Here is a 57671-nt window from a genome sequence, read left to right on the forward strand (position 1 = left end):
AAAAAGACCTTCAGTATTACTCGAATTGGCAGATCCCAGCAACGAGTCTCTGATCCGGCGCTATCAGAGTGAGGTGATAATCAGCCCCATGGTATTAAGCCACCTGCTGGCAGGTATTGCCCTTCAGCGGGAACTAAGTAGCATTTACAGCGAATTATTTACTGTAGGAGGAGCGGAAATTATTTTTAGAGAAATCGGCACCTATGGCATTTCCCCCGGAGAAATCGCTTTCCATGAAATCGAAGCCCTTGCTGCCACCCATGGAGAAACGGCTCTTGGCCTTGCCCTGCAGCCGAAACCACGCAGAAAAAATCACCTGCTCCTCAATCCGGACAAACACAGAAAAATTGTTCTTTCTGAAAAAGATCATTTGGTCGTGCTGACAACGGTTTATTAGAGAGGGGTAACTTTTTATAACGCCTGGAGGAGCGCTTTTTGGCAGGATGCAACATTTTATACCCTATATGGTTACAAATGAGTACCCTTGAATCCATCAGTAAAGATTAGTTTTACACTGTTGAAGGGATATAACTAAAAAAGATATTTACCTTATCAATACCTATTTTACCTAAACTAACTACCGGTCCGCTGAACGATCGGTAGTTTTGTTTTTACCCCGTCGTCGTTTGTTTCAGGAGGACGAGTCATCGGGTAATGGCGGTGGTTGTTTTTTTTGTTCGTCACCTATTCGCTATCTGTGGCAGCCAAGCACCTCCCCCTCGCTAAGTCCCTACGTCCCAGCATCTCTAAGTCTCCCCCGCCCACAGTACACTCAGGCCTTCGCAAACTTCCATCGCCCTTTTCGAAAAAACCATAACGCAATCACAGCGTGAAGCGAATGGCAAAAGGCTATCGTACTAAAGATCCCCAGCGTTCCCAGGTTGTAGGTAATCGCCAGGACATAGGCCATGGGAATTTCCAGCAACCAAAACACCCCAACATTGATATAGGCAGGGGTTCTGGTGTCGCCGGCGCCATTAAAAGCCTGCACCATTACCATGCCCACGGCATAAAAGATATAGCCCAAAACGGTTACTTTCAGTCCGGTGGCTGCAATCTCCCTCACTTCCTCTCCTTGCACAAATATTCCTGCCAGGCTATCTGCAAACAGCAGGTAAACAAGGGTGACGCAGGCCAGAAAAATAAAGTTATAGCGGGCCGTCAGGTAGGTAGAAAGTTCTGCCCGGAAAGCTTTTCCGGCCCCCAGGTTCTGTCCTACCAGCGTGGCAGCGGCGGCGGAAAGCCCCCATGCTGGCATCAGGCTAAAGAGCAATATCCGGAAGGCAATGGTATAACCAGCCACCGCAGCACTTCCAAATTCCGCAGCGATCCGGGTAAGGACAATCCAAGCAGCCGAATCCACCAGAAACTGCCCCATTCCCCCGACGGATATGCGAATGATTTTTTGCAGGGTCACCCAGCGTACTTTCAGGTTTTGCCGTCCAATGACCAGGCGGTGTTTTCCGTTTATCAAATGGTACATCTGGTACACCACGCCCACACTCCTTCCGATGGTGGTGGCCCAGGCGGCGCCTACCAGACCAAAGCCATCGAATGAACCCAGACCAAAAATCAAAAGGGGATCCAAAACGATGTTCAAGCCATTGGAAATCCAAAGCGCCCGCATGGCCAGATGGGGGGCGCCGGCACCCCTGAAAATTCCATTAATTAGAAACAGAAGCATAATGGCGGTGTTTCCTGCAAAAATGATTTCCGTATAGGCCGTTCCCATTTGCAACACCTGCATTTCCGCTCCCATGATGGCCAGTATTTCCCGGGAGTAAAAGTATCCTCCCATGCCCAATGCCAGGGAAGCCAACACGCCTACCAGCAGCAATTGAAAGGCAACGGTACCAGCCCGCTGGTAGTTTTTCTCGCCAAAACGGCGGGCCACCATGGCCGTACCGGCCATACTGATGCCCACTCCCAGAGAATAGATAATGGTGAGTACCGCTTCGGTAAGTCCCACCGTGGCCACGGCATCCTCTCCCAGCCTGCCCACAAAAAAAATGTCCACCACGGCAAACAGGGATTCCATAATCATTTCCAGAATCATGGGGACCGCTAGCAGCACTATCCCCGTTTTTATTGGGATACGGGTATAGTCCTGCTCCTTTCCCCGGATGGATTCTGCTATCAATTGCCAGAAAGGGATGTGCTTTTTCATCTGTTTATATTTTTTTTTCAGCGGTCAGATGGAATCTCGCATGGTTGATAATCATCCCAGTGTGTGGCGTTTTCGTCCTGGTCGATTTCATGGAGAAAAAATTGAGCAGCAAATATCGGAATATTGTACCGGATTTTTTCTTGTCACGGGAACGGAAATTTAGATTTACTGCGGAACAGGGAGCTGTAAACCGGGACCAACCAGTGGCAGGGCGGGAACATTGCTGCTACACCGAGCCAGACTAACTCATGCTAGGATGGAAGCGGATAAAAAAGCTTTTCTTAATTATGCCAGCTTATTTAGTCCTTAAATCCACCAGTCCCCCTTTGAGAAGAGCCTGTCCCGACCAAAGTCGGGAGGAATTTACTGAAAATGTGATTTGTTGACGAAATTGGGTAATGTAATCGGGCTTAGGAAGGCAACGCTTTTTGATTCCGCTAATCCGAAGCACACAAGTCCCTCCACCGCGACGGAAGGTGAAGGGGGAATTTTTCTTTTAAAACCTGTTTTTACCAAAAAACCAGCTCCGGTCTACATTACGCCCATTCCAACTTGCCCTGCGAGACAGCTGCCAGATTGGCTATGCGGTACAGGATCCGGGCTCCTACGTTGGCATCCCATTCGCCTCCATTGGTGCCGGGTGCTACTTCTACCAGGTCAAATCCAATCAGTTTCCTGCCGGATGTTACCATGAGTTTAATTAAATGCATCAGTTGCTGATAGTCCAGTCCTCCGGGCACCGGGGTACCGGTATTCGGGCAAAGCTGTGGAATCAAACCGTCAATGTCGATGCTTAGGTATACCTGCTCTGGTAAATCTGCGATGATTTCCCGGCAAAGTGTATCCCAGGTTTTACCCTTGTACAATTGCTCCTTCAGGTTGCTGTCAGTAAACAGCCGGCAACGGGCATCGGATTGGCTAAGATTCCATTCCTGTTCGCAAAAATCCCGAATTCCTACCTGTACCAGGCGCTGCACCTGCGGAATTTTTAGAAAATTTTGCGAAATCGAAGCATGTGAAAATTCAAAACCTTCATAGGCCATCCGCAGATCCGCATGGGCATCGATTTGCAGGATGCCGAAAGCTTCATTTTTATCTGCCAGGGCCTGTACCAGCCCCAACGGGGTACTGTGGTCTCCGCCCAGGACACCAACTAGCTTACCTTGCTCCAATTGATCTTTTGCCTGCTGGTACACCCATTCGTTCATTTCCCGACAGGCGCCATTAACGATTTCCGGAACAGCAGCAAAGCGTTCATCCTGATCCTGCTGCGAGCCGGCCTGCAACCATTGGATGTATTTGTCGGCCAAAAAGCGGTACTTATTATTTGCTGCTTCGATATCCTGATCCAGTGGCAACATGGAAATCCCCAACTTCCAGGCATTTCGGATATCTTCCTGAAACAGATCCACCTGTACGGAAGCTTCAAGAATGGCTGCGGGTCCTCGGGCCGTACCGGAACTGTAGGACACCGTCACCTCCCAAGGCACCGGCAGTATCGTCAATTGGCTGTTTTCGGGCTCGAAGGGAAGTCCAAACAATTTTCCTGAGATCCCCAAGCCATTTGGGTCAAAATTGGTAATAGACGCATTTCTAACTGACATGTGTGTGGATTGTATTTAAAGAATTGAAAAATAATCGAAGAAACCTGAACTGCGTTATTGCAGGATTTCCTCCAGGGTACCTGCATTTTTTGAGATTGCTTCCCAATCCATCTCCTGAAAATGAATGCGAGCCATCATTCCGGGCGAGAATACCAGGTGGGATTCCCCGGTAAGGTAAGCCGCAATCTGACTAATGGCAGGGTTATGCCCTACCAACAGCGCATGATTTACGCCCGTCGGAATATCGGTAATTGCCCGGAGTAGTTCGTCCCGGCCGGCGCGATAGATGCTGGAAACAGAGACCAGGGTTTTTACCTTTAATTCGCGGGCAAGGATCTCGGCCGTATTCTGGCAGCGCTTTGCCGGACTGTGGACCAGATAATCGCAAGATTGCCCGTTGATAGCCAACATTTTTCCCAGTCGCTCCAATTGCTGAATCCCGGCAGGAGTCAACTTCCTGTCTTTGTCATCCAGTGCAAAAGAAGGGGCCTCTGCCTGCCCGTGCCGGGCCAGTAATAATTCCTTAACCATAAGCTTTCGTTGGTCTGCACTTTAAAAATTAAATATGTAGATTTTCCCCCGGCAATAAAAATTGCAGGGGGGGAATATTTGGAAGCTAATTATATGACGTCTATTTTTAGGCCATCATTAGTGGATATTTACCTGATCCCATGTATTTTTATCTTTAACGAAATCAACCATGCCAAAGAATTTAGTCATAGTCGAGTCCCCTGCAAAAGCCAAGACCATAGAAGGTTATCTTGGAAAGGACTTTAAAGTCACTTCCAGTTATGGGCATGTTCGGGATCTGCCGAAAGGGGAAAATGCGATTGACATAAAAAATAAATTCAAGCCTACCTACGAGGTCAGCCCGGATAAAAAGGAAGTAATCCGTGAATTAAAAAAATTAGTGAAGGAGGCAGAGACCATCTTCCTGGCAAGTGACGATGACCGCGAAGGAGAGGCCATTTCCTGGCATTTAAAGGAAGTGCTCAACCTATCGGATGAAAATACCAAACGTATTGTATTCCGGGAAATAACCAAATCCGCCATTATCAAGGCCCTGGAATCTCCGCGAAAAATCGACCTGGACCTGGTCAACGCCCAGCAAGCCCGACGTATTCTGGACCGTTTGGTGGGCTTCGAGCTTTCGCCTGTCTTATGGAAGAAAATAAAAGCCGGCCTCTCCGCAGGCCGTGTGCAGTCCGTGGCCGTGCGCTTTATCGTGGACCGGGAACGGGAAATCGAAAAATTCAACGCCACCTCCTCCTATAAAATTACCGCTTTGTTTGATGTGGAAGGCAAGCAACTGCAGGCGGAATTGCCCAAGAAATTCGATACAAAGGAAGAAGCCGAGGCCTTTCTGAAAAATTGCCTGGAGGCAGATTTTTCCATCAAATCGCTGGAAACCAAGCCAGCGAAAAAAACACCCGCCGCCCCCTTTACCACTTCTACCCTGCAACAAGAGGCCAGTAGAAAGCTGTATTTTTCGGTGGCACAAACCATGAACATTGCCCAGAAACTCTACGAGTCCGGTAAGATCACCTATATGCGTACCGACAGCGTAAACCTTTCCGAAGACGCGCTGAAGAGTGCTGAGGGCGAGATCAAGGGAGCTTTTGGAAACGAATACCACCACAAACGCAAATTCACTTCCAAATCCGAGGGAGCGCAGGAAGCACACGAAGCGATTCGCCCCACTGATTTTTCAGTCACCGAAGCCGGTAAGGACCGCAACGAGCAGCGCCTGTACGAACTGATCTGGAAGCGGGCCATTGCCTCCCAGATGGCAGATGCCCAACTGGAAAAAACCAACGTTTCCATCGCCATCTCCAATGCCGATCAAACCCTGAGCGCCAGCGGAGAGGTTATCAAATTTCAGGGATTCCTGAAAGTGTACCTGGAAAGCACGGACGAGGAAGACGAGGAAGAATCCACCGCTAAAGGCTTGCTTCCTCCTTTGACCGTGGGACAGGAATTGGAACTGATAGAAATGAAGGGCAGGCAGTCTTTTACCCGTCCACCTGCCCGGTACACAGAAGCCTCCTTGGTAAAAAAATTAGAAGAAATGGGTATCGGACGTCCTTCTACCTATGCACCGACCATTTCCACCATACAAAAGCGAAACTACGTACTGAAGGAATCCAGGGAAGGAACACCCAGGAAATACACCGAGATGGTAATCAAAGGCGGAGAATTTGTATCTGCCGTTAAAACCGAAACCACCGGAACAGAAAAAAACAAGCTCTTCCCTACCAATATTGCCATGGTGGTGAACGATTTTCTGGTGGAACATTTTCCCAACGTGATTGATTTTTCCTTTACCGCCAAGGTGGAAAAGGAGTTTGATCACATTGCCCATGGTGAGCAGCCCTGGGAGGAAATGATCCAGAATTTTTATGGGGCGTTCCATTCCAAGGTGGAGCAAACGGAAAATATCAAACGTACCGATGTCAATTCCTCCAAGGAACTGGGGATCGATCCCAAAACGGGTAAAAAGATCATCGCCCGTCTGGGCAAATTCGGCCCCCTGGTGCAGATTGGTGACCAGGAAGACGAGGAAAAACAATTTGCCAGCATGCTGAAAGGGCAGTTTATTGAAAGCATGACCCTGGAAGATGCGCTGGAGCTCTTCAAATTGCCCCGGGATGTGGGGCATTTTGAGGACAAGAAAATTGTAGCGGCGATCGGACGTTTTGGTCCCTATATCCGGCACGATGGGAAGTTCGTTTCACTGGGAAAAGAATACGATCCACTCTCTGTAAGCGAAGAGGAAGCCATCGAACTGATCAAGGCCAAACGGGAAGCCGATGCCAAAAAGCATATCAAGTCCTTTGACGAAAACCCCGAATTGCAGATCCTAAACGGTCGCTGGGGCCCCTATATCAAAATGGGTAAAAGCAATTATAAAATCCCGAAAGACAAAGAGGCTGAAACCCTTACCTATGCCGAAACCATGGAAATAATCGAGAACCAGGGAGATGCCAAAAAGGGAAAAGCCAAGCCCAAGAAAGCGGCGGCAGCGAAAAAGAAAACGAAGAAATGAGTATTGGGAACGGTTTCGTTTCTATTTTTATTTCCTACTACTGAATGATAGCGTACTTGTCTGTAACCGCTCATTAGATCAAGGAGTTAGCGTTTAAAGAAAGTTACGAAATACAATGCTTTTTCGAAATGTTCAACCCACTCCGGGGTTGCGGGCAGGATAGACCGGCTCATAATCCCCGGGTTTCGCCCGGGGTTATTGTTGTTGAAGCCTTTCAGGCTTCGGAGGCGAATGGGGGCTTGTCTCCGGGGAATTGATGCGAGACTTCACTCCATTGGATTGGGCTCAATAGGAAGTAATTTTTTCTAGAAACTTTTCTTAGTCGTTGTTGATTCCCTCAGTAAAGGCAGGCCTGAAGGGCCTGAACAACACTAACCGTGGGTGCAGCCCACGGCTCATGGACTACCAAATACCTTCAACCCCGGAAGGGGTTGAACCTGAATGGCATGCCTCGCAAGAATTACGCTTCTGGAGATTGGGTCATACTATCGATCCCAGAAGGGGGGTACTCAAAGAAACCTTTGTGGATTGAGTAGACAATGTAACTTGTCCAAATGTCTATCGTGGCGAACCGCAAAAACAAAAAAAACCGCCCCTAAACAAGGATGCGGTTCTTTGATACACTAAGGGTAGGAATCAAGCGAATTCCTGGAAAGACCCGTTTGGCGCGTTAAATAGCTGCACAAAACCGATACCTTCACTCTCCACTTGAAAACGTTAGCTTAATTAACTTCCATTGGGCTGTCGTCGGCAGGCAGGTCGCCTACTACGTATTGCATGCCGTCCAGGAAAAACTGAAGCAACTCGGGATTGTCCATGCTTTGGGCATTATGAGAAGGGGAAGTGTAAAATACCCTGCCCTTACCATGTTTTTTGATCCAGGCCACGTAAATGGTATTGTTGCTGACTTCCGCTCTTTTTCCTTCCAATTGATCGGCTTCGATGTACAAGAGCGGTCGGAAGTTGTAATCAAAATAGGCGTTCTTAAAAAAGTATGGTTCGTCAATATGGGTAAAGCCATTGCCTTCAAAAGCTTGTACCAGGGGATGATCGGGGTCTACCTCTTTCACGTGCATCTCCTGTTGTTTGGGGTGATAGTCAAAGCTTCCCCCGACCATGGCGCTGAACTTTTCCGAATTGTTTTGCACTGTGATCGCTCCGTGCAGGATCATTAAACCACCACCTTTAGCCACGTAGTCCATCAAATTGTTCTCGTATTGTGCGGACAATTCAGCTATGGTCGCCTCGTCATAACTGGAATTTTTTTTCAGGAGATCTGCGAAAAGATCCCGATCCGGACCGGAAGGGTTGGAATTATTCAGAATGACCGCGTCGTACTGCTTTAAATTCTTTTTATCGAAACTATCGATATCCCGGGCAATGGTAATATCAAAGGCACCTGTTTTTTTGGCCAGTATTTTCAGCATTTCATCGTTGTGGGGAATGGTCCAATGATAAAATCCAGTATGTTGGGAAAAAACCATGATTTTTTTTACAGATGCCTGTATCCTTGTATCAGCAGGCGCCAACGATTCTATTTTCTCCAGCCATTCCTCGGTTACCGGAAAATCTTTTTGGCCCTGGGCGAAAATACTGCCCGTAAATAGAAAGAAAAGTAAGGTGTAGATTGTCTTTTTCATTGTAAATACCTGGTAAATCATTGGTTATTTTGTTAATAAATCTATTAATACTGTGACAGAATATGAATAAGTTAACGCGATCCTGTCATTAAATCAGAAAACGTGAAATGAACCCTTATTAGCTAATGGGAACAAAACAGATGGTGAAGATAGCTCAAAAAATTGATCGTACCAACGGTCAAAAGCCTGTTCTGTGTTAAAATCGTGTTCCTTCCGGCTGAAGGCAAGGGAATTCCTTTTTTATCGGGAGATAGATTGGCTGATGCCCCCGTCGGGTTTTACTTGTTTCGAGAAGCACTGTTGACACTGAATTTTCCCGCAGCCGGGCATTAGAAAGGATCCTGCAAGGGAATCGGCGCATACCACGCTTACCCCCTGTTTAGCCAAACAGCTTGATAAGGAGACATTGACGCCGTTGCAATTTTCCGCCCGTAAAAGACACATAACAGTGCCGTTTTCTCCTACCAAAAATACAGGTTGAACACTAATAAAACATTTCTTCAAACGAAATTATTCATTATGTTTGCACCCAAGTTAAAAGCGCTATGAAACATTTATTCTTATTATTTTTTGCCTTTGGTCTCTTTTCATCAGCTTATTCCCAGGTACAGGTGGGACTTTATCAGGGAGGGATTTTAAGCCACATCGGTGTGGGAACGGACCCGGAAAAGTCCTTTTTCGGAGAGGCTCGTATCCTTGCCGGAGGCGAGGTAAACCCCTACCTGGGACTGGAAGCCCTGGGGCATTACAACCTGAAACAAACGGATTGGTACAATGTGCATGCAGGACTTATGGTGGGCTATTCGGAAATCGATAATGGGAGATTTGGCGTACCCCTGGGCCTAAGTATCAAACCCATTGCCAATCACAGGCAATTTGCGGTGGTATTGGAAGGAACACCCATGTATGCTTTTAATTTCTTCGTCAGGGCGCTGTTTGGTCTGCGATACACCTTTGGCAAAGAGGATCAATAGCCGTATTTCTTGCCCCACAACTTTTGAAGCTGCTTTCTCAATTCATTTTCACGGGGATTATTGCCGGGATCGTATAGTTTGGTCCGCGCAATTTTATCCGGAAGGAATTCCTGTAGTACAAAATTGTTTTCGAAATCATGAGCATACCGATAGGATTTGCCGTAATCCAGATCCTTCATCAATTTGGTAGGCGCATTGCGCAGGTGCAGGGGCACGGGCAAGTCTCCTTCCTGCCTGACCAAGGTTTGTGCCTGATTGATGGCCATATAGCTGGCATTGCTTTTTGGAGAAGCGGCCAGATAGGTTACACATTGGGACAGAATGATCCGGGATTCCGGATAACCGATGACGTTGACGGCCTGGAAACAATTGGTGGCAAGCAAAAGGGCATTGGGATTGGCATTTCCGATATCCTCAGAGGCAAGGATAAGCAGCCTGCGTGCAATAAATTTCACGTCTTCCCCTCCTTCAATCATACGGGCCAGCCAGTAAACCGCCGCATTGGGGTCCGATCCGCGGATGGATTTGATAAAAGCCGAAATGATATCGTAATGCTGCTCTCCGGATTTATCGTACAGAGCTACCTTCTGCTGGGCAACTTGCATGACCCGTTCGTTTTCAATGACAACCTTTTCATCCTTGAAGCTGTCTATGACAATTTCCAACAGGTTGAGCAGCTTCCTTCCATCCCCTCCGGAAATCCGCAACAAGGCATCGGTTTCCTTTAACTCGACGGATACTTTTTTCAACAAAGGGTCTTTTTCCAGGGCCTGCAGCATCATGGCTTCCAGTTCTTCCCTGCCCAGTGGATTTAAAGTAAAAATCTGGCATCGGGAGAGCAATGCCGCATTCACTTCAAAGGAAGGGTTTTCGGTGGTAGCACCTATCAATCGAATGATTCCTTTTTCCACTGCCCCCAACAAGGCGTCCTGCTGGGACTTATTGAACCGGTGGATCTCATCAATAAATAACACCACCCCTTGCTGAAAACGGGCTTTTTGGATGACTTCCCGAATATCTTTGACACCGGAACTGATGGCACTCAGTGTATAGAAAGGGGCTTTTACCTCGTTGGCAATGATATTGGCGATGGTGGTCTTTCCTACTCCGGGAGGCCCCCATAAAATCAGGGAAGGTACCGAGCCGGTACGAATGGCATTGTGTAGAAAGGTTCCGGGTTTGGACAGGTGTTCTTGTCCAATCAGTTCTTCCAGCCTGGTCGGCCGCATACGTTCCGCCAATGGGGTTTGGTCCATGTTTTCCTTTATTTTAGAGTTGATCAAAACGCGTGCCCTATCCGGGAAACATCGCTTTTGGCAGCTTATGCGTTGCTGGTCTGGAAGGAATTGGCCTACACTGAAATCAAAATTTGGCTTTCCACCGGGATAGCCGTTCTTCCAGCGCCTCCAGGTGTCGGTCCTCCAGGTCCAGATGAGTAACCATCCGTATCCGGTCTTTGCCGAATTTCACGGCCCTTATATTTTTTTCGGCCAGTTGTTCCAAAAAGGATTCCGGGCTTACTTTCTCCAACCGGACAATGACGATATTGGTAAGCACCGGCAGTACCTCGGTAACATTGGGAATTTTACCCAAAATCTCCCCTACTACCCGGGCACGCTCGTGATCATCCTCCAGTCTGGCCACGTGGTGATCCAGTGCGTAAATGCCTGCTGCTGCCAACATTCCTGCCTGCCGCATGCCTCCGCCGAGGGCCTTTCGAATTTTTCTGGCCTTTTTTATATCCGCATGACTACCCAGCAGCACCGAACCCACCGGGCAACCCAGTCCTTTGCTAAGGCACAGAGAGATGGTATCGCACATTTTGCCCCAGTCGTGGGCACGTTCACCGGAATGGATCAGGGCATTGAACAAGCGGGCCCCGTCCAGGTGCAGCTTCAGGCCGGTTTCCTTGCATAACTGCCGGATGGGTCGGATTTCGTCTAGAAAATAAACGCTTCCGCCTCCTTTGTTCATGGTGTTTTCCAGGGATACCAAGGCGGTTTCCGGGACGTGATCGTCATCGGGATTAATGGCCTCACGGATGGCTTCTGCCTGTATCTTCCCTGCCTCTCCGTCCAGTAGCTTCACTGAGGCATGACTATTGGACATGATCCCGCCGCCTTCGTACAGGTAAATATGAGAATCTTTGTGGCAGATCAGTTCTGTTTGCGGCCGTGTGTGGAGCCGGATGGCAATTTGATTACTCATGGTCCCGGAGGGACAAAACAGACCTGCTTCCATTCCAAAAATCCCTGCCAGCTTGCCCTCCAGTTGCCGGACAGTAGGGTCTTCTCCGAATACATCGTCTCCCAGGCTGGCCATCATCATGGCTTCTTTCATTTCCCGGGTGGGCTGGGTAAGGGTGTCGCTACGCAGGTCTATGACCCAATCTTGCTGATGCATTCGTTTTAGTCTTTTTTAGTAAAGAATTGATCCAGTCCCGTACCAGTCTGTCTGCTAAGCACATCTTCCATGTCCAGCAGCTCCAGGTTCAGGGCATTGGTAGAAATTTGTAATTCAAATAGAGAAATGGCAAGGGAAACCAGCAAGCAGAGCATGCTGCCCATAAAAATCCAATTTGCAGCGGTAATAAAATCCTGATAAAGCAAAAACATGCAAATCACGCACAGTAAAAAGCTCAAGACGCCAAAAATCTGCATGTTTTTGATCATATTCAGCCGTTTTCTCAAGTTTTTGATCTGCCCAATTAAGACCTTTTCCTGTCCGCTATTTTCCAGGTACTTTTTATGAAGGCCCCGAATCAGGTTTGCCATCGCCAAAAAGCGGTTGGTATAGGCTAGCATCAGCAGGGTAATGGCTGAAAATAGCAGACCGGGGGTTGATAATTGTAGTTCCATGTGTGGGTTGCGAACGGTTCCGGCTGCAAGTTAAAACAAAATAAAAACCCCATCAACATTGGATGCGGTCTCTGGAATTTTTTTTGAGTTCCAGATCAGGAAACTTCTCCCAAAACCACTAGTTTTTCGAGGGTAGGACTTTCACTGCCTCCTTTGGGTTCGATGGTAATGGCAAAGGCCTGTACTTCTCCGGCAGCCTGCATGGCTTGCAGGTTCAACTTCTCTGCCGGGTTTACCAATCCAATTCCTACGGGACCATCTTCTCCTATGGCCCAAAGCTGGTAATCGCTGTTTTCATCCAGCTCGGCGAGTTGATTTACAGAAAGAAACACTTCGCTGCTTTCCCGGTCCCAAAAGACATCTACCCGCGCATCCTCCTGCATCGGAAGACCCTCTCCTTTCATGGGCACCCTGTCAAAATTACCGGAAAGCAATTGTTTCGTATCGGCATCCAACTGATCCAATCTGACTTGTGTACGTTGGAGGTTATCGGCCAGGGTGGCATTTTGTTCCAGCGCCAGCAATACGCGCTCTTCTGCCTCATAGTAGCGGTACCCAAAATAAGCAGCTGCACCAATCGCTAATACTGCCGTCAGGGAGGCCGCCACAGCAAAAGGTTTCCAGGGATTCGCTGCGGGATACAATCTCACCTCTTTCTCTTCCAATTCCTTTGGTGAGGTCTCGGTTTCGCGTTCTGCATCCAGGCTGGCAAAAATCTTATTCTTTACGGCATTGGAGGGCTCACTGCCCGATGCGGTATCAAAGGCAAACATGGCCGCTTCAATGTCCTCGATCTCCTGTTGAATTTCGGGATATTTTTTGGCCAGGGACAGCACTTCCTGCTGCTCCGTTTCGTTTAGGTCTCCCAGTACGAACAGTTCCAATTTACCGGACGATATGTAGGCTTGGATATCCACTAGATTTTATCAGCTTTCTTTTTTAATACCTGCAAGGCCGAGCGGACCCGGGACTTTACTGTTCCCAGGGGAATGGCATGTGCTTCGGCCACTTCCGTGTGCGTGTACCCTTTAAAGTAAATGCACTCCATTACCAGGCGCTGTTCTTCATTTAAATCTTCCATAAGTTCTCTGACCCCGATGCCGTCAACGGCTGATGCCGTTCCGGATTCGCTTTCCATTCCATATACGTAGTCATCTATGGTATTGGTCTTACTACTTTCAGAAAATTCCCGAGACCGTGTTTTGTCTATGGCGGCATTACGGCAGATATTAGCCATCCAGGTATACAGTCGGCCTTTTGTTTCATCGTAAGAACCGATCTTTTTGGTGATTTTGAGAAAGGCATCGTGAAACACCTCCTCGGCCAGTTCCTGGTCGAAAATTATCCGGCGGATAACTCCATACAGTGCTCTGGAATATTTCTCGTATAAATATTCCTGCACCTGCCGGTCACTGGCTTGTAACCCCTTTATTAAATCCTGTTCTTCCAAAAAAACGTTATCCGTAGGTGGTAGTTAAACTTCTTTGCTTTCCAGCAATCGCCATGAGCTTACAGGTGAATTACTTCCCCATAAGCAGCCGCTGCTGCTTCCATTACCGCCTCTGACATGGTAGGGTGTGGATGCACCGTCTTGATAATTTCGTGGCCCGTAGTTTCCAGTTTGCGGATAGCCACAATTTCCGCAATCATTTCGGTCACGTTGTAACCGATCATATGCGCTCCCAGAAGTTCGCCATATTTGGCATCGAAAATCAATTTCACGAAGCCATCCTTGGCGCCTGCAGCGGAAGCTTTGCCGGAAGCTGAAAAGGGGAATTTACCAATTTTCAATTCGTATCCGGCTTCTTTTGCCTGTGCTTCGGTATATCCTACAGAGGAAATCTCCGGAAGGCAATAGGTACAACCGGGAATGTTATTGTAATCCAGTGGCTGCGGGTTCTCACCAGCGATCTTTTCTACGCAGATAATTCCTTCGGCAGATGCCACATGGGCCAATGCCGGACCGGCCACTACATCTCCAATGGCGTAATAGCCGGGCATATTGGTGTTGTAATATTCGTCAACTTTTATCTTGCCTTTATCCACTAGTATGCCTACATCTTCCAATCCACAATTTTCCACGTTGGATACCACCCCTACGGCAGACAATACCACATCGCAGTCGATTTTTTCTTCTCCGTCTTTGGTTTTGACAGTCACCTTGCAGCCGGATCCTTTGGTATCCACCTGGGTAACTTCGGCACTGGTCATGATTTCAATGCCCTTTTTCTTGTAAATTTTCTCCAATGCTTTGGACACCTCTTCGTCTTCGTTTGGCACGATGCGGTCCAGAAATTCCACGATGGTCACTTCCACCCCGATGGAGCGATACACGTAGGCAAACTCCACTCCAATGGCACCGGACCCCACTACGACCATCTTTTTGGGCATTTTGTCCAATGTCATGGCTTTGCGGTAGCCCACAATCTTTTTATTGTCAATTTTCAGCGCGGGCAATTCCTTGGACCTGCCGCCAGTGGCAATGATGATATGGTCTGCGCTGTATTCGGTTTTCTTTCCGTCTTTGTCTTCTACCTCTACCTTTTTTCCGGACTTTACTTTTCCCCAGCCCAAAAGCTGTTCGATTTTATTTTTCTTCATCAAAAACTGCACGCCCTTGCTCATACCATTGGCGACGTCGCGGCTTCTTTTGATCATGTCTTCAAAATTGACACTGGCTTTTTCTACGGAAATCCCGTAGTCTGCCGCGTGGTTGATGTATTCAAATACCTGAGCGCTTTTTATCAGGGCCTTGGTTGGGATACAGCCCCAGTTGAGGCAAATCCCTCCGAGTTCCTCTGCTTCGACCACGGCCACTTTCAGCCCCAGTTGAGAAGCCCGGATTGCTGCTACATAACCTCCTGGGCCGGAGCCCAGCACGATGACATCAAATTTTGTTGAAGACATATGATTCGATTTTATATTCTTTTTTAGCTATGCAAATTTATAATAATAATGTTCAGAAAAAAATTTGGTTTTGATAATCAAAGCAGACAGAAACCCAATGAAAGCGCCGAACAGAACCAAAACTCCAAAGAAGGCAAAAGCATTAATTGCGATCTCCTTTCCGATGTTTTGGAATAAATACCTATTTTTGGAAAAGAAAAAACATAAAAATTTTGAATATGGGATTACTTACAGGAAAAAAAGCCTTGGTAACCGGGGCTTCCAAAGGCATTGGAAGGGCCATTGCCATTCGCTTTGCGGAAGAAGGAGCAGACGTGGCTTTTACTTTTTTGTCCAGTGTAGAAAAAGGCGAACAACTGGAAAAGGAACTGGCAACATACGGAATCAAGGCCAAGGGCTTTCGCTCTGATGCTTCCGATTTCCAGGCTGCCGAGAAACTTATCGCCGATGTGGTAGCCGAATTCGGGGGACTGGATATTCTGGTCAACAATGCCGGAATTACCCGCGATAACCTGCTGATGCGCATGAGCGAAGAAAACTGGGACGAGGTCATCAACATCAACCTGAAGTCTTGTTTCAATACCGTAAAAGCCGTTACCCGCACCATGATGAAGGCCAAATCCGGTTCCATCATTAATATTACTTCCGTAGTAGGCATCAAAGGCAATGCCGGGCAGGCCAATTATGCCGCCTCCAAGGCCGGAATTATCGGTTTTACCAAATCGGTAGCGCTGGAGCTGGGATCCCGCAATATCCGCTGCAACGCCATCGCACCGGGATTTATAGAAACGGAAATGACAGAAGTGTTGGACGAAAAGACCGTCCAGGGCTGGAGGGAGGCCATTCCCATGAAACGCGGCGGAAAGCCGGAAGAAGTGGCCGATGCCTGTGTGTTTCTGGGCTCAGACATGAGCAAATACATTTCCGGGCAGACGCTTCAGGTAAACGGCGCCATGCTGACCTGATGAACACAAACGTGAATTAATAACCATTAAACCCAAAATAACCATGAAATTTTCCCCCTTTCCGTTCCAGGTATTTCTCCCTATCAAGCCTATCCCATTCTTAATGGGACTATTGGTAGCAGTAATTCTTGCTTTTGGCACTTCAGCTTATGCCCAGGAAGTTGCCGATGTATCGGACGAGGTGCTTCTCGAATTATACAGAGGAGCCCGCGTCACGGACGTAGTCGATGGTCTGGTCACGGTGGGCTATATGGATGTGGGGGTGATGGATCCAAGCATTGCCCCTTTGTGGCGGGATGTGGAAACCATGGAACACCGGTTTTCCGGAATAGCCGTTACCGTCCGCTATGGCCCGACCAACAGGCCCATGCATCCCGGAGCAGACCTTACCCAACCTGAAAATTATGAGGTTTACCGCCAATGGCGGGGCATGTGGTACTCCCAACTATCTACCGAGCCTTTTGGGGAATTTATCAAAGAAGGTTCGGTGGTGGTGATGGACAACAGAGATGATAATGACACCGGATCAACCGGTTCTAAAAACATCATGGACTGGCAGGAGAAAGGAGCGGTTGGGCTGGTCTCTGCTGGTGGTGTCAGGGACATTGATGAAATCATCCGTCAAAAAAATCCGGTTTACACCGATTATTCCAAAAGGGGAAGAGGGGAACGTATCGGAAGAAATGAGGTGATCGACGTACAAAGACCCATAGTGGTGGGGGGATGTACCGTCTACCCGGGAGATGTGATCGTAGCCGATTCTGATGGGGTGGTAGTCGTTCCCCGTAGGGTCGCTGTCAGGGTCGGGCAGATCGCCTATATGGAGCTGGTGGATGATATCAAAGGCAGAAGGGAGCTGTTTGAAAAAACCGGCAGGACCTACGACCAAACCGTAGAAATTCCGGAAGAGCCGGCCACTTTTTTCAAAAAGCATGGCTTGCCGGAAGATCCCAATAAGCCTTAATAGCTATTGCCCCCGAAAGGACTGATTTCGTGTCTGTCCGGGGATTACAAATCCCCTTTTATCTGAACCACGAAATTACAAATTTCGAGGAGCTGGAAGCTGCGCTGTCCAACATTTGCAATGTCGGACGACAGATGAACAGGATTTGTAATCCTGATTACGGCGAAGATATGGGGATTACAAATCCCCTTTATCTGAGCCTTGGGATTATAAATCCCGAGGAGCGAGGGTGTGAGAAAAAAGGATTTATTTCTCCACTTTCTGCCCATCCAGGACCTCAAAGCGGGACATTTTGCTGATGTACTCGGGAACCATTTTTTTCATGTGCAAAACCAGCTGCATCTCATCTTCAGGATCAAATAAAGTTTCAAACAATAGCATTTTTCTTTTGATCTCCTGAAAATTGCCGGGTCGGACCATGGCTATTTTTATCTTAGGATGGTGGGTTTCAATGGACTGTTCTCCAGAATCCAATACTTCTTCGTACAACTTTTCTCCAGGACGCAATCCCGTGATTTCTATGTCAATGTCAACGCCGGGTTTTTTACCGCTGAGGTAAATCATTTTTCTCGCCAGGTCAATGATCCTGATCGGTTCACCCATGTCAAAAACAAAAATCTCACCCCCCTTACCCATGACTCCTGCCTCCAATACCAAATCACAGGCCTCGGGTATGGTCATGAAATACCGGGTAACATCGGGGTCAGTGACAGTCAAAGGTCCTCCATTTTTGATCTGCCGTTTAAACAAAGGAATGACAGAACCATTTGATCCCAATACATTACCAAAGCGGGTAGTGATAAAGGCTGTTCCTGATTTGTGCTTTTCCTTTTGGGATTTGTCGAGGGATTGTACATACATCTCAGCCAGCCTTTTGCTGGCCCCCATCACATTGGTGGGATTTACGGCCTTGTCTGTGCTGACCATGACCATTTTTTTCACGCCATATGCCACTGCACAATCCGCCACATTTTTTGTCCCCAGGAGATTACACTGAATGGCTTTGACCGGATACTTTTCCATCATGGGCACATGTTTTAAAGCTGCAGCATGGAAAACAAAATCGGGCCTGTAAAGATCAAACACCTTTTTGAGCCCTTCCAGGTTGGTCACATCCTCCAAAATTGAGTGAAGTGTCAGAAATTTGAATTCATTCTGAATAAATACCTCCTGATCATGCAGGGGAGATTCGGCCATATCCAGCAATACCAAAACCTCCGGAGAGCACCTGGCAATCTGCCTTGACAATTCACTGCCTATGGATCCTGCCGCTCCTGTAACCAGCACCCGCTTACCCGATATCAGTGCAGATACCCGGCTGTTTTTCAGACATATGGATTCCCTGCCAAGCAAGTCTTCTATTTTTACGTCCCTGAGTGCACCGGGACTGAGGTTCCCGCCTATCCACTGGTTTACCGGAGGTATCGTCATGGCATGGATATTCAATTGGATGCAGGCATCGATAATTTCCCGCTTTCGCCTGGGGGGAAGATCAATGATGGCTATGATCAATTCTTCCAATTCATATCTTTCTGCCAAATCCGGCAATTCGTCAACGTTACCGAATACCGGCAATCCCTCAAAATATTTACCCTTTTTCCGGGGGTCATCATCCAGAAACCCAGAAACCAGAAACTGGTACTGGCTGTCTTTGACCACGGCCCGGTAAGTAATGCTTCCTGCCTCACCTGCCCCATAGATCAATATTCTTTTCTTTGGCAAATCCATCCCTTTGAGTTTGTTTTTCCTGAAAAAATCCTTTACCAGCAGGCGGTAGGTAATCAGGAAAAATAAAGCAAGTACTCCCCCAATGATCAGCACCGCAAATGGAACCACCCTACCGCCACCATATATGACCAACTTTAACAAATTAAGGACCGAAACCGCCAGTACCGTAAAGCCAACTGTACGCAGGATCAACATCCCATCCATGATACCGGTATGACGCACTATTCCGGTATAACTTTTTGTCAGAAACATTACAAACAGGCCACTTAAAACGAAGACAAGGGATCCCTGAAAAACCTGCAGGTCAGCCATCCTTAACCAATCGAAATTGGTTGCCAGGAAATACGCAAAAAAGATGGATATGAAAAGAATAATACTATCAAGACAAGCGATAAACCACCTGGGGAGAATGTTGATTTTTTTCGAAAAAAACATGAATAAAAACTTATGGTTATGCAGTTGTCAGCAAATATATACCAAAGATAATGGTTTTTCACCTTACAAAAAAGCTAAACTTTTCTCAGAAAAATACTTTGGGAAAATAAATCCCATGATAACCTGGTGCCCATCCCGGACTTTCCTATCCCTTTATGGCCAATGGTAAACCATTTGCACCTGTAAATTGAAATTGGAACTTAAACCCGCTGCAGCCTGCCATTGGTAATGATGGGAATGAATAAATTGTCCGGTAGCCGAAAGGTTGATGTTAGCCAATTTCCTTTCCCATAACAAGGCCAGGGCCAAATCGGTCCAGGGCCCCAAACCTGCATTTGCACCTGCTGCAGCATAATAAAAATCCTCATTTCTGGCCACCCGCTCCAGTCGTATTCCTGTTTTTTTCCACCCCTGCAAATAGGCCAACTCCAGGGTTTGCATATTGGTACCAGGACCCAGGCCCACCCCCAGGGGCTCTCCCCTATGGGTAAATCCACGGAGGCTGGAATGGCTGTGCCAGGTTGCACCCGCATTGCCGGAATACCGGATCAGGCGGTTGATGGATTCCTGCTGCTGGGTCAGCTCCGCCCGCATTTGGAAATGGCCCTTTTTCAGGGTCCACAGTTTGGTAAATCCCATCAAATAAGCCCGGGCATGTTCGGGATTGAGGATAAACTCCCGCCAATTCAATGCATGGTCCCGCCGGCCATACTCAAAATAAAGCTCTGATTGTACCTGGGGCAACAACCACCGGCCAAATATTGCCACCTGCTGGTCCCATTCACCATTGGCATTGGAAAATCCGTAATTTTCCTTGATCAGGGGCATGACTACCGGCAGCAAAGCCCTAAATCCGGGTGGCCGATCCTGGTTATGGATCTGAAAAGTCCGTGAAAAACCCAATGATAAGCCCTTTAGCCATTTCGGAGAGTAAGCAAGGATCAGCGCATTCAGATAGCGCGGATCTTCCCGGTGAGGCCGGTAAAATTGACGATTGAGTGCCTCCTGCTGCAGGGGAGCATATGCTGTACTGGCTAGCCGACCAACCAATACCTGCCCTTCAAACGTTCCCATAAAGGTGGACAGGGGTGCCCTGGTGCCCAGGCTCAGGTGAGGAAATCCCGGAGCATGGTGACTGAAAATAAGGGACTGAAACTGTCCCGGACCCCACCATAAATTACTGGTGCTGAGGCTTAATTCCCAGTTGCGCCAGTGGGCGGCCAGTTTGGATTGTCCCCAACCCAGGCGAAGCAGCATTCCCTGACTAAAACGCTCCGGATAGTTGAGTGTATTGGGATAACGGAAATAAATGCGGTTGGTGGCAAGCCCGTAACGATCCGGAAATCCTTCATAAGCTGTGTTTCCAGCCAAAACCAATTCCGGTTGGAAACGAAATTCCAGCCAATTTTTACTGAATAGCACGCCGGGATTTAACCAGAGCTGAGGTCCTCTGGCGGGCACCGTCAGGTAAGGGTAATACCCGTAAGGCCTGCTTGCAGAATGGCCCAGGGAAGCCCTTACCGGTAGCCATTTCCAGTTTTCCCTGATTTCCTTTCCGGGAGCCAGGCTGTCTCCTTCCATGAGTTCCGCAAGCGGTAAATCAAAGGGACGAATAAGGTAACTGGCCCGGTTGTCTCCCTTGCCCAGGAGCTGCATTCTCCTTCCGGCTTCTTCCAGCATGGGCTCACCTGCAAAAACCTGGGCCTGCAAGGCAGCGTGGTTTACACAAAGAAATAGTACTGTAAAAATAAGGGTTCGTAGCATTGGAGCCGAAAGATAAACTTTTTTACAAAAAAAGCAGGAAATAATGGCAATCTTATGCCTCGCAACCTGGAGCAGGTGCTGTACGACATTTGAAATGTCGGACCACAGATGAACAGGATTTGCAATCCTGGTTGCGGAATTGTTTTGGAGAAAGTGGAGACGTTATGGGGATTACAAATCCCCTTTATCTGTCCTCGGAATTGCAAATCCCGAGGAGCAGGTGCTGTTCGACATTTGCAATGTCGGACTACAGATGAACAGGATTTGCAATCCTGATTACGGAATCGTTTTAGGGATGATGGGTACGTTATGGGGATTACAAATCCCCTTTATCTGTCCTCGGAATTGCAAATCCCGAGGAGCAGGTGCTGTTCGACATTTGAAATGTCGGACTACAGATGAGCAGGATTTGCAATCCTGGTTGCGGAATCGTTTTGGAGAAAGTGGAGACGTTATGGGGATTACAAATCCCCTTAATCTGTCCTCGGAATTGCAAATCCCGAGGAGCCGGGCTGGGTTTTAAATGCTTGCTTTCAGACCATTTCCGATCCAGGTGCTGCCATCCGGCACATTCCGGGTAACTACCGATCCGGCACCCACCCTGACCCAGGACCCGATTTGGATGCCTGGCAAGACGGTACTGCCAGCACCAATCAGGGTTCCTTCCCCCACCCGGACCCCTCCGCAAAGAATGGCTCCGGGAGCTATGTGTGCAAAATCTGAAATCCTGCAATCGTGGTCGATGGAAGCCGCCGTATTGACGATTACCTGCCTGCCCAGCTGGCTGTCTACTTTTACCAGGCATCTTTCCATGACTACCGTGCCTGCTCCCATGGTAGCACGCTTGCTGAAAATAGCGGAGTCATGGACCATGCTGGCAAAATCCGCCCTTTCCCGGTACCGCAGGTAAACCTTTTGGCGCGCACGGTTGTCCCCTATGGCAATCATTAAGGGATGGTCAAAAATAAAATGATCGGGAACCGGACCAAGCACCGGGAACTCCATAAGTTGGGTTAAGTGGGTATTGTCATCAAAGATACCGTGTACCCGATCCTCCGTGCCTAGCAGGTCAATGATTACTTTCCCATGGCCGGATGCTCCAAAGATGTACATGGAATCAGGTGTTTAAGGTTCAGGCACTTTTCCGATTTCCCCGGAATGGTACTACCGAAAGGCTACCTTCGGGATAAATATGTTCCCTACGAACCAGGGGCCGGATGGTCAGGTACAGGATTTTTACATCCAGCAGAAAACTACGATGGCGAACATACCAGGTATCATAGCGGAACTTATTTTCCCAACTCAACCTGTTCCGCCCTTTGATCTGAGCTATTCCGGTGATGCCTGGCAGGACTTCATGGCGGCGGTTTTGTTCTTCAGAATAGAGGGGAAGGTATTCCGGCAGCAGGGGCCGGGGCCCGACCAAACTCATTTCTCCCCGAAGTACACAATACAATTGCGGTAATTCATCCAGCGAACTTTGCCTTAACCAGCTGCCAATTCGTGTCAAACGTTTTTCATCGCTTAGCAGTTTACCCGACGCGTCCCTGGCTTCGGACATGGTGCGGAATTTCAACAAAGTAAAGGGCCTTCCAGACCGGCCGGTACGGGTTTGTGTAAAAAAAACCGGTCCTTCTCCTCTCCACCATAGCAAGACCACCAGTGCTGCCATCAGCGGAGAGAGCACCATCAGTAGTCCCACGGATACTAAAAAATCAAAGATTCGTTTTCCCACTTTCAAGGCAGTTTATCTGACACCTTCATGATGTCTTTGTGTAATGAAAAAACCACATCCAATACCCGGTCCATTTCTTCCTCCCTCAGTCCTGTGCTACTGGGGAGGCAGATGCCCTGAGAAAAAAGCGTTGAAGAAACGCCCGTTCCAAAGAATGGGGTATTTTTATATAAGGGTTGTAAGTGCATGGGTTTCCACAATAACCTGGATTCGATCTCCTGGTCCTGCAGGCTAATCATCAACTCCCTGGCTGAAAATCCTGCCAGAAGGGGATCAATTACCATGGTTGTCAGCCAGCGGTTGGAGAAAAAACCTTCCGGTTCCTTCAAAAAGTGGATACCTGAGAGTTCCTGCAGGAATTGCTGATACCTCCGGAAGATGGTCCTTCTTTTTTGGATTCGGTCCTCCAGGCTGTCGAGCTGGGCCAGACCGATCCCAGCAGAAATATTGTTCATTTTATAATTGAACCCCAATTCAGAATGCTCGTAATGGGGAAAATCCAGTTTTGCCTGAGTAGAAAGGTACCTGGCTTTTTTGGCCAGAAATCGGTTTTCGGTAAGCAAGGCTCCTCCACTCCCAGTGGTGATGATCTTGTTGCCGTTGAAAGAAAAAATGCCCAAATCTCCAAATGTTCCGGCATATTGCCCCCCGATACGGGACCCTACTGCCTCTGCTGCATCTTCAATCACGGGTATTTGGTAACGTTGGCTGATGTCCTTAATTCGAGGCCAGTTGGCGGGCATGCCAAAAAGGTTGACCACCACGATAGCCTTGGGCTTTTTTCTCTTCCGCAGCCGCGCTTGAATCGTCAGTTCGAGGGTATCCGGACACATGTTCCAGGTCTCCTCCTCACTGTCCACCAGTACCGGTTGGGCTCCAAGGTAAAGAATGGGATTGGTAGAAGCTATAAACGTAAAACTCTGGCAGAGCACCTCGTCTCCAGGGGCCACGCCCAGCAGGTGCAAAGCCAGATGAATAGCGGAAGTACCAGAATTGATTGCCACCACATGGGAAGCCCCAAACTTCGTGGAAAGCCCCTGCTCAAATGCGGTAATAAACCTGCCATTGGTGGCGATCTGCCCTTCTTCCATGGCGGCCATGACATGCTTTATTTCTGCACCCTGAAATTCCGGAAAAGACAGGTAAACTCTTTCTCTACTTTTTCCCATTACTTCCATGTAATTCGATACTACCTGCTAAAGATATAAATATTTCCAGGAAAATTAAATGATGGTCCATCCACGAAATGTAAGTTTAAACGGCTGTAAATCTTAAAAATCGCATAATTTTTTTACCAAAAAAATCAAGTACTTTTTCTTATGGGCTTGTGGCATTTTCCTTATAACTAAAACTATTTGATCCGCATGGGCCGATCGAATTTCAGGAATTTTTTTTTTCAATATTTTTTACATTTTTTTTGATCAGCCAATACCGGAAACCCAAATAGCCCGTAATCATCAACAAAACGAAGACCATGGCGGAGAACCAGTGAAAGGTTTCGAGGCCAACACCGTAGACCCATATCCCGTTGATGATCAACTGCAATCCGGCATAAGCCAGGGAGACCTGCACATGCGGAATGCCTGCCTCATTGGCCAGGTACTGGTACAGGTGGCTGCGGTGGGGCTGGAAGATATTTTCCCTGCGGTAAAGACGCAGCAAAAGGGTGATCACGGCATCCAGGCCATAAATGGTAAAGAAAAAGAGGTAAGCCGGATTTCCGGTAAGGATAATAAGCTTGATCATCAGGTAGCCCAGCACCATGGCCATGCTGACAGACCCTACATCCCCGGCAAAACAGCGGGCTTTTTTCCGCACATTAAACCAGGCAAAAGCGAGGCAAGCCAGGGCCAGCAGCAGGAGCAGTTCCCTTTCCCCGGACATTTCCGGAACCAGGGCAAAACTCCCCAGGGCCACCAGCGCATAGAGCACGGTAATCCCATTGATGCCATCCATAAAGTTGAACAGGTTGGTCCAGCCGATCAGCATGAAAAACAGCAGGGGTATCCAGACTCCCAGATGGGTGCCCTGCCCCAGGTCCAGCAGCAGCAGTGCAGTGGCCAGAAAATGCGCACTGATGCGCGGCAATTGATGAAGGGGTCGGATATCGTCCCACATGCTGATCCCACCCACCAGCAAAATGGCCAGGGCCAGTGGCCAGGAGGCCGCCCCCATCAGCCAGGCCAGGGCCACTGCCAGAACGAACACCATGCCCCCGCCGCGAATGGTACTTTGGGTATGAGAGGAGCGTTCATTGGGTTTGTCAATGATCCGGTAGCGTTCGGCCAGGCGAAAATAAAGGAGCAATGCTCCCAGAAAAAAAAAGAAGGCAATCAGGTAGTACATGGCTGTAAAAAGGGCTCTGGCAAAGGTAATTAATTATTATTTATTTTATAGTAGCAATTGGGTTGACTTGTAGACGAAGGCAGGGGAAACTGAGGGACTGAGGGACAAAGTGACTGAGAGATGGAGGGAGTACAGAAATTTTTAGTCACAAACACAAAGAGCCTCGAAGGCCACAAATGGAATTGGAGACTTAGGGACGAAGGGATGGTGTGGTGATGGCCCGAATGCTTAACCCTTAAAAAATGCAGCTGAATCCAATACCGCATTTCCTGCCTATCTGCCCGTAACTACAACCCAGCCTGTTCCGAGCTATTTCAACCCATATGCTCGACAGTTGAATCCACCGCCAGGGAAACTACACCAAAGCACGTATCTACAGGTAAAACAGCGTTCCTTTTATGACCAAACCCCGACAAGGCCTTAATGCATAAAAGCCAGAACCGAAACAGTCACCTGGCTTTAGACAAAGCGCACGGAAGGACACAGGTTGTATTCCTTGTTTTAACGCCAATTCCTTCTGTACTTTTGGCTTGATCCAAAAGTACCAAAAAATCAAGGCACAAAAATCCTTCCCCCCGCATACCTCCCGCACCGCCCGGTTTTGTGCCGGCCTACCCGCTTCTTTCATCCCTAGAGGTTCTGTCAAATTTAATTGGTGCAAAGTCCGTACTCCCACCCCGAACGGTAGTCTCTTTAACCCTTAACTACCACGATCGAAACCAAAACCAGCCCTCCTGCCAAAATGCAAGAACCTATCCACCAGCCGGTACCCATTAAAAATCTGTGCTAATCTGTGGCCATCTGTGGTGAATCAGTAAACGATCAAACATATCAACCACCAGGAATGAATCCAAAAACAGGCCCAAAGGCAAAAAGGCCAGGCCCTAAACAGTCACCTGGCTTTGGTCAAAGGGCATAGCAGGACAAAGGCTGATGGGGGTGGTAAACGCCCATTCCTTCTGTACTTTTGGCTTATATCCAAAAGTACCAAAAGATCAAGGCACAAAAATCCTTCCCCCCACCATCCTCCCGCACGCCCGGTTTTGTGCCGGCCTGCCCGCTTGGCTTTTCTGTTGACATGTTATCAAAAATAATGGGTGCTTCGATTATCGGTTCATGAAATAAAGAACACCCACTCAAATGCAAAATGGCCAGACGCTTAAGTCCGGCCATTCAAATGCCATTTAAATTTTAATCAACTTTCCCGCCAAAAAAATCTGTGTTAATCTGTGGCCATCTGTGGTGAATTAGTAAACGATCAAACATATCAACCTCCAGGTCTGAATCCAAAAACAGGCCCAAAGGCAAAAAGGCCAGGCCCTAAACAGTCACCTGGCTTTTATCAAAGGGCATGACAGGACATTCGTGGTTTTCTCTCTTTAACGCCAATTCCTTCTGTACTTTTGGCTTGATCCAAAAGTACCAAAAGATCAAGGCACAAAAATCCTTCCCCCCGCATACCTCCCGCACCCCCGGTTTTGTGCCAGCCTGCCCGCTTCTTTCATCCGTAGAAGTTCTGTCAATGCTACTAGATGCTCTATAAAGCGCAACCTCACGCCTCGGGCTATTAATCGCCATCCTATTACAAGCCCCGAAGGGACGAAATACCATTAACACCAGGTAAGCCGACAAAGGAGGGGGAGGCAAGGCAGGGAAAAAGTTTATAACAATAACCGCTTAAATTCAGCTATGGAAATAGATTTAATTATAGGGAATTCTATTTTTTCCAGAATATTAAAGTCCTTGTCCTGCGTTACCAGGTAGTCCGCACCTGCAGCTACTGCGCAGTCAATAAACTTATTGTCATCCATGTCTTTAATGAGATTCCATCTGAAGTAAATTTCAATTTTTTCTACGTTTGGCAGTTCCAGAAGCGCTTGCAGCACCGGGTCGGCTACCTTTTTTCCCATATGTTTCTCAATTATCTCGGAATATTCAGAAAGAATCTCGGTAGTCACGCTAAGTTGGTAGGCTCCTTCAATAAGCTTTTGGAAAACCCAATGATACGGTGAACGTCTTGATATAGATACTAGTAAAATGTTGGTATCTAAAACCACCCTCACTTTTTGTCACTTTTGTAAGGTGTACGCATTTTAGCTTTCAACAATTCTTCGGCATCCTCATTTGTCCAACCTTTTTTCTGCCAGCTTTCGTCAGCCATATCCATTGCTTTTTCTGCAAAATATTGGCCAATCAGGTAACGGATGGCTATCAGATCTTTTTCTGATACATCTTGTGCATAGAGTTTGAGCATTTCCCGCTGTAAATTACTCAACGAAGATGACTTTGCAGGCTGTTTTTCCATAAGGATAGAAATGTAATGAAACCAAACAAAAAAACAAGTTTGGCTGAAGAGAAGTTCAAGATTAATCGGAAGGGAAGGCGGCATACTGATAATGGGGTGATGGTTTGATGCTTTAATGATGTGGTGTTGTGGTTTTTTAATTGCTTAACTGGTTAATTGATGAAAGACTCCTTTAACCCTTAACGGTTCCCACACACCAGACTGCTTTCCGGTTATAAAACCAAACCCCGGCAGGGGTGGAAGGATTCTATCCCCGGGTAAGCCGACAAGGGAGGCGCAGCCCGGGGTAGTGGGACCACCTCGTTTCCTGCATTGGCTAAAGAGCGGCCTACTAATGGAGTAGACTTTCCGCCAATGCCCAAGCAGGTCTGGAACTACCCCCCGGCCCCCTCCTAAAACAAGGAGTGGGAGGCGAGTCAAGCATTATTTTAACCCTTAACCACCACCGCTGTATCCCCGACAAGGCCTTAATGCATAAAAGCCAGATGCTAAACAGTCACCTGGCTTTAGACAAAGCGCACGGAAGGACACAGGTTGTATTCCTTGTTTTAACGCCAATTCCTTCTGTACTTTTGGCTTGATCCAAAAGTAACAAAAGATCAAGGCACAAAAATCCTTCCCCCCGCATACCTCCCGCACCGCCCGGTTTTGTGCCGGCCTACCCGCTTCTTTCATCCCTAGAGGTTCTGTCAAATTTAATTGGTGCAAAGTCCGTACTCTCAACCCGAACGGTAGTCTCTTTAGCCCTTAACTACCACAATCGAAACCAAAACCAGCCCTCCTGCCAAAATGCAAGAACCTACACACCAGCCGGTACCCATTAAAAATCTGTGCTAATCTGTGGCCATCTGTGGTGAAACGGTAAACGATTAAACATATCAACTACCAGGAATGAATCCAACACCATTCCACCTGCCAGCGGGCCCGTACCCAAGCACTCAGCCGGCTCTTAACACTTTAACATGTTGCTATTCAATCAAATTCTCCGATTTTAAACCAAACCCATGTGGTAAAGAATTAAAAAGAGTAGCAATAGATTGACAATTGTCCTTAATAAGGCAAAAAACCGATTGCGTATCACGTTTAATTCACTCTTTTTCTTCTCGATTTCATAAAAAAGCTTTCCAATCAACAAGAAGTTAACCAATAAAAAAAATAAGGCTATATACCCCACAAAATAGGGCAAAGACAAATACGCAATTAAACCATAAAGTACATAGATGGATATGGTAATAACACTGGTATTACTCTGAAGTTCTTTTGGATTGAATACAGATAAATTCTCAGGCTGCTCCATAATAACAAGTAGTAAAATCAACGATCATAATTCCAACCCCAACCCAGCCCATCGCTCTTCTTCCCAGTAGCTTCAATGCTTTGGTTATCGACGTGACTGAGCCCAAGGCTGAAGTATTTTGGATTAAATCGTAAACGCCAACGACTCCGGATGCTACTCCCAGACAGGCCATTACCTGAGGATCAATACTCACATTGCGGTTTCCATTTTGGGCCTGACTCATTAAAAATGAAAGCTCATCTAAAATATCTTCTGAAAGGTCTAAATTCAAAGAATCAATTGTGTTATCTGGCTTATCAATTTCGCTGCAAGCGAAATTCAGCATTAATAAACCAATAAAATAAAATTTTAGATTTAATAAAATTTTCATAAGATGTAATCATAAAAATCAAATTTTAAATACCTAATAATTCAACTTTATAAAACATTCTTAAAATGTTTACCTGATCCAATCAATTATAAACAGCATTAATCTAAAGATTATTTGTTTTCTAAGCAAGAATTTTTTTAATTTTTTAAAGAATTAAACGATTGACCAAATAACCGATTAAACATTTTAATTCTTATCTGCCAGAAATTGAGAAGAAAGGACTGAGAGACGTGCTAGTCAACATGAACATTTTAGCCATTAAACTATCAGGAATTGAGACTGAGAGACTTAGGGACTGAGAGATGGGGAGACGAAGAAACATAGGGATCTTGAGATATCATGCTGATTTTCAGTACTTCCGTTCCCTGAGTGGAGCCTAAGGGACGAGCCAACTAACCCTTAACCACCGCGGTTGAACCCTAAGCACTCCAAATGCAAAAAGGCCAGGCCCTAAACAGGCACCTGGCTTTAGGCAAAGGGCATGCCACGACATTCGTGGTTTTCTCTCTTTAACGCCAATTCCTTTCGTACTTTTGGCTTAGATCCAAAAGTACCAAAAGATCAAGGCACAAAAATCCTTCTCCCCGCAATCCTACCGCACCCCCGGTTTTGTGCCGACCTGCCCGCTTTTTTCATCCCTAGAAGTTCTATCAATGCTACTAGATGCTCTATAAAGCGCAACCCCACACCTCGGGCTATTAATCGCCATCCTATTCCAAGCCCCGAAGGGGCAAAATACCACTAGCCCCGGGGAAGCCGACAAAGGAGGCGCAGCCCGGGGTAGTTGGGGTCTTGCGTTTCCTACATTGGCTATCCAGCCGCTAAAAAGAGAAACCAGGTTTCCGCCAATGCCCGGGCTGGTTCCATTTCAGGTTGACGCAGATGGCAGGGCGAAGGCTGATGGGGATAGTAAACGCCAATTCCTTCTGTACTTTTGGCTTAGATCCAAAAGTACCAAAAGATCAAGGCACAAAAATCCTTCCCCCCGCAATCCTCCCGCACTGCCCGGTTTTGTGCCGGCCTACCCGCTTCTTTCATCCGTAGAAGTTCTGTCAAATTGATTAGGTGCAAAGTCCGTACTCTCACCCCGACCGATAGCCTTTCTATTAACCCTTAACTACCAGGATTGGACTAAAAACAAAAAGGCCAGACCCTAAAGCCTGACCGACACCGAGCCGGTTAACCAGCCAAAATGCATCAACCCTCTGGGCACCCAAAAATATACTTCTTCAGCTGATCAGGGATCCCTAACCTTAAGACCATGTGATGATTTTCAAAATTGATTCATTATCTTTGAAAAAAAATAATTACCATGATAACCAAGACTCAGATCATCAATTCCCTGGACCAATTACCTGAGCACCTTACGATTGATCAGGTAGTAGACCATTTGATTTTTCTTGAAAACGTCCAAAAAGGACTTGATGATTCCGTGAATGGTCGGATAAATACCAAAGAAGAGGCAAGAGAAAAACTCAATAAATGGTTAAAGTAATCTGGACCGATGCTGCCATCTTTGATTTAAACGAAATCGGAGAATATATCTCAAAAGATTCTGAAAGGTATGCACAATTAACGGTAGATAGATTATTTAATGCGGTTGACATACTTGAAGAACAGCCACGATTAGGAAAAATGGTTCCTGAATTCCAAAACGATAAATTAAGAGAACTTATCAGATTAAACCATAGAATTGTTTATCATATAGTTGATACCTATCGTATTGATATTGTTACTGTTCATCGATGCGAAAGGTTAGGTGGAAATGCCTATGACTTTCCGGATTTTGATACGGAATAGTCAGTAAACTAAAATGGTCCTCCCATATGCTAACCCCGGGTAAGCCAAGGCACGAGGCGCAGCCCGGGGTAGTTGGGATCTTGCCTTACCTACATTGGCTAAACAGCCGCTTAAAACTGGTGAAGACTTTCCGCCAATGCCCGGGTCAGTTGCAGAATTCAAAATGCGCAGGACATGAATCAACGGACATAGCAGGACAAAGGCTGATGGGGGTGGTAAACGCCCATTCCTTCTGTACTTTTGGCTTGATCCAAAAGTACCAAAAGATCAAGGCACAAAAATCCTTCCCCCCGCATACCTCCCGCACCCCCGGTTTTGTGCCAGCCTGCCCGCTTCTTTCATCCGTAGAAGTTCTGTCAATGCTACTAGATGCTCTATAAAGCGCAACCTCACGCCTCGGGCTATTAATCGCCATCCTATTACAAGCCCCGAAGGGACGAAATACCATTAACACCAGGTAAGCCGACAAAGGAGGCGAGTCAAGCATTTTTTTAACCTTTAACCACCACCGCTGTATCCCCGACAAGGCCTTAATGCAAAAAGGCCTCGCCCTAAACAGTCACTTGGCTTTTATGAAAGGGCATTGCAGGACAAAGGTTGATGGGGGTAGTAAACGCAAATTCCTTCTGTACTTTTGGCTTGATCCAAAAGTACCAAAAGATCAAGGCACAAAAATCCTTCCCCCCACCATCCTCCCGCACCCCCGGTTTTGTGCCGGCCTGCCCGCCTTTTTCATCCCTAGAAGTTCTGTCAATGCTACTAGATGCTCTATAAAGCGCAACCCCCACACCTCGGGCTACTAATTGCCATCATATTCCAAGCCCTGAAGGGGCAAAATACCACTAGCCCCGGGTAAGCCGACAAGGGAGGCGAGTCAAGCATTTTTTTAACCTTTAACCACCACCGCTGTATCCCCGACAAGGCCTTAATGCAAAAAGGCCTCGCCCTAAACAGTCACTTGGCTTTTATGAAAGGGCATTGCAGGACAAAGGTTGATGGGGGTAGTAAACGCCAATTCCTTTCGTACTTTTGGCTTGATCCAAAAGTACCAAAAGATCAAGGCACAAAAATCCTTCCCCGCGCATACCTCCCGCACGGCCCGGTTTTGTGCCTGCCTACCCGCTTGGCTTTTCTGTTGACAGGTTATCAAAAAATAATGGGTGCTTCGATTATCGGTTCCTGAAATAAAGAACATACTCTCAAATGAAAAATGGCCAGACCCTAAAGCCCTGCCATTCAAATGCCGATTAACCCTTATAAATATGAAGGCAAAACGTCCAGCACCCGCCGTGGCTTCCAGCCCAGCTTTTCCCGGGCGAGGGTGTCGTCGAAGGTTAGGTCGGAGGTGATTTTGGCTACTTTATCGGAAGTGATCTTAAAATTAGGGCCAAACAAATCCCCTACCCTCCCCAGGCCTTTTGCCAGCCAAAGGGGGATTTCACGGGGATGGGGTTTTTGTAAAACGCGGCAAATGGTCTCTTCCAATTCCCTGAAAGATGGATGGTAACCGTCAGTAAGGTTATAGATCCCTCCTACTTGTGCCAGTTTTGGCAGGATAGCAGGGATATCCTCGGCCAGGACCATGCTTTTCCGGGCGGTAGCCTTGCCGATGCGCAGGTATTTTCCGCTGCGGATTCCGCTAATCATGGCCCCCAGGTTACCGGGAGGATGAGGACCGACTACCAACGGCAAGCGTACTATCCCCAGAACCACTCCCTTTCCCTTCGCCCATTGAGTGAGCCATTCCTCGGCCAACAATTTGCTTTTGGCATAGGGGGTCTTTCCATCTAAAGATATGTCTTCGGATAGTAATTTTCCTTCCGAACGCCCATATACTGCCACGGTGCTGATAAAAATAAAGGCTTTGGGGAGTGAGGACAGGCGCTCCAGGGCCCGGCAAAGATTTTGAGTACCTTCCAGGTTTACCTTAAAAAACGCCTGCTCCTCTGCGGCATTTCCGGGAACCGTATGAGCTTTTCCGGCTGCATGGATGATTACATCCGGAACCGTATCATAGGGAATGGAAAAAGGCTTGCTAATGTCAATTCGCGCCCCGGTTGATTTATCTTCCAAGGGTAAAAAGGAATCCGGGTTACCGGCCACAAGTAGTTTTCCTAAAAAGCCTGTGGAACCTGTAATCAAAAATTTGATCATACAGTTATTTCATCAAGAAAAGAAAGGTATTTCTCAGCCAAAATATCTCTATTAAATTCCCCTTGAGCTAGCCTGAATGCATTTTTTCCCATTTCCTTAGCGATATTTTCATTTAGGCTAAGCCATAAAATTTTTTCAGCAGCCTCTTTGGGTGAATTTAAACTAACATTTATCCCACAATTATTTTTTTCAACAAGATCCTTTATCCAACCATTGGAAGTTTGAATGATAGGTACACCTGCAGCAAAAGAATCAAATATCTTATTGGGGCTACAAGTACTTTGCACCAGGTTGTCCAGAGTTGCAAAAAGAGTTGCGCGGCTATTTTGAACCCATACTGGCAATTCGGCCTTGGGTTTGAGTCCCAGAAAATGAATATTTTGTAGTTTATCCCTTTTCTTTTCGGCGAGAAGTCTTTCCCGATCCACTCCATCTCCTATAAAAACCAAAGAGATCCTATTTTCCTTATCGATTTTATCTAATTCCCTGGATACTTCCATCCAGTAATTCGTATTATGAATCAATCCTAACGAACCGATATGGGTAAATAGAATTTTCTTAGATGCCCACTTTGGTAAACGCTCCTTACTGATCTTACCAAAAAGCTCTAGATCAGAGGCATTCGGAATGACACCAAGTGCTACTCCGGGGTTCCTTTTTGCTATATAATTTCTCTGCCCTATAGAGGCACAAACAACCTTATTGGCAGATTTGTAACATATTCTTTCAAACCAAAGCGCCGTTTTCCTTTGCCAGGAGGATTGGATTATCCCCAATTCAATCGCTCCTGCAGGCCAAAGATCACGGACTTCAAAAATAGTAGGCTTTCTGCGGAACCGTTTGGCAAATACCATTGGGAGACCAATAGTGATAGGACCGGATGATGCAATACAAACATCATATTTTAGAGAGAGTGCATAATAGATGGAAATTAAAGAGAATTGCAAAGACCGAAACATGCGTTTAAATTTTGAAAAACGATTAGAATCCCCTGAATCAATAACTATTAACTTTATACCCTCCAATTCCATTTTTGAAATAAAAGAAGAAACTCTAATATCGGATTTATCATAGGGAGCTGTAACAACGGTAACAGTATTCCCTGATTTAACCCACCTCCTGGTCAATTCATAAACCCTGGTACTCCAACTGCCTTTTGGCGTACCAAAATATTGATAAAAAAAAAGGATACTTTTATTCATATTTAGATTTATATACTGCAGGAACTCCACAATAAAAAGCATTTGCTACTTCAAACTTTTTATTCAGAAAACTATTAGCACCTAAAACACTTCCCTTTGGTAATTTTGAATCTTTTGAAATAGTACAATGAGAACTTATCCAACAATTCTCTTCTATGACAATACAGCCCTTATCAGAAGGTCCAAATCTAAAACTTTGATTAATTTTGGTGTGATTTTGAGAAACTAAAACGCAATTAGGGCCTATAAGCACCTCATTTCCGATATACATATTGTCGCTAATGATAACGGTATTCGGACCTATATAAACATTATTACCAATTGAAATACCAGATAAATTAACTATAAGAACTGAACTATGGACTTGAAAATCCTTACCAACGCTATCCATAAAAAGAGAATATAAAAAACCTCTAAATCGCATTAAAGGTGGTAAATTAGGTAAAAAATAAGTAAAGCTTCTAACAAACCAAGAATATAAAATCGATATCTTAGATCTCATAAAATAACTTTTCTATAAAATTTTGAACTGTAAAATCTTTTACTTTAACGTAAGCAGAAGTACGTAATTTATTACAAAATTTAGGATTATTAATTAAATAAAAGATTTTCTCCACAAAATCATTTACATCGTTATAATCGGCAAACAAAATTTCTTTACCATTTTCAAAAATATCTGGTAACGAACCAACGGGTGTACTAACAATATTTAAACCATTGGCCATAGCCTCCAAAATAACCCTAGGGGATCCCTCAGAAAGACTAGCGAAACAAAAAATATCATTACATCTAAAAATTTCATTAAGTTCCGACCTACAACCAATATGACCAGTAAAATAAACATTTTTCAATTGCAATGTTTTAACTAGTATTTTTAAATCATCTTCCAATTCACCTTCACCGACAATTGTCAATTCTGCTAGAGGAAACCTAGATTGTACAATCGAAAAGGATCGAATAATAATATCAACACCCTTTGCCTTTCTCAAATACCCGACGTAGACTAGTTTCGGTTTATCATTTTCAACTTTTTTATGATCGTCAAAATAAAAATCAGATTCAATTAGTGTTGACGATACCAACGGCGTAGCCGAAACATTATATCTCTGCAATTTTTTCGCTAAATGAAACCCATTTGTAAACACCTTTGCATTTCTGCAAGCCAACATATACATCCAATGTTCAGGTAGAAAAAAGAAAGTATAAATCAATCTTCTGAATGTACTCAGGTTAGGGTTATTTTTAAATGTGTCAATTGGATCACCAACGAAATGAATAATTTTATTTTTATTTCTAAAAAAAATAGATTGTAACCAACCAAATGGAATAGGATACCTTACATAGGAAAAATCAAAACTTTTTAGTTTTGAATAAGCCTTGATGTAATACGGAAAAAACTTAATCGCTCCAATATAACCCTCAGAGTAGGGCAATTCGTATATTTCAACATTGTCAGAATTACTAAAGCCAAAAAACTCTTTTTGATTAAAACTTTTAGAATGAATTTTTGTAGGAGATAACAAACAAACTTTATCAAAATATTTAAGGAATTCTTTGATATATACCCAGTGTGTATATGGTAAAAAATACTGGGAATTCAATTTATGTACAGTCCAAGCCTGAATAACAATTGTTCTCATAAAATATTAAATCAAATTTCTGGTACTTAGTCGAACAAATGCAAAGGATATAATAGCTAATAAATTTAAAATAATAAAAAAATAAATAAACTTTTTATTTGGTCTATAAACTAAAAAGAGTGGTAAAATTAGGTGAAGAGCAACAATAGATGGAAGACTTTGTCTTAAATTAAAGACCGATAAAGATAATCCTTGACCAAATTTATAAAAGAAATAAAAAAAGATAAAAAACCATAAAAATTGATGATTGTTTCTATTTTTAAAAAAGAAAAACACACTAACAACGAAAAATGGAGTCAAAGCTGACTGGAAAATGTTAGCAGTGTAATTATAATTAGTGAAAAATTGAACATCAGGGAGAAATACTGCAAGCGGAATTGGTAAAATTACAGAACCAAGGATGAAAAGCGGAGAAGAAAACAAAAAAGCAAGGTTAGAATTAGATATTAGGGACTCGATACCGATGTTGGAATTTTCTCCAAAAATATTATCATATCTCGACTGAAAATAAAAAAACGGCTCATCAATTAAACTATATTGATTAAGAAATGACCACAGAAAGAAGACACCAAAAAGAATTAAAAATAAAAAAAATGAAAGTAGATAGGTACGTCGCTGTCTTGTAAAATAAATCAATAACACAAAAGCTAATAATACAGGGATAATTGTTGCTGCTCGAACAAAAATTAGAGCTGTAAGAAACAAAATGACTAGAATAATACTTTTTAAAGAATAATTAAACTTAACCAATTTCATTAAATAATAGAAAATAGCCGTTAATAAAAATATTAATAAAGTATCTTTAAATTGAAGAGAGGAATAGGTAATAAACACTGGAGAAAAAATAACCAATGACAACCCAAAGTTTGACACATCTTTGGAATAAAACATTCGAAGCAATTTTGCGAAATATACAACCATTAAGGCACCAAGAAATGCATTCCCTATCCGAACAATTATCCAAGATTTAAAAAATAAATACATAAGTAAAGAACTAAAGGTTGGGAACCCAGAATAAAATCCAGTTGAGAGTGGTATATCGGATTCAAAATTTATCCCGTTAGCTTCCCAATTTTCAGCAATTTCTATAGATATCTCATTATATATAAAATCATCTTTGTCAGTAACGAAGGGAAAACCATTAATCTCTAAAAAAAATAAAGCAAAGACGAAAATGAAAATAAATCGTATTAAAAAAGCAATTAAAAATATTTGAATCAATGAAATATTATACTTTTTTAAAAAATCATTGTAAAAAATAATAATTAGGAAGTATGATAAAAAAACAAAAATTAAACCTATAATATGAAATTCATGAATTTCGCCAGAAAATGCTATTGAAACAAGGGTCGAGCCCAAAATTAATGCCAAAAAAGAAAGTTTAAATTGACTAAAAAAATATTTAATTGAACTTATATACATTTAGATATAGAATAATTAACTCATGAAATTTCAAACTTAAAGTTTGAAAAATAGAATCTTTTTGAAAAAAGAATTTGAAGTAATTTATTGAAAAATATATTCCAATTAGATCTTAGTATAGGTTGTGGCGAAATAATTACGCAAATACATATCACCATATTAACATTATTAAACACAAAAATTATTAAATAATAGAAAATTCTTCTATTTCAATTGTTTGTTAAATTGATATTTTTGTAAAATCTTGCGGGAATACCGTAATAAATTGAGTTAGCTGAAATCGTTTTATTAACTAGGGAGCATGCTCCTACGACAGCTCTGTCATGTATAATAGAATTTCCTAAAATTCTGACATTACATCCAATCCAAATATCATTGCCAATTTCTACTTTCTCTTTGGCTACAGGATTATCTCTAATGGATAAATGGGGTTGGCTATAAGTATGCGATGAGCTCATTATAGTACAATTATGAGCTATTGACACCTTATCTCCGATTAAAATACCTCCGTACCCATCCAAATAACAAAACTCATGAATACTAACGTAGCTTCCTAGTTTAATCCCATTCCAATTCTTAAATGTAACATTTGATCCAATTACTATATTATCTCCACATTTTTGAAAAAGATGTTTGGTCACTGCAAATCTAAGTATTTGAAATATTGGTTGACTAAAAGGCTTCAATAAATCGTAAAAAAAAATGCGGATAAATCTCGGTAAAATACTAATTATCAAAACCAAAATTTTAATAACAAATTTTTTCATATTCTTTTCTCAAAACGATACTTGAAAAATAAAACTAAGGTAAGGAATTGGATAAACGAAGAAATCAAATATACAAAACCAGCACCAAGCAATGAATAGGCAGGAATTAACAGAAAAGAACTAATTACCGTGACAGATAGAACAATTAAATAAATAAAAACTTGGATTTTAAAATCTCCCATTGCGTTTATAGCATTGTTAACCCCAAATGAAAGAAAGGAAAAAATAGATCCTGTGAAAATAACGATTAATAATTTTGTGTTACCAATAAAATCGTCATTAAATAAAATAGGGAAAATAAAATCCTTAAATGGCAAAATAGAAAACTGAAGTAGGCCAATTGCAAATAATATTAAAAGCTCTTTCTTAACTATTTTTAAAAATGATGTTTTTTCTTTATCAATGAATTTTTTAGATAAAATAGGAATACTATTTTGCACAATTGACTGCACCAATACTCTTGATATTATAACAATATACATGTACCCCGAAAAAATACCTAATTGAAAAGTACTGGTGTAATTTTCCAAAATAATTCTTGGGAAATTTGGTATTAAGTATATAATAAATAACGAAAATCCAGCGAATATACCCGTATTGAACAAACTAAAAATTGAATTTATTTTTGCTTTATTAATCTTAAGCAAATTGAAATCGGGATATTTATATAAATCAACAAGAAGTACCACCAAATAGGATAAAGGAATAGAAATCAAAGAAATCAAAAACTCATCGAATAAATTAAAAAATAAAAATGAAACGATACCTAGTATGATCGACCTTCTTATTAAACTTTTTGAATAAATTACTATTTCGCTCTTTTTATGATAATATGCATAAATGATATCATTTACACCCTCAATTAACTTAGCAGTTCCGATTATTAAAAAAATGAAAAAATATTCAATATAAAAAAAGTAACCTATAAATAAAGATATTAAAAAAAACAGTGTAGAAGTTGTAATTCTTAAATAAAAAAAATTGGAATACTCATCCGATGTCTGAACCTTTCTGGAAATATAAATATTTCTTAGTTGAAAGGATAAGAATGAATATAATGGCAACAAATAAGAAATAACTAATGAATACCCACCTAAATATTCCGTCCCATATTTTTTCGAAATAAACGACAATATGATCCATTGACTAAATGAAACTAAAACATTGGAAACAAAAGAATAAGAAATGTTTTTAATTTTAACCAAAATAAAAAGTTAAAAATAATTTTTGATTATTGCATTGCATCCTGCTGTTTGATATTATGAAATTAACGGATTTTTCATCAGATAAAACATTAAAATTTCTAAGGCGATAAGTGGAGAGGTTGCCCTTATTGGGAATATTACAAATACCAGGAACAATATCGAGATACTAATCATATTTTTTTGTAATAAGTATCTTTGTCAATTATACGGTAATGTAATAAACAAAATACAATTGAAAACTAATATAAACTTTTGCCTATACACTCTACAAAGGCATTCTATAACATCCGATCGGAATATAAAAATTAAAACTTATTGTACAAATCACGCATTTTCCCAATACCAATTACATGCCTCCTTTAAGCCCCGCTGCAGACTGTATTTTGGATCATATCCGAGAATCGATTTCGCTTTCTGTATGGAGGCCAGAGAATGGGGAACGTCTCCTTCCCTGGCGGGGCCGTAATCAAACTGAATCTCCCGGATTTGAGGGTCATATTGGGAAAGGTTTTCCTTTAAGGATACTACCAGTTCATTCAGGCTGGCCCTTTCCCCATAGGCCACATTCACTACTTCGGAAAGGGTTTCCTCAGAGGAAGAAAGTGGTGCATCCTTTACTTCCTGTTGGTAATGCACCAGGCCCGTTCGTATTCTCTCAGTCGGAACAGCTGCTGCCAGGTGGTTGGCTTGTAGCACGTTTTCAATATAGGTAAAGTCCCGGGAATAGGTCCCGTCTCCATTGATTTTGGAGCTTTCGTGCCGGATCAGCGAAGAAACAAATTTGGGAATAACGGCCGCATAAGCCCCATCGGGATCCTGCCTCCTACCAAATACGTTAAAATACCGCAAACCAATCGTTTCAATTCCGTAAATTTTTGAAAAGTTTGCGGCATACAATTCATTTACAAATTTGGTGATGGAATAGGGAGATAAGGAATTGCCAATTTTATGCTCCACTTTGGGCAGGTCCGGATGATCTCCATAGGTGGAACTGCTTGCTGCATATACAAAGCGCTTTACCTTTTCCTCCTTTGCAGCGTAAAGCATGTTTACAAATCCGGTAATATTCACTTCCGTACTGGTAATGGGGTCGGCAATAGACCGGGGAACGGACCCCAATGCCGCCTGATGCAGTACATAGGCACATCCTTTAACGGCATCCATACAAACCTGCTTATCTCGTATATCTCCTACAATAAGCTTGAAATCCGGATTTTCTAATGCTTCCTCCAAATTTTCTCTTTTTCCGGTGGAAAAATTATCCAGGCAAACCACCTGGTTTCCGTTCAAAAGCAGGTCATCGATAAGGTTTGATCCTATAAAGCCTGCTCCACCGGTAACAAGGACTTTGGAATCAGTAATTTTGTATTCCATAAAAAAAGTGCTAAAGGGCTGATGAGTTGTGGTTAATGTTTTTTTGGTTTTAAACGGCCCCTTGGTAGTTAGGCTGATTCGGAGGGTTGTTAAGGGTTAAGGGGCTTATTTTTGGTTGTTATGGTGGTAGCGGGATGTTGTCCGGCTGAATTGTCTTTGGGCTGATTTTTGGGTTTGTTAAGGGTTAAAAGGTTATGCAAAAATCCCTTGGATTTTTGATTTTACTATTGTTTAACTCTTAACAAACAGGGTTCCACTACAATCAAGCTTCCGTGCAGAAAATTACTTCTGACCATTTCAGCCCCTCCCGAGCCATTTTAACCCTTAACCACCAGGGTTCGACCGCTAACTAGGTCAACTGCAAATCACTACGTCTCAAACTACTCAGCCCATTTCGAGCCATATTAACCCTTAACTACCAGGGTTCTCATGGCCTCAAGCTTCACTGCCAAACATCTCCTGTTAACTGCCTAACTCCTACCGAGCCACCTCTTCCAGGACTTCTTCTCTTCCTGATCTTCGGCATAGTAACCGTAGCCATAGCCATATCCGTAGCCATAGCCATATCCGTAGCGGTGGGCTTTTTTCGCTACGCCGTTAAAAATCAGGTAGGCTTTTTTTAGAATATCCTGCTTTTTCAGGGTATTGATATGTTCGATAAACTGCTTCTCACTGTAATTGTAACGAACCACAAAAAGGCAGACATCCGCCAGTTGGATCAGATCCAGGGATTCGGAGACCAGGCCTACCGGCGGGGTGTCCAGAATGATCATATCGTAGCTTTCCCGCATCTGCTGGATTAAGTGGGAAAAGCGCTCGGTAATCAGCAGTTCGGCAGGGTTGGGCGGAATGGGACCCGAAGCAATGATGTCCAGGTGGTCGTAAGCAGTAGACTGTACGATGGCTTGCATGTCTTTCTCCTGTCCGCTCAGGTAAGTAGAGAGGCCGTGTTTGTTTTTCAGCCCAAAATCCTCAAAAATTTTAGGTTTGCGCAGGTCGCAGCCGATCAATAAGGTCTTCTTGCCGCTCAAGGCATAGACCGAGGCCAAATTGATGCTGCTGAAGGTCTTGCCCTCCCCGGAAATGCTGGAGGTAATCATGATTACGGCCGGCTGCTCCTTGGGCAGGATAAAGTTCAGATTGGCCCGCAGGGAGCGGAAGGCCTCCGTCACGCCGGAGCGGGGTTGATTAAACACCACCAGGTTGTCCTTTTCCTCGCTCTGATTGATGCTGGTTAGCAGGTTGAGCTGGGATTTTCTCTCCAGCTCTTTGCCATCCTTGATTTTGGTATTAAAATAGTTGCGGCCCATACTAAATCCCACCGGTATCGCCCCTCCCAGAATCAGGGCAATCAGGAAGGTGAGTGCTTTTTTAGGACTGATCGGGTTGCGATTGACCAGGGCCGTTTCGACAATTTTGTTGCTGGGGGTATTGGAGGCCCGGGTAATGGCCGCTTCGGCCCGCTTTTCCTGCAGAAAAGTGTATAGGTCTTCGTTTAGCGAGAACTCCCGCTGAATGCGAATCAGGTTTTGCTCGGTCTGGGGTAGGCCGCCAAAGGTGCGTTCAATCCGATCTATGCGCTCTTCCAGGTCGGTGATCAGCAGTTGGGCATTTTGATCCACATTCTGGAGCAGCTCCAGGATGGACTGATTCATATCACTGATCTTCCGGTTGACCTCCCGCACGGGGGGAGAAATCTCCGTCAGCCGGGAGGCATGCATGGATTTTTCCGCCTGAAGCTCCAGCAGGTTTTCGATCAGGGTGTTCAGAATGGGGTCTTCTATGCCCAATCCGGAAGGCACCACGATCTGGTTGTAATCCTCCCGCTGCAGGTAATTGCGGAGCTGTTGGAAATACTGCCTTTTAAACCTCTCCTGGGCCAACTCGGTTTCCAGCTCCTTGAGTTGCTCGAAGATGGCCGATCCTTCCGAGCTGATATCGTAGGTGGCGTTGTTGGATCGGAAACTTTCCAGGCGGTTTTCGATGTACATCAGGGAGTCCGAAAGCACCACGAGCTGGGCATCGATAAAGTCGATGGTATTGGTGGCCATGGCGTTCTTTTCCTTCAGCTCGTTTTCCAGGTACACGGACTGTAGCGTATTCAGGTAATCCCTGCCCTTGGCGGGCGTTTCGGTCTTCAGGGTGAGTTGCAGGATGGTGGACTGCTTGTCCATGGGGGAGATCTGCAGGTTTTCACCGGTGTAATGGTTGACCAAAGCAAACCGGTCACGCAGGCGGATCAGCAGTTCGCCCTTGCTATCGGCTCCCGTCAGCCCTACGCGAAAGCGGTTCATGGGCAGCTCCACCCAATCCCCAAAGCGATAGGTTTGGGAGGGGGAAACGGGATCTTCCAGGATTTCCCGGGAATCGCTATCCGGAAAGATCTGGTTAAAATCAGTATCCTCATAGCTCAGGGTAAAGGTCTGCCGGTCGGACCAGCGGATGCGGATCAGGCCATTGGCCAGCTGCGGATGCGTCCAGTCCACCTCCACGGCGATGGGCGTTTTCTGGTACAGTTCTTTTTGGACGAATACTTCTTCCTGAATATACTCCACGTCAAAATCCAGGCGGTCCAGGGCGGCTTCGGCGATGGGGCGGGATTTGAGGATGATCATCTGGTTGCCCAGCACCATTTCGTCCCCTCCCATCATGCCCAGTCCGGTGGTTTCAAAAATCCCGGAAAGGGGGCTTTCTTTTTCCTTGACAAAAAACTTGGACGACACCTGGTATACGGGTACGGAAAAGCGGATGATAAAGTAGGCCAGGGAGAGGGTGATGACCAGGGAGAGCAGGATATAGTACCGGATGCGCCAGACTTGCAGCAGCAGGTCTTTGACATCGATCAGGTCTTCTTCCGGCACTGCCACCGGCGGCCGTTGCGGGTCGGGTTGGTTCATGAGGTGTTTTTAGCTATTGCGATGAAGTGAAGCTGTCTTTTTTGTTCGCTGTTCGTATCAAAATCCCCCCAGCCCCCTTGGTAAGGGGCAGTCGTGTACGTTTGATTGATCGGAAATCAAAAGCCTTGCAGTTCCCTGCCCGATTACATTTTCCAAAATTTAGCAGCAAAGCCCAATTTCAGCAAATCCCCCTTTTTTAAAGGGGGTAAGGGGGATTTTTTGTGCATTTTTATTTAGAATAAACGGACTTTTTGATAACTACGTCAGCAAATCCCCCTGGCCCCCTTAGTAAGGGGGAATCGTGCACGTTTGATTGATGGATACGTTTTTAACGGTTCGTTTAGTAAGCTCGATGACATTACCTAAATCTAGCAGCAAATCTCAGTTGGAGCAAATCCCCCTTTAAAGGGGGAAAGGGGGATTTTTTCGAGCTTTTTTAATTTAGAATAAACGGAATTTATAATAATTACGTAAGTAAATCCCCCAAGCCCCCTTTGTAAGGGGGAGTCGTGTACGATATGCCACTGAATTTTTTTAAGCGCTACAACCTCGCATCCACCTTCTCCTTATCCAGTACCGCCTTGACGTCGAAGACAACCAGGTCCTTGCTTTTGCGGATGGGGAGATCACGGAATTTCTGATGGGCGACGGCCAGGACGATGGCAGAGTAATCGGCTATGGTGGGGCAATCGTCCCCGTCGATGATTTCCAGTCCGTACTCGTGGGACACTTCCTCCTTATTGGCCCAGGGATCGTACACATCTACGTCCATATCGAAGGAGCGCAGCTCCTGGTAAATGTCGATCACACGGGTGTTGCGTACATCTGGGCAGTCTTCTTTAAAGGTAAAGCCCAGAATCAACACCTTGGAATCGATTACTTTCAGGTCCTTGCGCATCATGTGTTTGATCACCTCGGTGGCCACGTGCTTGCCCATGGAGTCGTTTAGCCGGCGACCGGCCAGGATGATCTCGGGATGGTAGCCTACTTCCTGGGCTTTCTGCGCCAGGTAAAAGGGATCCACGCTGATGCAATGTCCGCCTACCAGGCCGGGTTTGAAGGGCAGGAAGTTCCACTTGGTACCGGCAGCGGCCAATACCTCATGGGTATCGATCTGCAGGAGGTTAAAAATTTTTGATAATTCGTTCACAAAGGCAATGTTGATGTCCCGCTGGGAGTTTTCGATCACCTTGGCGGCTTCCGCCACCTTGATGCTGCTGGCCTTATGGGTACCGGCGGTAATGACTTCCCGGTACAGGCGGTCCACGTATTCGGCTACTTCGGGCGTGGAACCGGAGGTTACCTTGAGAATCTTGGCCACGGTATGTTCCTTGTCTCCCGGATTGATGCGTTCGGGGGAATAGCCGGCGTAAAAGTCTTCGTTATAACGAAGGCCGCTGACTTTTTCCAGAACGGGTACGCATTCTTCTTCGGTTACACCGGGATAGACGGTGGATTCATAGATGACCACATCGCCTTTTTTGAGGTATTTGCCGATGGTTTCGGAAGCTTTGAGCATGGGGGTCAGTACGGGTCGGTTGTGCCGGTCGGTGGGGGTGGGCACGGTGACCACGTAAATCTGGCAGTCCGCCAGTTGCACAGGGTCGCAGGTATTGAGCAAGCCATTATTCCCGGGTTGGGGATTGTTGGCCAGTACTTTTTTAAGGTCTTCATCGGAAACTTCCAGCGTACCGTCTTTACCGGCATTCAATTCCTTTACTCTTTTTTCAGAGATATCGAATCCGATAACAGGAAATTTTTTGGCAAATTCAACGGCCAGAGGCAATCCTACATAGCCCAGGCCGATTACGGCGATTTTTACATCAGAAAAAGGCGTTAATGGAGCAATCATCATAGTAAATAAATTATAAAACAGTTAAAAAGATCACTTTTTGGATGCTGGTGATTAAATAGTTAAATGCAAGGTGCAAAGATAATGGATTTTGGGCTTCGGCCGGATGCGGGCTTTATATTATTTTACTGTAGGATTATGTTCTATAGGATAACCTTCGAGGTCTCGAAGGTTATCGATACTGACCTTTGGGGTTTTTCCAACCCCGTATTCTTTTTCGAGGGTACATAGCGTTTAACGTTCGGTCTAGTCAGCCCGATTACATTTTCCAAAATTCAGCAGCAAAGCCCAATTTCAGCAAATCCCCCTTTAAAGGGGGCAAGGGGGATTTTTTCGTGCATTTCAAGTTAGAACAAACGGAATTTATGATGATTACGTAAGTAAATCCCCCTAACCCCCTTGGTAAGGAGTCGTATGCGTTTGATTGATCGGAAATCAAAAGCTTCGCAGTTCCCTGCCCGATTACATTTTCCAAAATTCAGCAGCAAGGCCCTATTTCAGCAAATCCCCCTTTAAAGGGGGCAAGGGGGATTTTTTCGTGCATTTCAAGTTAGAATAAGCGGAATCTATGATGGTTACGTAAATAAATCCCCCAACCCCCTTGGTAAGGGGGAGTCGTATGCGTTTGATTGATCGGAAACCAAAAGCTTCGCAGTTCCCTGCCCGATTACATTTTCCAAAATTCAGCAGCAAAGCCCAATTTCAGCAAATCCCCCTTTAAAGGGGGCAAGGGGGATTTTTTCGTGCATTTCAAGTTAGAACAAACGGAATTTATGATGATTACGTAAGTAAATCCCCCTAACCCCCTTAATAAGGGGGAGTCGTATGCGTTTAATTAATCGGAAATCAAAAGCCTTGCAGTTCCCTGCCCGATTATATTCCCCAAATTTAGCACCTTCCCCCCGGGGCACAGCTTCGCCTCCTGAGTCCCATTTTTTACCGGGGAACCCACCACAAGGCCTGGAAAACGAATGCAAAAAAATAAATTGATTTTCTATTGGGCAACCCTTTTCTGAATTAAATCACCGACCTGCTCCCGGTTCACTACTTGACGGCATTCAGTACAAGAAGCACAGCGGATAGGGTGGTAACGGCCAGCTGGAAGGTCTGGACAAAATTCACACCGGTACCCAGTTCGCGTATTTTCATGGGTTCGGCATAGAGCATGTCGTTGGGTCGGATAAAGTAAAATTCAGATTCGACGATTCGTTGGTCGTTCAGGTTGACGCGAAAGGATTTGGTTCCTTCGGGGTATTGGCGGATCAGGACCACCTCGTTTCGCTTGGCGGTGGTGGTCATATCCCCGGCATGGGCGATGGCCTGAAAGATGCTGATGCGGTTTTGCAGGATGGTAAAGTTGCCGTTCCGGTTAAATTCCCCCAGCGCAGAAAAGCGCACGCCACCGAGGCGAACGCGGACGAAGAAATCTTCTTCGTTGACATAGGCCGTGAGTTTGCTTTCTATCAGGGATTGGGCTTGTTTGGTAGTCAGGCCCAGCAATTCGATTTCCCCGAGCAGGGGAACTTCCACATTGCCGTTTTCGTCCAGGGTATAGCCATTGATAAAAAAAATGTCGCCGCCGTTTTGGGCACCTTGCGCCATATTCATCTGCAGCCGTTGGTCCCCACCGGCGATGCCAAATATCTCGTTAAGTTCTTCCGAGGTGGTTTTGATGTTGATATCCACCACGTCGTTGTACTGCAGGTAATAGTCCGCGGTCATGTTGGGAACCAGTTCGCTTTCCGTATAGAGCGGAATTTCTTCGTCGGTTTCCTGCAGGTAGATGATACGTTCGTTGGAAATGCAGGAGGCTGTCAGGAATACCACCGAAGCGGCAAAAAGTAGAAATTTAAGGATTTTCATTTATAGGGAGTAAGGAAACTTCGCAATTTGGGGTCAAATATATTTAAAAGCCGGGCAGCAAAAAAACAGAAGGTACATTTTTTCACCGCAGGGGTGAAAATATATATTTTAAATCTTTGGGTGGTAAGGTGTTTACAAAGATTTAAAGGAAAAATAGTGTTTTTTTTAACCACGGATTTACCGGATTTAATCTTTACAGACTGCCTCCCGTTCTATTCCCAAAACCTCCGTGTTTTTTGTGACCTCTCTGTGTCCTTTGTGACGAATTTTTGTCTGAAAGCATCTCCACCCACCTTATTCAATTGCGTTACTGTTTTTTTTGTCACAAAGGGCTCTAAGAACCACAGAGGTCACAAAGAATTTATTTTCTCAAAGTCTTCCCCTCACTAAGTCTTCTAACCGTCATTGCGAGCGCAGCGAAGCAATCTGATCCGGAGCGTAACCCCAAGTCCTCCGTAGAATACCATCCGAAAACGAATGATGGATTCGTAATCCGACAGACTGCCACGGGTGCGCGAGCGATTACGACCATTCGATTGGACTCCGTCTGCACCCTCGCAGTGACGGCATCATCAGCACATCACCATATCATCACATCATCTCCAAGTCTCCCCCTCCCTAAGTCTCCCCCTCCAAGTCCTCTTTTCACAGAAAGGCTATCCTTCGCAGATAAACCAGGGATTCAGTAGATTTTCTTTATTATAAACCAGCGGGCTGTCTTCGTCGGTCTTTTTGACGGTATAGCCCAGGGCCAGCAAAACACCGTGAGCAGCGGCAGTATCCCATTCCATGGTAGGCGCAAAGCGGGGATAGAGCTGGGCCTTGCCCTCTGCCAACAACATAAACTTCAGGGAGGAACCCATGCTGATTACTTCCGCATCCGGATACCGATCAATCACTTCCTGCGTCTCCGAACTCAGGTGGGAGCGGCTGGCCACAATGGTGCGCACCGTTTTGTCCTCCGGCCGCTTCAGCGCCAATGCTTCTCCCTGTCCTTCCTGTTTCCAGGCCCCTTCTTCAGCATTCCCCCAGTACATAATATCCAGCACAGGCGCATATACGACGCCCATGACCGGCGTATTTCGGTGAATCAGGGCGATGTTTACGGTAAATTCCCCATTTTTTTTAATAAATTCCTTGGTACCGTCCAGGGGATCCACCATCCAGAAATAGTCCCAGTTTTTACGCTCGGTATAGAGGATGTTCTTGCCTTCTTCGGATAAGACCGGATAAGGTGTTTCCTTCAGATACTCCATAATTACCTCATGTGCGGCCTTATCTGCCAATGTCAGCGGCGAGTCATCGCTTTTCATCTCCACCCCAAAATCAGCGGAATGGTATATCTTGAGGATTTCCTGTCCGGCGGATTTGGATGCATTTTTGGCTATTTCGGTAAGTTTTTGAATATTCATTTTTTATATCTCGTTACAAATATTTTTGTCACAAAGAACTCAAAGAACCACGAAGAGCTCAGAGGTTTTTATTATAATTCTTCGTGTCCTTTGTGCATCCTTCGTGTGCTTTGTGACTAAAACCCCCGGAGTACTGTGCGTTAATTTTTGTCACAGAGAACTCAAAGAACCACAAAGGGCTCAGAGGTTTTTATTATAATTCTTCGTGTCCTTTGTGCATCCTCCGTGTGCTTTGTGGCTAAAAACCTCGGAGTACGGTGCGTTATTTTTGTCACAGAGAACTCAAAGAACCACGAAGAGCTCAGAGGTTTGTTTTTAATAATACTTCGTGTGCTTTGTGTCTATAAACCTCGGAGTACGGTGCGTTAATTTTTGTCACAGAGGACTCAAAGAACCACGAAGAGCACAGAGGTTTGTTTTTAATAATACTTCGTGTTCTTTGTGGCTAAAAACCGCGGAGTACGATGCGTTATTTTTGTCACAGAGAACTCAAAGAACCACAAAGGGCTCAGAGGTTTTTATTATAATTCTTCGTGTGCTTTGTGCATCCTTTGTGTGCTTTGTGCCTAAAAACCGCGGAGTACGAAGCGTTATTTTTGTCACAGAGAACTCAAAGAACCACGAAGAGCTCAGAGGTTTGTTTTTAATAATACTTCGTGTGCTTTGTGGCTAAAAAACCTCGGAGTACTATGCGGTAATTTTTGTCTCAGAGGACTCAAAGAACCACGAAGAGCTCAGAGTTTTTTTTACTATTACTTCGTGTGCTTTGTACATCCTTTGTGTGCTTTGTGTCTAAAACCTCGGAGTACGGTGCGTTAATTTTTGTCACAGAGAACTCAAAGAACCACAAAGGGCTCAGAGGTTTTTTTTACTATTACTTCGTGTGCTTTGTGCATCCTTTGTGTCTATAAACCTCGGAGTACGGTGCGTCAATTTTTGTCACAGAGGACTCAAAGAACCACAAAGGGCTCAGAGTTTTTTTTACTATTACTTCGTGTGCTTTGTGCATCCTTTGTGTCTATAAACCTCGGAGTACGGTGCGTCAATTTTTGTCACAGAGGACTCAAAGAACCACAAAGGGCTCAGAGTTTTTTTTACTATTACTTCGTGTCCTTTGTGCATCTTCCGTGTGCTTTGTGTCTAAAACCTCGGAGTACGGTGCGTTAATTTTTGTCGCAGAGGACTCAAAGAACCACAAAGGGCTCAGAGGTTTTTATTATAATTCTTCGTGTCCTTTGTGCATCCTCCGTGTGCTTTGTGACTAAAACCCTCGGAGTACTGTGCGTTAATTTTTATCACAGAGAACTCAAAGAACCACAAAGGGCTCAGAATTTTTTTATAATTCTTCGTGTCCTTTGTGCATCCTTCGTGTGCTTTGTGTCTATAAACCTCGGAGTACGATGCTTTAAATCACCATCCCCGCGGCGACGGTTTCGTTGGTATTGGGGTCGATGAGGATGATGGAGCCGGTTTGGCGGTTGCGGCGATAGCCATCGAAAAACAACGGCTGGGCCGACCTGATGCTGATACGGGCAATGTCGTTCATGCCAATCTGATCTACCCCTTCTTCCCGGTGTAGCGTGTTTACGTTTACCCGATACAGGATCTCCTTTACCATCACCTGGCATTCCTTGGTGGTGTGCTTTAGCAGCAGTTTGCTCCTGCCAAGCAGCTTTTGCTGGCTCATCCAACAGACCATTACATCCAGATCCTGAGCGACGGTAGGTACATTATTTGGCCTTACCAACATATCCCCCCGGCTAATATCCAGTTCGTCTTCCAGTGTCATGGTTACCGACATGGGCGAAAAGGCTTCGGCAATGGGTTGCCCATCCAGTTCGATGCTTTTGATTTTGGAGGTGAATCCTGAGGGCAGCACCTTCACATCGTCTCCAGGTTTAAAAATCCCTCCTTCGATCCGGCCGGCATAGCCCCTGAAATCCTGGTGCTCGTGGGTATGGGGACGAATGACCATCTGTACCGGAAAGCGGCAATCAATATGGTTCAAATCGGAAGCGATGTGTACGTTTTCCAGCAAATAGAGCAGTGTAGGTCCTTCGTACCAATCCATATTTTTGGACCGATCCACCACGTTATCTCCTTTCAAGGCAGAGATGGGCACAAAATGCACGTCCTTGATTTCCATTTTACTGGCAAAAGCCTTGTAATCCTTGATGATTTGTTCGAAAACAGCTTCGTCATAGTCCACCAGGTCCATTTTGTTTACGCAGACAATCACGTGGGGGATTTTGAGCAGGGAAGCGATAAAAGAATGGCGGTAGGTTTGCTCCAGCAGTCCCTTTCTGGCATCGATCAGGATAATGGCCAGGTTGGCTGTGGAAGCTCCGGTGACCATATTCCGGGTGTATTGAATATGACCGGGAGTATCGGCAATGATGAATTTTCGTTTGGGTGTGGCAAAGTACCGGTAGGCCACATCGATGGTGATGCCTTGTTCCCTTTCCGACTTGAGGCCATCGGTCAACAGCGAAAGGTCCACGTAGTCAAAGCCTTTTTTCTCGCTGGAAGTTTTGACTGCCGCTATCTGATCTTCAAAAATAGATTTGGAATCAAATAAAAGCCTTCCGATCAGGGTACTTTTCCCATCATCCACCGATCCGGCAGTCGTAAATCGTAAGAGTTGATTGGTTTCTTGTATGCTCATGCTCGTTATTTTATTTCTTTATTCAGTATCTGTCCACCTAATTTTTTATGTCACGTCTGAAGGCAGGTATGGGATTTTTATGCTATCAAAATTATTTTTTATCACAGAGGGCTCAAAGAACCACAAAGAACACAAAGGTTCTATTTTCTCTAAGCTTCCATTTCTCCTAGTCCCTTTGTCCATTCATCAAACCATCAACCACCGTCATTGCGAGCGCCAGCGAAGCAATCTGATCCGAAGCGGAACCGCAAGTACTTCGTAGAATAACATCAGAAAACGAGTGATGGATACGTATTCTGACAGACTGCCGCGGGTGCGATGAGTGATGCGATCCTCTTTTGTCCTAAAACGCACCCTCGCAGTGACGACATCCTCACATCATCAAACCATCAACCACCGTCATTGCGAGCGCAGCGAAGCAATCTGATCCGAAGCGAGTCCTGCAAGGCCTTCGTATAATACTATCCAAAAACGAGTGATGGATACGTATTCCGACAGACTGCCACGGGTGCGATGAGTGATGCGATCCTCTTTTGTCCTAAAACGCACCCTCGCAGTGACGACATCCTCACTTCATCAAACCATCAACCACCGTCATTGCGAGCGCCAGCGAAGCAATCTGATTCGAGGCAAGACCTGCAAGGCCTTCCTAGAATACCATCATAAAACGAATGATGGAATCGTATTCCGACAGACTGCCGCGGGAGCGTAGGACGATCTCCATAGTTTATAGTGAACAAAAAACGCACCCTCGCAGTGACGACATCCTCACTTCATCAAACCATCAACCACCGTCATTGCGAGCGCCAGCGAAGCAATCTGATCCGAAGCGAGACCTGCAAGGACTTCGTAGAATACCACCATAAAACGAATGATGGAATCGTATTCCGACAGACTGCCACGGGTGCCCGATCAATTACGATCATTCGATTTGACTCCTTCTGCACCCTCGCAGTGACGGCGCCATCATCCGATCACTACATCATCCCTTCGTCTCTTCGTCCCTAAGTCTCCACATCTCTCAGTCTCCTAGTCTCCTCGTCCTTTTCCCAGAAACTCTGCGCCCTTTGTGACCTCTCTGTGTACTTTGTGACGAATTTTTGTCTGAAAGCACATTTATACAATTGCGTTACTATTTTTTTTGTCACAGAGATCTCAAAGAACTAGGAAGGGCACTAAGGTTTTATTTTCCCTGAGTCTCCACCTCTCTAAGTCTCCACATCTCTCAGTCTCCTAAAAGTACCCGCTCTTCTTCCGGTCCTCCATGGCTGTTTCGCCGCGTTTGTCATCCGCACGTGTTCCCCTTTCGGTGGTTCGGGTGGTGGCTACTTCGGCAATGATTTTTTCCAGATCATCGGCATCGGATTCCACGGCTCCCGTGATGGGCATGTCTCCGCAAGTCCGGTACCGGACGGTCATCGTCTTTATTTCCTCCTCAGGCTTCAACTGAATGAAATCCGATTTGGCCAGGATTACCCCATCCCGCACCACGCACTCCCGCTGATGGGAAAAGTACAGGGAGGGCAAATCGATGTTTTGGTCTTGTATGTATTGCCACACGTCCATCTCCGTCCAGTTGGAAATCGGAAACACGCGGAAGTGTTCGCCCATGTGTTTTTTACCATTAAAGAGGTTCCAGAGCTCGGGCCGTTGGTTTTTGGGATCCCACTGTCCGAATTCATCCCGATGGGAAAAGAACCGCTCCTTTGCCCGGGCTTTTTCTTCATCCCTACGGGCGCCTCCCATGGCTGCATCTATTTTGTATTCCTCCAGGGTATCCAGCAAGGTTACGGTCTGCAGGGCATTCCGGCTGGCATTGGCGCCGGTCTCTTCCCGTACCTTTCCCTCGTCAATGCTTTTCTGTACGGATCCCACGATCAACTGTACTCCCAGCTTTTCCACCAGTGCATCACGGAAGGCGATGGTTTCCGGAAAATTATGCCCGGTATCTATGTGGATCAGAGGAAAGGGGATCCGGGAAGGGTAAAATGCCTTCCGCGACAGGTGGGCCAGTACAATGCTGTCCTTTCCGCCGGAAAAAAGAAGCGCCGGCTTTTCAAACTGAGAGACCACCTCCCGGATTACAAAAATCGCCTCAGCTTCCAGTTCTTCCAGATGGGATAGATAATAATGTGCCATAGTTACTATTTTAATTTTTTGTCCAATGCTTCTACCAATTGCGTGACCCCTTTTTCCAACGGAACTTCAGCGGTTTTGATCACCTTAAAGGGGGATTCGGGTGCTTCGTAGGGGGAATCAATCCCTGTAAAATCTTTAATCAATCCCTGCCGGGCTTTTTGATACAACCCTTTGACATCTCGCTGTTCGCAGACCTTCAGGGGACAATCCACAAAAATCTCCAGAAAACGGTCGGAACCTACCCGATCCCGTATCATATCCCGATCGGATCGGAAGGGAGAGATAAAGGCCGATAAAACGATCAGTCCGGCATCCATCATCAACTGCGCCACTTCGGCGATCCGGCGAATGTTTTCTACCCGATCTTCCTTGCTGAAACTTAGGTCGCTGCACAGGCCGGTGCGAATGTTGTCCCCGTCCAGCAGGTACGTATGATAACCGATTTGGAACAGAGACTGCTCCGTGGCATTGGCCAGGGTGGATTTGCCGGAGCCGGACAGACCGGTAAACCAGATCAGCGCGGGTTTTTGTCCCAGGGCTTCTTGCCGGAGTTGCCGTGTAATCTTAAATTCCGATGGATGAATGTTTTCCTGCATAGAAATCCCGCGGCATCACTGCTGCTTTGATTGATTTATAAATAATACCATTGGATAAACAAGATGACAACCGTTCCGTAGATCAGTGTCAGCGGAAATCCAATGGCAAAATAATCCTTAAACTTATAATTTCCGGGCCCCATGACCATCAGATTGGTTTGATAACCTATGGGGGTCATGAAATCTCCGGAAGCAGCAAAAGCGATGGCCACGAAAAAGGGTGTCAAAGGTTGCCCCAACTGTTGCCCTAACTCCATCGCAATGGGAAACATGATGGATACCGCCGCCGCATTGGTGATCAGGCTGGTCAAAACCAGGGTCATCATAAATAGCAACAGTAATGCCCATACCGGATCGGAACCTTGCGTCAGGTAAAGCAGTCCCGTAACCAGCATATTGGCCGCTCCGGAATTATTCAGTGCCACTCCCAGAGACAGTGAACAAACCAGAATCAGTAAGAGATCCAGGTCCACCGCCTTCCGTAAAGTCTGCAAATTTAACACTTTAAATAAATACAGGGTAAGGATTCCGGCAAAAGCTGCCATAAAAAGATCTACCCAGCCTATAATCCCGGTAAACAACAGGGCCAAGGCCAGCAAGGAAGGTAAGCCCCGAAACCGCCCGTTTTCCTGCTTGAGTTCTCCCCTCAGCGTAATGATAATCAGGTCTTTCAGGTATTCGTTTCGGTTGTAATCCTTTCCGGTCAGCATCAAAAACAGGTCCCCCGCCTGCACCTTGGTTTCTCCTATGTTTCCTTTTAGCTGGGTTCCGTTCCGATGAATGGAGATGATAGAAGCGCGGTAGCGGTTGCGGAAGTCACTGTCTTTGATCTTTTCGCCGATCAGAGACGAACTGGCAGGTACTACTGCTTCTGTAAGCTGAAAGAACCCATAATTGGACACATGTCCTTCTTCCGGCAGACTTAGACCGTTTTCTTCGCGGATTAGGTCCAGAATGGCCTCCGAATTGCCAGTAAAAAAAAGCTTATCTCCTTCCTGCAGGATTTCATTGGGGCCCACGGGAGAAATTTCCTGGTTACCCCTTTTGATTTCCGCTAGAAATATTTCCTTTAGTTTTCGCAATCCGGCTTCTTTCACCGTTTTGCCATGCATTTTGGATCCCTGCGGCAGGCGGGTTTCGACCAGATATTCGTTTAGGTGATCAATGATTTCACTTTTATTTTCCTCCCTGACCGGAAGCAAGTGATTGGAGGCTATACTCAGGTATAGGATTCCAAAGAAGGCCACCAGCAAGCCCAGGTAAAGGAAGTCCTCAAACCCCAGCAAGGGAAGGTCGTATTGGCTGATCAGTCCGTTTAGCACCAGGTTGGTAGAAGTGCCTACCACGGTGATCATGCCACCGAGAATGGTGGAAAAGGAAAGCGGGATCAGAAATTTGGAAGCCGGGTACTTATTGGTCTTGGTCCATTCCTTTACATAGGGAATCATAAACGCTACCACAGGGGTATTGTTTAGCACCGCTGACAAACTCCCTACCAGCAGCATCAGGCGAACCCGAAATACGCCCGGTTTCAGTTTTTGGCTAAAAATTCTAAAAAAGAAGCCGTTTCCGATGTTCTGCTGAATGCCAGCCGTAAGACCAATAAGTAGAAAGATAACGATGATCTGTTTATTGGCAAGCCCCAACAAAAACTCCTCCGGCTGAATGATCTGCAGCAGGAGCAATAAAAAAACCGCCCCCAAAAATGCGAAAGACGGTCGAAGCAGGTCTCGGTAAAGTACCAGTACCAATCCTGCCACTATCAATAAGGTAATAAGGCTGGGAGAAAACATCTAGGGTTATAAGTCGGATACAGCTTCGCCCGGTGAGTCCCAAAAAGGACTTAGGCTGGTAAGCAATGGGTTGCCCGCAGAGGGAAGTAACTCCCTGCTTTGTATTTTCAGGAGCGAGGCTATCTGTTACTGGTTTTTTGGGATTAATTGGATCGGCCGCAAATCCACAGCTCACCTTACGCTCGCCGCCAGTATCAGCCGTCTGAAGACCTAAAAGTAGTGGGGCAGTAATTTATTTCAAAACTTTAGGGGGGATTTAAATGGGCCTACCAGGTGCCCCTTCTAAAGGGACAAAACACCTGAATAATTTTCAAATATTCTATTTTGTATTATAAATATGTTTTTCTGTTTTTGAGAAGATAATTTTTCATTTATGGGCGTTTTCGTACTCAAAATTATTTTTATGTTATCCCTATCGGTTTACTAGGAAAATGTCTTTTCGCCTGCCATTTTCCGAAAAGAATTATCATTTTATTTGGTCGTGAAAAAGTGCTGATTTAGATTTATAAGGCTGATCAATTTCAGCCATCGTTTACATTTGATGTTTTTTCTTAATCGTAAGATAGCTGGGGTCAATAGAGAAATCATCCTGCATTATGCAGGTCAATGGACTATTTCAACGGCCAATTCATTTATAATTTGAAACATGAACTACCGTTTTGGACTGATTCTAATTATTTCGTCTTGCCTGAGTGCCTGCTTTCCCTCTGAAAATAATACGCTAACCTTTATGGCCGTCGGTGATATGCCCTATCACCTTCCCGAAGATTTTGAGCGTTTTGACCGTCTGATACAGAGGATTAATACAGCCAATCCTGATTTTTCCCTACACGTGGGAGATATCAAATCCGGTGGCACGCCTTGTTCGGATGCCTATTTTACAACAATCAAGGGTTATTTCGATCAATTTGAACAGCCCCTGATTTATACGCCCGGAGACAATGAATGGACGGATTGCCACCGGGAGGCTTGCGGGGGTTATGATCCGGAAGAACGCCTGGATAAACTGCGGCAACTATTTTATTCCACCGATCAAAGCCAGGGAAAAAATCCGATGACCCTGCAGCGGCAAAATAGCTGGGAAGGCTTTGAAAAGTTTCCTGAAAATGCCCGATGGCAACAGGCAGCCATTACTTTCGGAACGTTTCATGTGATTGGATCAAATAATAATTTCAAATTGGATTCGGCTGCCCTGAACGATGAGTTTTACGAGCGGGAACTAGCCAACAATTTTTGGTTGAAACAGCTTTTTGAACAAGCCCGGGAAACGCAAAGCCGAGGCATCGTACTGGTATTGCATGCGGGACTGGACTACCAAGCCCGAAACGAGCGCAACGGGCATGCCAGTTTTGTGCAGTTGCTGCGGGAACAGGTACTGGATTTTGGCAAACCGGTATTGCTATTGTACGGAGACCATCACCGCTTTATGGTAGACCAGCCGCTTCGTGACAGTATCGGCAAAACCATCACGAATTTTACGGCGGTGCAGGTCTTTGGCGATCGGGACATGCATGCCGTTCGGGTAGTCGTATCCCCCGAAAACCCCAATTTATTTTTGATTGATCCCTTCTACGTTGCGGAAAATTAAGGCCAATCATCAAATCAACAATAACCGTCATTGCGAGCGCTAGCGAAGCAATCTGATCCGAAGCTAAATCACAAGTCCTTCGTAGAATGCCATTAGAAAACGAGTAGCACAAACGTATTCCGACAGACTGCCGCGGGTGCTGGAGCAGATACCGCCATTCGATTTGACTCCGTCTGCACCCTCGCAGTGACGATGCT

General features: G+C 45.4%; 47 protein-coding genes (1 of these 47 running past the window's edge). 10 read left to right on the top strand and 37 right to left on the bottom strand.

Translation table 11 applies throughout. The annotated features are described in order from the left end of the window. Positions 1 to 397, top strand: partial view of a CASTOR/POLLUX-related putative ion channel gene (locus GKS34_RS15090; protein ID WP_163385818.1) — the 3' portion only. 1565 nt of this gene lie to the left of the window's left edge; the window shows 397 of its 1962 coding nt (coding positions 1566-1962); its start codon lies beyond the left edge, outside the window; its stop codon occupies positions 395 to 397. A 375-nt stretch (positions 398 to 772) separates the two neighbouring features. Here GKS34_RS15090 and GKS34_RS15095 read toward each other — a convergent pair whose 3' ends face one another. The 3 genes from GKS34_RS15095 to GKS34_RS15105 form a co-directional block, all read right to left on the bottom strand. Then, positions 773 to 2167: an MATE family efflux transporter gene (locus GKS34_RS15095; protein WP_163385819.1), complete on the bottom strand. Its 1395-nt coding sequence runs from the start codon at positions 2165 to 2167 to the stop codon at positions 773 to 775. A gap of 536 nt (positions 2168 to 2703) precedes the next feature. Next, on the bottom strand, positions 2704 to 3771 hold the full coding sequence (locus tag GKS34_RS15100; protein ID WP_163385820.1) for an agmatinase family protein: 1068 nt from the start codon (positions 3769 to 3771) through the stop codon (positions 2704 to 2706). A 54-nt stretch (positions 3772 to 3825) separates the two neighbouring features. Further along, on the bottom strand, positions 3826 to 4302 hold the full coding sequence (locus GKS34_RS15105; RefSeq protein ID WP_163385821.1) for a SixA phosphatase family protein: 477 nt from the start codon (positions 4300 to 4302) through the stop codon (positions 3826 to 3828). Positions 4303 to 4471: 169 nt separating this feature from the next. Here GKS34_RS15105 and topA point away from each other — a divergent pair, with 169 nt between their 5' ends. After that, positions 4472 to 6817 (top strand): type I DNA topoisomerase, encoded by a 2346-nt coding sequence (gene topA, locus GKS34_RS15110; protein WP_163385822.1) that lies wholly within the window; start codon positions 4472 to 4474, stop codon positions 6815 to 6817. 722 nt (positions 6818 to 7539) lie between these two features. Here the strand turns inward: topA and GKS34_RS15115 are convergent. Then, a complete protein-coding gene (locus GKS34_RS15115; RefSeq protein ID WP_163385823.1) occupies positions 7540 to 8457 on the bottom strand; it encodes a ThuA domain-containing protein in 918 nt (305 codons plus the stop codon). A 545-nt stretch (positions 8458 to 9002) separates the two neighbouring features. On the opposite strand from GKS34_RS15115, the gene GKS34_RS15120 reads away from it, so the two are divergent. Further along, positions 9003 to 9431, top strand: coding sequence for a hypothetical protein (locus GKS34_RS15120; protein WP_163385824.1), 429 nt, complete (start codon positions 9003 to 9005; stop codon positions 9429 to 9431). On the opposite strand, the gene GKS34_RS15125 is transcribed toward GKS34_RS15120, so the two are convergent. The 6 genes from GKS34_RS15125 to lpdA form a co-directional block, all read right to left on the bottom strand. Further along, positions 9425 to 10687 carry a replication-associated recombination protein A gene (locus GKS34_RS15125; RefSeq protein WP_163385825.1) on the bottom strand — a complete coding sequence of 421 codons (1263 nt, stop codon included), beginning with the start codon at positions 10685 to 10687 and terminating at the stop codon, positions 9425 to 9427. The two genes, GKS34_RS15120 and GKS34_RS15125, sit on opposite strands and share 7 nt — an antisense overlap. Before the next feature lie 106 nt (positions 10688 to 10793). Continuing rightward, positions 10794 to 11834: a threonine aldolase family protein gene (locus GKS34_RS15130; protein WP_163385826.1), complete on the bottom strand. Its 1041-nt coding sequence runs from the start codon at positions 11832 to 11834 to the stop codon at positions 10794 to 10796. A gap of 5 nt (positions 11835 to 11839) precedes the next feature. Then, positions 11840 to 12289: a DUF2721 domain-containing protein gene (locus GKS34_RS15135; RefSeq protein WP_163385827.1), complete on the bottom strand. Its 450-nt coding sequence runs from the start codon at positions 12287 to 12289 to the stop codon at positions 11840 to 11842. Between the two features lie 95 nt (positions 12290 to 12384). Next, positions 12385 to 13173, bottom strand: a complete 789-nt coding sequence (locus GKS34_RS15140) for an anti-sigma factor (RefSeq protein ID WP_240459316.1) — start codon at positions 13171 to 13173, stop codon at positions 12385 to 12387. A 32-nt stretch (positions 13174 to 13205) separates the two neighbouring features. Further along, on the bottom strand, positions 13206 to 13739 hold the full coding sequence (locus tag GKS34_RS15145; protein WP_163385829.1) for an RNA polymerase sigma factor: 534 nt from the start codon (positions 13737 to 13739) through the stop codon (positions 13206 to 13208). Between the two features lie 59 nt (positions 13740 to 13798). Further along, a complete protein-coding gene (gene lpdA, locus GKS34_RS15150; protein WP_163385830.1) occupies positions 13799 to 15196 on the bottom strand; it encodes a dihydrolipoyl dehydrogenase in 1398 nt (465 codons plus the stop codon). A gap of 48 nt (positions 15197 to 15244) precedes the next feature. Between lpdA and GKS34_RS23615 the strand changes: the two genes are divergently transcribed. Genes GKS34_RS23615 through GKS34_RS15160 form a run of 3 tightly spaced genes read left to right on the top strand, consistent with a single transcriptional unit; the run spans position 15245 to position 17125 of the window. Beyond that, positions 15245 to 15373, top strand: coding sequence for a hypothetical protein (locus tag GKS34_RS23615; RefSeq protein ID WP_262888580.1), 129 nt, complete (start codon positions 15245 to 15247; stop codon positions 15371 to 15373). 41 nt (positions 15374 to 15414) lie between these two features. After that, positions 15415 to 16161, top strand: a complete 747-nt coding sequence (fabG, locus tag GKS34_RS15155) for a 3-oxoacyl-[acyl-carrier-protein] reductase (RefSeq protein WP_163385831.1) — start codon at positions 15415 to 15417, stop codon at positions 16159 to 16161. Between the two features lie 43 nt (positions 16162 to 16204). After that, complete coding sequence (locus GKS34_RS15160; protein ID WP_205602085.1) at positions 16205 to 17125, top strand: RraA family protein; 921 nt, start codon at positions 16205 to 16207, stop codon at positions 17123 to 17125. Between the two features lie 246 nt (positions 17126 to 17371). On the opposite strand, the gene GKS34_RS15165 is transcribed toward GKS34_RS15160, so the two are convergent. From GKS34_RS15165 to GKS34_RS15215, 11 genes are all read right to left on the bottom strand, one after another. Then, a complete protein-coding gene (locus tag GKS34_RS15165; RefSeq protein ID WP_163385832.1) occupies positions 17372 to 19288 on the bottom strand; it encodes a polysaccharide biosynthesis protein in 1917 nt (638 codons plus the stop codon). Between the two features lie 153 nt (positions 19289 to 19441). Further along, complete coding sequence (locus tag GKS34_RS15170) at positions 19442 to 21052, bottom strand: capsule assembly Wzi family protein (RefSeq protein WP_163385833.1); 1611 nt, start codon at positions 21050 to 21052, stop codon at positions 19442 to 19444. Between the two features lie 519 nt (positions 21053 to 21571). Next, the gene (locus tag GKS34_RS15175) at positions 21572 to 22165 is read right to left on the bottom strand and encodes an acetyltransferase (RefSeq protein ID WP_163385834.1); all 594 of its coding nucleotides are present in this window, start codon (positions 22163 to 22165) and stop codon (positions 21572 to 21574) included. Between the two features lie 19 nt (positions 22166 to 22184). Further along, positions 22185 to 22787 carry a sugar transferase gene (locus GKS34_RS15180; RefSeq protein ID WP_290226731.1) on the bottom strand — a complete coding sequence of 201 codons (603 nt, stop codon included), beginning with the start codon at positions 22785 to 22787 and terminating at the stop codon, positions 22185 to 22187. A 2-nt stretch (positions 22788 to 22789) separates the two neighbouring features. After that, entirely contained in the window at positions 22790 to 23956 is a 1167-nt protein-coding gene (locus GKS34_RS15185) for an aminotransferase class I/II-fold pyridoxal phosphate-dependent enzyme (RefSeq protein WP_163385836.1), read from the bottom strand. A gap of 211 nt (positions 23957 to 24167) precedes the next feature. Further along, on the bottom strand, positions 24168 to 25133 hold the full coding sequence (locus GKS34_RS15190; RefSeq protein ID WP_163385837.1) for an MraY family glycosyltransferase: 966 nt from the start codon (positions 25131 to 25133) through the stop codon (positions 24168 to 24170). 972 nt (positions 25134 to 26105) lie between these two features. Continuing rightward, positions 26106 to 26306 (bottom strand): hypothetical protein, encoded by a 201-nt coding sequence (locus GKS34_RS15195; RefSeq protein WP_163385838.1) that lies wholly within the window; start codon positions 26304 to 26306, stop codon positions 26106 to 26108. A 147-nt stretch (positions 26307 to 26453) separates the two neighbouring features. Beyond that, complete coding sequence (locus tag GKS34_RS15200; protein WP_163385839.1) at positions 26454 to 26780, bottom strand: hypothetical protein; 327 nt, start codon at positions 26778 to 26780, stop codon at positions 26454 to 26456. 14 nt (positions 26781 to 26794) lie between these two features. After that, a complete protein-coding gene (locus GKS34_RS15205) occupies positions 26795 to 27196 on the bottom strand; it encodes a putative toxin-antitoxin system toxin component, PIN family (protein WP_163385840.1) in 402 nt (133 codons plus the stop codon). Next, positions 27193 to 27438 carry a DUF8507 family protein gene (locus GKS34_RS15210; protein WP_163385841.1) on the bottom strand — a complete coding sequence of 82 codons (246 nt, stop codon included), beginning with the start codon at positions 27436 to 27438 and terminating at the stop codon, positions 27193 to 27195. Before GKS34_RS15210 ends, GKS34_RS15205 begins: the two co-directional genes overlap by 4 nt. A 1283-nt stretch (positions 27439 to 28721) precedes the next feature. Beyond that, positions 28722 to 29105, bottom strand: coding sequence for a hypothetical protein (locus GKS34_RS15215; RefSeq protein ID WP_163385842.1), 384 nt, complete (start codon positions 29103 to 29105; stop codon positions 28722 to 28724). Positions 29106 to 30417: 1312 nt separating this feature from the next. Between GKS34_RS15215 and GKS34_RS15220 the strand changes: the two genes are divergently transcribed. Next, positions 30418 to 30600 carry a hypothetical protein gene (locus GKS34_RS15220; protein WP_162344334.1) on the top strand — a complete coding sequence of 61 codons (183 nt, stop codon included), beginning with the start codon at positions 30418 to 30420 and terminating at the stop codon, positions 30598 to 30600. Then, a complete protein-coding gene (locus GKS34_RS15225) occupies positions 30588 to 30905 on the top strand; it encodes a type II toxin-antitoxin system RelE/ParE family toxin (protein ID WP_163385843.1) in 318 nt (105 codons plus the stop codon). The genes GKS34_RS15220 and GKS34_RS15225 overlap by 13 nt, the downstream gene beginning before the upstream one ends. A 1254-nt stretch (positions 30906 to 32159) precedes the next feature. Here the strand turns inward: GKS34_RS15225 and GKS34_RS15230 are convergent. The 13 genes from GKS34_RS15230 to cysN all read right to left on the bottom strand — a co-directional run bounded on the left by GKS34_RS15230 (position 32160) and on the right by cysN (position 51358). Further along, a complete protein-coding gene (locus GKS34_RS15230; RefSeq protein WP_205602086.1) occupies positions 32160 to 33059 on the bottom strand; it encodes an NAD-dependent epimerase/dehydratase family protein in 900 nt (299 codons plus the stop codon). Beyond that, the gene (locus GKS34_RS15235) at positions 33056 to 34303 is read right to left on the bottom strand and encodes a glycosyltransferase family 4 protein (RefSeq protein WP_317167982.1); all 1248 of its coding nucleotides are present in this window, start codon (positions 34301 to 34303) and stop codon (positions 33056 to 33058) included. The genes GKS34_RS15230 and GKS34_RS15235 overlap by 4 nt, the downstream gene beginning before the upstream one ends. Next, positions 34254 to 34763, bottom strand: coding sequence for an acyltransferase (locus tag GKS34_RS15240; protein ID WP_163385845.1), 510 nt, complete (start codon positions 34761 to 34763; stop codon positions 34254 to 34256). Before GKS34_RS15240 ends, GKS34_RS15235 begins: the two co-directional genes overlap by 50 nt. Beyond that, positions 34753 to 35901, bottom strand: coding sequence for a glycosyltransferase family 4 protein (locus tag GKS34_RS15245; protein WP_163385846.1), 1149 nt, complete (start codon positions 35899 to 35901; stop codon positions 34753 to 34755). Before GKS34_RS15245 ends, GKS34_RS15240 begins: the two co-directional genes overlap by 11 nt. A 6-nt stretch (positions 35902 to 35907) precedes the next feature. Next, complete coding sequence (locus GKS34_RS15250; RefSeq protein ID WP_163385847.1) at positions 35908 to 37272, bottom strand: glycosyltransferase family 39 protein; 1365 nt, start codon at positions 37270 to 37272, stop codon at positions 35908 to 35910. Positions 37273 to 37532: 260 nt separating this feature from the next. Beyond that, positions 37533 to 38090: an acyltransferase gene (locus tag GKS34_RS15255; RefSeq protein ID WP_163385848.1), complete on the bottom strand. Its 558-nt coding sequence runs from the start codon at positions 38088 to 38090 to the stop codon at positions 37533 to 37535. After that, complete coding sequence (locus GKS34_RS15260) at positions 38087 to 39295, bottom strand: lipopolysaccharide biosynthesis protein (protein ID WP_163385849.1); 1209 nt, start codon at positions 39293 to 39295, stop codon at positions 38087 to 38089. The genes GKS34_RS15255 and GKS34_RS15260 overlap by 4 nt, the downstream gene beginning before the upstream one ends. A gap of 324 nt (positions 39296 to 39619) precedes the next feature. Continuing rightward, positions 39620 to 40669: an SDR family oxidoreductase gene (locus GKS34_RS15265; RefSeq protein WP_163385850.1), complete on the bottom strand. Its 1050-nt coding sequence runs from the start codon at positions 40667 to 40669 to the stop codon at positions 39620 to 39622. A gap of 470 nt (positions 40670 to 41139) precedes the next feature. Then, positions 41140 to 43566 carry a GumC family protein gene (locus GKS34_RS15270; RefSeq protein WP_163385851.1) on the bottom strand — a complete coding sequence of 809 codons (2427 nt, stop codon included), beginning with the start codon at positions 43564 to 43566 and terminating at the stop codon, positions 41140 to 41142. A gap of 541 nt (positions 43567 to 44107) precedes the next feature. After that, a complete protein-coding gene (locus GKS34_RS15275; protein ID WP_163385916.1) occupies positions 44108 to 45418 on the bottom strand; it encodes a nucleotide sugar dehydrogenase in 1311 nt (436 codons plus the stop codon). A gap of 1044 nt (positions 45419 to 46462) precedes the next feature. Beyond that, a complete protein-coding gene (locus tag GKS34_RS15280) occupies positions 46463 to 47197 on the bottom strand; it encodes a polysaccharide biosynthesis/export family protein (RefSeq protein ID WP_163385917.1) in 735 nt (244 codons plus the stop codon). A gap of 740 nt (positions 47198 to 47937) precedes the next feature. Further along, entirely contained in the window at positions 47938 to 48693 is a 756-nt protein-coding gene (gene cysQ / locus GKS34_RS15285; protein ID WP_163385852.1) for a 3'(2'),5'-bisphosphate nucleotidase CysQ, read from the bottom strand. Between the two features lie 1405 nt (positions 48694 to 50098). Continuing rightward, positions 50099 to 51358, bottom strand: a complete 1260-nt coding sequence (gene cysN, locus GKS34_RS15290; RefSeq protein ID WP_163385853.1) for a sulfate adenylyltransferase subunit CysN — start codon at positions 51356 to 51358, stop codon at positions 50099 to 50101. A 756-nt stretch (positions 51359 to 52114) separates the two neighbouring features. Between cysN and GKS34_RS15295 the strand changes: the two genes are divergently transcribed. Further along, positions 52115 to 52366: a hypothetical protein gene (locus GKS34_RS15295; RefSeq protein WP_163385854.1), complete on the top strand. Its 252-nt coding sequence runs from the start codon at positions 52115 to 52117 to the stop codon at positions 52364 to 52366. 225 nt (positions 52367 to 52591) lie between these two features. On the opposite strand, the gene cysD is transcribed toward GKS34_RS15295, so the two are convergent. The 3 genes from cysD to GKS34_RS15310 are packed head-to-tail and all read right to left on the bottom strand — an operon-like array spanning position 52592 to position 55886. Next, positions 52592 to 53497, bottom strand: coding sequence for a sulfate adenylyltransferase subunit CysD (gene cysD, locus GKS34_RS15300; protein ID WP_163385855.1), 906 nt, complete (start codon positions 53495 to 53497; stop codon positions 52592 to 52594). A 5-nt stretch (positions 53498 to 53502) separates the two neighbouring features. Further along, entirely contained in the window at positions 53503 to 54093 is a 591-nt protein-coding gene (gene cysC, locus GKS34_RS15305) for an adenylyl-sulfate kinase (protein WP_163385856.1), read from the bottom strand. A 35-nt stretch (positions 54094 to 54128) separates the two neighbouring features. Further along, on the bottom strand, positions 54129 to 55886 hold the full coding sequence (locus tag GKS34_RS15310) for an SLC13 family permease (protein WP_163385857.1): 1758 nt from the start codon (positions 55884 to 55886) through the stop codon (positions 54129 to 54131). 646 nt (positions 55887 to 56532) lie between these two features. Here GKS34_RS15310 and GKS34_RS15315 point away from each other — a divergent pair. Continuing rightward, entirely contained in the window at positions 56533 to 57474 is a 942-nt protein-coding gene (locus GKS34_RS15315) for a metallophosphoesterase (protein ID WP_163385858.1), read from the top strand. Positions 57475 to 57671 lie beyond the last annotated feature (197 nt).

This window comes from Cyclobacterium jeungdonense, from assembly GCF_010994275.1.
Classification (GTDB): Bacteria; Bacteroidota; Bacteroidia; order Cytophagales; family Cyclobacteriaceae; genus Cyclobacterium; species Cyclobacterium jeungdonense.

What these genes read in the sequence shown, in the direction of transcription:
- GKS34_RS15095 (WP_163385819.1), bottom strand. Translation starts at nt 2,167, where the DNA reads ATGAAAAAGCACATCCCTTTCTGGCAATTGATAGCAGAATCCATCCGG.
- GKS34_RS15100 (WP_163385820.1), bottom strand. Translation starts at nt 3,771, where the DNA reads ATGTCAGTTAGAAATGCGTCTATTACCAATTTTGACCCAAATGGCTTG.
- GKS34_RS15105 (WP_163385821.1), bottom strand. Translation starts at nt 4,302, where the DNA reads ATGGTTAAGGAATTATTACTGGCCCGGCACGGGCAGGCAGAGGCCCCT.
- topA (WP_163385822.1), top strand. Translation starts at nt 4,472, where the DNA reads ATGCCAAAGAATTTAGTCATAGTCGAGTCCCCTGCAAAAGCCAAGACC.
- GKS34_RS15115 (WP_163385823.1), bottom strand. Translation starts at nt 8,457, where the DNA reads ATGAAAAAGACAATCTACACCTTACTTTTCTTTCTATTTACGGGCAGT.
- GKS34_RS15120 (WP_163385824.1), top strand. Translation starts at nt 9,003, where the DNA reads ATGAAACATTTATTCTTATTATTTTTTGCCTTTGGTCTCTTTTCATCA.
- GKS34_RS15125 (WP_163385825.1), bottom strand. Translation starts at nt 10,687, where the DNA reads ATGGACCAAACCCCATTGGCGGAACGTATGCGGCCGACCAGGCTGGAA.
- GKS34_RS15130 (WP_163385826.1), bottom strand. Translation starts at nt 11,834, where the DNA reads ATGCATCAGCAAGATTGGGTCATAGACCTGCGTAGCGACACCCTTACC.
- GKS34_RS15135 (WP_163385827.1), bottom strand. Translation starts at nt 12,289, where the DNA reads ATGGAACTACAATTATCAACCCCCGGTCTGCTATTTTCAGCCATTACC.
- lpdA (WP_163385830.1), bottom strand. Translation starts at nt 15,196, where the DNA reads ATGTCTTCAACAAAATTTGATGTCATCGTGCTGGGCTCCGGCCCAGGA.
- GKS34_RS23615 (WP_262888580.1), top strand. Translation starts at nt 15,245, where the DNA reads ATGTTCAGAAAAAAATTTGGTTTTGATAATCAAAGCAGACAGAAACCC.
- fabG (WP_163385831.1), top strand. Translation starts at nt 15,415, where the DNA reads ATGGGATTACTTACAGGAAAAAAAGCCTTGGTAACCGGGGCTTCCAAA.
- GKS34_RS15160 (WP_205602085.1), top strand. Translation starts at nt 16,205, where the DNA reads ATGAAATTTTCCCCCTTTCCGTTCCAGGTATTTCTCCCTATCAAGCCT.
- GKS34_RS15165 (WP_163385832.1), bottom strand. Translation starts at nt 19,288, where the DNA reads ATGTTTTTTTCGAAAAAAATCAACATTCTCCCCAGGTGGTTTATCGCT.
- GKS34_RS15170 (WP_163385833.1), bottom strand. Translation starts at nt 21,052, where the DNA reads ATGCTACGAACCCTTATTTTTACAGTACTATTTCTTTGTGTAAACCAC.
- GKS34_RS15175 (WP_163385834.1), bottom strand. Translation starts at nt 22,165, where the DNA reads ATGTACATCTTTGGAGCATCCGGCCATGGGAAAGTAATCATTGACCTG.
- GKS34_RS15185 (WP_163385836.1), bottom strand. Translation starts at nt 23,956, where the DNA reads ATGGGAAAAAGTAGAGAAAGAGTTTACCTGTCTTTTCCGGAATTTCAG.
- GKS34_RS15190 (WP_163385837.1), bottom strand. Translation starts at nt 25,133, where the DNA reads ATGTACTACCTGATTGCCTTCTTTTTTTTTCTGGGAGCATTGCTCCTT.
- GKS34_RS15195 (WP_163385838.1), bottom strand. Translation starts at nt 26,306, where the DNA reads ATGGCCGGACTTAAGCGTCTGGCCATTTTGCATTTGAGTGGGTGTTCT.
- GKS34_RS15210 (WP_163385841.1), bottom strand. Translation starts at nt 27,438, where the DNA reads ATGGAAAAACAGCCTGCAAAGTCATCTTCGTTGAGTAATTTACAGCGG.
- GKS34_RS15215 (WP_163385842.1), bottom strand. Translation starts at nt 29,105, where the DNA reads ATGAAAATTTTATTAAATCTAAAATTTTATTTTATTGGTTTATTAATG.
- GKS34_RS15220 (WP_162344334.1), top strand. Translation starts at nt 30,418, where the DNA reads ATGATAACCAAGACTCAGATCATCAATTCCCTGGACCAATTACCTGAG.
- GKS34_RS15225 (WP_163385843.1), top strand. Translation starts at nt 30,588, where the DNA reads ATGGTTAAAGTAATCTGGACCGATGCTGCCATCTTTGATTTAAACGAA.
- GKS34_RS15230 (WP_205602086.1), bottom strand. Translation starts at nt 33,059, where the DNA reads ATGATCAAATTTTTGATTACAGGTTCCACAGGCTTTTTAGGAAAACTA.
- GKS34_RS15235 (WP_317167982.1), bottom strand. Translation starts at nt 34,303, where the DNA reads ATGCTTTTTATTGTGGAGTTCCTGCAGTATATAAATCTAAATATGAAT.
- GKS34_RS15240 (WP_163385845.1), bottom strand. Translation starts at nt 34,763, where the DNA reads ATGAGATCTAAGATATCGATTTTATATTCTTGGTTTGTTAGAAGCTTT.
- GKS34_RS15245 (WP_163385846.1), bottom strand. Translation starts at nt 35,901, where the DNA reads ATGAGAACAATTGTTATTCAGGCTTGGACTGTACATAAATTGAATTCC.
- GKS34_RS15255 (WP_163385848.1), bottom strand. Translation starts at nt 38,090, where the DNA reads ATGAAAAAATTTGTTATTAAAATTTTGGTTTTGATAATTAGTATTTTA.
- GKS34_RS15265 (WP_163385850.1), bottom strand. Translation starts at nt 40,669, where the DNA reads ATGGAATACAAAATTACTGATTCCAAAGTCCTTGTTACCGGTGGAGCA.
- GKS34_RS15270 (WP_163385851.1), bottom strand. Translation starts at nt 43,566, where the DNA reads ATGAACCAACCCGACCCGCAACGGCCGCCGGTGGCAGTGCCGGAAGAA.
- GKS34_RS15275 (WP_163385916.1), bottom strand. Translation starts at nt 45,418, where the DNA reads ATGATTGCTCCATTAACGCCTTTTTCTGATGTAAAAATCGCCGTAATC.
- cysQ (WP_163385852.1), bottom strand. Translation starts at nt 48,693, where the DNA reads ATGAATATTCAAAAACTTACCGAAATAGCCAAAAATGCATCCAAATCC.
- cysN (WP_163385853.1), bottom strand. Translation starts at nt 51,358, where the DNA reads ATGAGCATACAAGAAACCAATCAACTCTTACGATTTACGACTGCCGGA.
- cysD (WP_163385855.1), bottom strand. Translation starts at nt 53,497, where the DNA reads ATGGCACATTATTATCTATCCCATCTGGAAGAACTGGAAGCTGAGGCG.
- cysC (WP_163385856.1), bottom strand. Translation starts at nt 54,093, where the DNA reads ATGCAGGAAAACATTCATCCATCGGAATTTAAGATTACACGGCAACTC.
- GKS34_RS15310 (WP_163385857.1), bottom strand. Translation starts at nt 55,886, where the DNA reads ATGTTTTCTCCCAGCCTTATTACCTTATTGATAGTGGCAGGATTGGTA.
- GKS34_RS15315 (WP_163385858.1), top strand. Translation starts at nt 56,533, where the DNA reads ATGAACTACCGTTTTGGACTGATTCTAATTATTTCGTCTTGCCTGAGT.